The 57,671-nt window shown below is 48.7% G+C and carries 49 protein-coding genes (1 of these 49 cut by a window edge); 16 read left to right on the top strand and 33 right to left on the bottom strand.

The genetic code is table 11. From position 1 onward, the window contains the following. Window positions 1-12 precede the first annotated feature (12 nt). The 3 genes from udp to BIT28_RS15505 all read right to left on the bottom strand — a co-directional run bounded on the left by udp (window position 13) and on the right by BIT28_RS15505 (window position 4,879). On the bottom strand, window positions 13-780 hold the full coding sequence (gene udp / locus BIT28_RS15495) for a uridine phosphorylase (RefSeq protein ID WP_075765277.1): 768 nt from the start codon (window positions 778-780) through the stop codon (window positions 13-15). Between the two features lie 304 nt (window positions 781-1,084). Then, on the bottom strand, window positions 1,085-3,622 hold the full coding sequence (locus BIT28_RS15500; RefSeq protein ID WP_075765279.1) for a zinc/cadmium/mercury/lead-transporting ATPase: 2,538 nt from the start codon (window positions 3,620-3,622) through the stop codon (window positions 1,085-1,087). A 513-nt stretch (window positions 3,623-4,135) separates the two neighbouring features. Further along, entirely contained in the window at window positions 4,136-4,879 is a 744-nt protein-coding gene (locus tag BIT28_RS15505) for a hypothetical protein (protein WP_139310479.1), read from the bottom strand. Window positions 4,880-5,241: 362 nt separating this feature from the next. On the opposite strand from BIT28_RS15505, the gene BIT28_RS15510 reads away from it, so the two are divergent. Then, window positions 5,242-6,063 (top strand): anthrax toxin lethal factor-related metalloendopeptidase, encoded by an 822-nt coding sequence (locus BIT28_RS15510; RefSeq protein ID WP_075765283.1) that lies wholly within the window; start codon window positions 5,242-5,244, stop codon window positions 6,061-6,063. 310 nt (window positions 6,064-6,373) lie between these two features. Here BIT28_RS15510 and BIT28_RS15515 read toward each other — a convergent pair whose 3' ends face one another. The 7 genes from BIT28_RS15515 to BIT28_RS15545 all read right to left on the bottom strand — a co-directional run bounded on the left by BIT28_RS15515 (window position 6,374) and on the right by BIT28_RS15545 (window position 13,909). Continuing rightward, window positions 6,374-6,553 carry a hypothetical protein gene (locus tag BIT28_RS15515; RefSeq protein ID WP_075765285.1) on the bottom strand — a complete coding sequence of 60 codons (180 nt, stop codon included), beginning with the start codon at window positions 6,551-6,553 and terminating at the stop codon, window positions 6,374-6,376. A 220-nt stretch (window positions 6,554-6,773) separates the two neighbouring features. Next, window positions 6,774-7,247 (bottom strand): response regulator, encoded by a 474-nt coding sequence (locus tag BIT28_RS15520; RefSeq protein WP_075765287.1) that lies wholly within the window; start codon window positions 7,245-7,247, stop codon window positions 6,774-6,776. A 9-nt stretch (window positions 7,248-7,256) separates the two neighbouring features. After that, window positions 7,257-8,582, bottom strand: coding sequence for an ATP-binding protein (locus BIT28_RS15525; protein WP_075765289.1), 1,326 nt, complete (start codon window positions 8,580-8,582; stop codon window positions 7,257-7,259). A gap of 54 nt (window positions 8,583-8,636) precedes the next feature. Beyond that, window positions 8,637-10,052 (bottom strand): SLC13 family permease, encoded by a 1,416-nt coding sequence (locus BIT28_RS15530; RefSeq protein ID WP_075765291.1) that lies wholly within the window; start codon window positions 10,050-10,052, stop codon window positions 8,637-8,639. A 290-nt stretch (window positions 10,053-10,342) separates the two neighbouring features. Continuing rightward, window positions 10,343-11,764 carry an MATE family efflux transporter gene (locus tag BIT28_RS15535; protein WP_075765412.1) on the bottom strand — a complete coding sequence of 474 codons (1,422 nt, stop codon included), beginning with the start codon at window positions 11,762-11,764 and terminating at the stop codon, window positions 10,343-10,345. A 156-nt stretch (window positions 11,765-11,920) separates the two neighbouring features. Continuing rightward, complete coding sequence (locus tag BIT28_RS15540) at window positions 11,921-12,343, bottom strand: CBS domain-containing protein (protein WP_075765293.1); 423 nt, start codon at window positions 12,341-12,343, stop codon at window positions 11,921-11,923. 258 nt (window positions 12,344-12,601) lie between these two features. Beyond that, window positions 12,602-13,909, bottom strand: a complete 1,308-nt coding sequence (locus BIT28_RS15545; RefSeq protein ID WP_075765295.1) for a DUF945 family protein — start codon at window positions 13,907-13,909, stop codon at window positions 12,602-12,604. Between the two features lie 166 nt (window positions 13,910-14,075). Between BIT28_RS15545 and BIT28_RS15550 the strand changes: the two genes are divergently transcribed. The 5 genes from BIT28_RS15550 (at window position 14,076) to BIT28_RS15570 (ending at window position 21,190) form a co-directional block, all read left to right on the top strand. Further along, window positions 14,076-16,010 carry an ATP-binding protein gene (locus BIT28_RS15550; protein ID WP_075765297.1) on the top strand — a complete coding sequence of 645 codons (1,935 nt, stop codon included), beginning with the start codon at window positions 14,076-14,078 and terminating at the stop codon, window positions 16,008-16,010. A 64-nt stretch (window positions 16,011-16,074) separates the two neighbouring features. Further along, window positions 16,075-16,575, top strand: coding sequence for a response regulator (locus BIT28_RS15555; RefSeq protein ID WP_075765299.1), 501 nt, complete (start codon window positions 16,075-16,077; stop codon window positions 16,573-16,575). Window positions 16,576-16,651: 76 nt separating this feature from the next. Next, on the top strand, window positions 16,652-17,644 hold the full coding sequence (locus BIT28_RS15560; RefSeq protein ID WP_075765301.1) for a 2-hydroxyacid dehydrogenase: 993 nt from the start codon (window positions 16,652-16,654) through the stop codon (window positions 17,642-17,644). Window positions 17,645-17,843: 199 nt separating this feature from the next. Beyond that, the gene (locus BIT28_RS15565; protein WP_075765303.1) at window positions 17,844-20,063 is read left to right on the top strand and encodes a DUF4955 domain-containing protein; all 2,220 of its coding nucleotides are present in this window, start codon (window positions 17,844-17,846) and stop codon (window positions 20,061-20,063) included. 581 nt (window positions 20,064-20,644) lie between these two features. Next, window positions 20,645-21,190 (top strand): hypothetical protein, encoded by a 546-nt coding sequence (locus BIT28_RS15570; RefSeq protein ID WP_075765305.1) that lies wholly within the window; start codon window positions 20,645-20,647, stop codon window positions 21,188-21,190. A gap of 124 nt (window positions 21,191-21,314) precedes the next feature. On the opposite strand, the gene dsdC is transcribed toward BIT28_RS15570, so the two are convergent. Together dsdC and BIT28_RS15580 are read right to left on the bottom strand one after the other, a co-directional pair. Continuing rightward, window positions 21,315-22,220, bottom strand: a complete 906-nt coding sequence (dsdC, locus tag BIT28_RS15575; RefSeq protein ID WP_075765307.1) for a DNA-binding transcriptional regulator DsdC — start codon at window positions 22,218-22,220, stop codon at window positions 21,315-21,317. 97 nt (window positions 22,221-22,317) lie between these two features. Next, window positions 22,318-22,905 (bottom strand): TfoX/Sxy family DNA transformation protein, encoded by a 588-nt coding sequence (locus BIT28_RS15580; RefSeq protein WP_075765309.1) that lies wholly within the window; start codon window positions 22,903-22,905, stop codon window positions 22,318-22,320. A gap of 294 nt (window positions 22,906-23,199) precedes the next feature. On the opposite strand from BIT28_RS15580, the gene BIT28_RS15585 reads away from it, so the two are divergent. The 3 genes from BIT28_RS15585 to BIT28_RS15595 all read left to right on the top strand — a co-directional run bounded on the left by BIT28_RS15585 (window position 23,200) and on the right by BIT28_RS15595 (window position 25,906). Then, entirely contained in the window at window positions 23,200-23,799 is a 600-nt protein-coding gene (locus tag BIT28_RS15585; RefSeq protein WP_075765311.1) for an LON peptidase substrate-binding domain-containing protein, read from the top strand. Window positions 23,800-23,903: 104 nt separating this feature from the next. Then, entirely contained in the window at window positions 23,904-24,827 is a 924-nt protein-coding gene (locus BIT28_RS15590) for an HDOD domain-containing protein (RefSeq protein WP_075765313.1), read from the top strand. Between the two features lie 179 nt (window positions 24,828-25,006). Beyond that, window positions 25,007-25,906, top strand: coding sequence for a LysO family transporter (locus BIT28_RS15595; RefSeq protein WP_075765315.1), 900 nt, complete (start codon window positions 25,007-25,009; stop codon window positions 25,904-25,906). Window positions 25,907-26,119: 213 nt separating this feature from the next. On the opposite strand, the gene ptsG is transcribed toward BIT28_RS15595, so the two are convergent. The 14 genes from ptsG to yceD all read right to left on the bottom strand — a co-directional run bounded on the left by ptsG (window position 26,120) and on the right by yceD (window position 38,634). Further along, complete coding sequence (ptsG, locus tag BIT28_RS15600; protein WP_075765317.1) at window positions 26,120-27,550, bottom strand: PTS glucose transporter subunit IIBC; 1,431 nt, start codon at window positions 27,548-27,550, stop codon at window positions 26,120-26,122. 418 nt (window positions 27,551-27,968) lie between these two features. Continuing rightward, window positions 27,969-28,745, bottom strand: a complete 777-nt coding sequence (locus BIT28_RS15605) for a TatD family hydrolase (RefSeq protein ID WP_075765319.1) — start codon at window positions 28,743-28,745, stop codon at window positions 27,969-27,971. A gap of 25 nt (window positions 28,746-28,770) precedes the next feature. Then, window positions 28,771-29,736 carry a DNA polymerase III subunit delta' gene (gene holB, locus BIT28_RS15610; RefSeq protein ID WP_075765321.1) on the bottom strand — a complete coding sequence of 322 codons (966 nt, stop codon included), beginning with the start codon at window positions 29,734-29,736 and terminating at the stop codon, window positions 28,771-28,773. A gap of 1 nt (window position 29,737) precedes the next feature. Further along, the gene (gene tmk, locus BIT28_RS15615) at window positions 29,738-30,367 is read right to left on the bottom strand and encodes a dTMP kinase (protein ID WP_075765323.1); all 630 of its coding nucleotides are present in this window, start codon (window positions 30,365-30,367) and stop codon (window positions 29,738-29,740) included. Beyond that, the gene (gene mltG / locus BIT28_RS15620) at window positions 30,367-31,380 is read right to left on the bottom strand and encodes an endolytic transglycosylase MltG (RefSeq protein WP_075765325.1); all 1,014 of its coding nucleotides are present in this window, start codon (window positions 31,378-31,380) and stop codon (window positions 30,367-30,369) included. The genes tmk and mltG overlap by 1 nt, the downstream gene beginning before the upstream one ends. Next, on the bottom strand, window positions 31,374-32,183 hold the full coding sequence (gene pabC / locus BIT28_RS15625; protein WP_075765327.1) for an aminodeoxychorismate lyase: 810 nt from the start codon (window positions 32,181-32,183) through the stop codon (window positions 31,374-31,376). The genes mltG and pabC overlap by 7 nt, the downstream gene beginning before the upstream one ends. A gap of 108 nt (window positions 32,184-32,291) precedes the next feature. Next, the gene (gene fabF / locus BIT28_RS15630) at window positions 32,292-33,530 is read right to left on the bottom strand and encodes a beta-ketoacyl-ACP synthase II (protein WP_075765329.1); all 1,239 of its coding nucleotides are present in this window, start codon (window positions 33,528-33,530) and stop codon (window positions 32,292-32,294) included. A gap of 85 nt (window positions 33,531-33,615) precedes the next feature. After that, window positions 33,616-33,852, bottom strand: a complete 237-nt coding sequence (acpP, locus tag BIT28_RS15635; protein WP_007467184.1) for an acyl carrier protein — start codon at window positions 33,850-33,852, stop codon at window positions 33,616-33,618. 157 nt (window positions 33,853-34,009) lie between these two features. Next, entirely contained in the window at window positions 34,010-34,744 is a 735-nt protein-coding gene (fabG, locus tag BIT28_RS15640; protein ID WP_075765331.1) for a 3-oxoacyl-ACP reductase FabG, read from the bottom strand. Between the two features lie 95 nt (window positions 34,745-34,839). Further along, window positions 34,840-35,763 carry an ACP S-malonyltransferase gene (gene fabD, locus BIT28_RS15645; RefSeq protein ID WP_075765333.1) on the bottom strand — a complete coding sequence of 308 codons (924 nt, stop codon included), beginning with the start codon at window positions 35,761-35,763 and terminating at the stop codon, window positions 34,840-34,842. A gap of 168 nt (window positions 35,764-35,931) precedes the next feature. Beyond that, window positions 35,932-36,888, bottom strand: coding sequence for a beta-ketoacyl-ACP synthase III (locus BIT28_RS15650; protein ID WP_075765335.1), 957 nt, complete (start codon window positions 36,886-36,888; stop codon window positions 35,932-35,934). Between the two features lie 5 nt (window positions 36,889-36,893). Continuing rightward, entirely contained in the window at window positions 36,894-37,919 is a 1,026-nt protein-coding gene (gene plsX, locus BIT28_RS15655; protein ID WP_075765337.1) for a phosphate acyltransferase PlsX, read from the bottom strand. A gap of 9 nt (window positions 37,920-37,928) precedes the next feature. Then, window positions 37,929-38,099, bottom strand: a complete 171-nt coding sequence (gene rpmF, locus BIT28_RS15660) for a 50S ribosomal protein L32 (RefSeq protein WP_006231206.1) — start codon at window positions 38,097-38,099, stop codon at window positions 37,929-37,931. Between the two features lie 19 nt (window positions 38,100-38,118). Further along, the gene (yceD, locus tag BIT28_RS15665; RefSeq protein WP_075765339.1) at window positions 38,119-38,634 is read right to left on the bottom strand and encodes a 23S rRNA accumulation protein YceD; all 516 of its coding nucleotides are present in this window, start codon (window positions 38,632-38,634) and stop codon (window positions 38,119-38,121) included. Window positions 38,635-38,995: 361 nt separating this feature from the next. Between yceD and BIT28_RS15670 the strand changes: the two genes are divergently transcribed. Then, complete coding sequence (locus tag BIT28_RS15670) at window positions 38,996-39,577, top strand: Maf family protein (protein ID WP_075765341.1); 582 nt, start codon at window positions 38,996-38,998, stop codon at window positions 39,575-39,577. Between the two features lie 114 nt (window positions 39,578-39,691). On the opposite strand, the gene rluC is transcribed toward BIT28_RS15670, so the two are convergent. Then, window positions 39,692-40,636: a 23S rRNA pseudouridine(955/2504/2580) synthase RluC gene (rluC, locus tag BIT28_RS15675; protein ID WP_075765343.1), complete on the bottom strand. Its 945-nt coding sequence runs from the start codon at window positions 40,634-40,636 to the stop codon at window positions 39,692-39,694. A gap of 446 nt (window positions 40,637-41,082) precedes the next feature. Between rluC and rne the strand changes: the two genes are divergently transcribed. Continuing rightward, window positions 41,083-44,343: a ribonuclease E gene (gene rne, locus BIT28_RS15680; RefSeq protein ID WP_075765345.1), complete on the top strand. Its 3,261-nt coding sequence runs from the start codon at window positions 41,083-41,085 to the stop codon at window positions 44,341-44,343. Between the two features lie 258 nt (window positions 44,344-44,601). Continuing rightward, entirely contained in the window at window positions 44,602-46,158 is a 1,557-nt protein-coding gene (locus BIT28_RS15685; protein WP_075765347.1) for a SulP family inorganic anion transporter, read from the top strand. An 81-nt stretch (window positions 46,159-46,239) separates the two neighbouring features. Here the strand turns inward: BIT28_RS15685 and BIT28_RS15690 are convergent, their stop codons facing one another. Then, window positions 46,240-46,701, bottom strand: a complete 462-nt coding sequence (locus tag BIT28_RS15690) for a low molecular weight protein-tyrosine-phosphatase (protein WP_075765349.1) — start codon at window positions 46,699-46,701, stop codon at window positions 46,240-46,242. Between the two features lie 124 nt (window positions 46,702-46,825). Between BIT28_RS15690 and BIT28_RS15695 the strand changes: the two genes are divergently transcribed. After that, window positions 46,826-47,737 (top strand): D-alanine--D-alanine ligase, encoded by a 912-nt coding sequence (locus BIT28_RS15695; protein WP_075765351.1) that lies wholly within the window; start codon window positions 46,826-46,828, stop codon window positions 47,735-47,737. A gap of 18 nt (window positions 47,738-47,755) precedes the next feature. On the opposite strand, the gene BIT28_RS15700 is transcribed toward BIT28_RS15695, so the two are convergent. Next, complete coding sequence (locus BIT28_RS15700; RefSeq protein WP_075765414.1) at window positions 47,756-48,454, bottom strand: DUF3313 family protein; 699 nt, start codon at window positions 48,452-48,454, stop codon at window positions 47,756-47,758. Between the two features lie 226 nt (window positions 48,455-48,680). Here BIT28_RS15700 and cobT point away from each other — a divergent pair, with 226 nt between their 5' ends. The 3 genes from cobT to cobO are packed head-to-tail and all read left to right on the top strand — an operon-like array spanning window position 48,681 to window position 51,221. After that, window positions 48,681-49,709 (top strand): nicotinate-nucleotide--dimethylbenzimidazole phosphoribosyltransferase, encoded by a 1,029-nt coding sequence (cobT, locus tag BIT28_RS15705; protein ID WP_075765416.1) that lies wholly within the window; start codon window positions 48,681-48,683, stop codon window positions 49,707-49,709. A 47-nt stretch (window positions 49,710-49,756) separates the two neighbouring features. Then, the gene (locus tag BIT28_RS15710; RefSeq protein WP_075765418.1) at window positions 49,757-50,569 is read left to right on the top strand and encodes an adenosylcobinamide-GDP ribazoletransferase; all 813 of its coding nucleotides are present in this window, start codon (window positions 49,757-49,759) and stop codon (window positions 50,567-50,569) included. A gap of 46 nt (window positions 50,570-50,615) precedes the next feature. Then, complete coding sequence (cobO, locus tag BIT28_RS15715; protein ID WP_075765353.1) at window positions 50,616-51,221, top strand: cob(I)yrinic acid a,c-diamide adenosyltransferase; 606 nt, start codon at window positions 50,616-50,618, stop codon at window positions 51,219-51,221. Window positions 51,222-51,281: 60 nt separating this feature from the next. Here the strand turns inward: cobO and BIT28_RS15720 are convergent, their stop codons facing one another. From BIT28_RS15720 to BIT28_RS15735, 4 genes are all read right to left on the bottom strand, one after another. Then, window positions 51,282-54,155 (bottom strand): cytochrome D1 domain-containing protein, encoded by a 2,874-nt coding sequence (locus tag BIT28_RS15720; protein ID WP_245823715.1) that lies wholly within the window; start codon window positions 54,153-54,155, stop codon window positions 51,282-51,284. A gap of 86 nt (window positions 54,156-54,241) precedes the next feature. Then, window positions 54,242-55,660, bottom strand: a complete 1,419-nt coding sequence (locus BIT28_RS15725; protein WP_245823708.1) for a hypothetical protein — start codon at window positions 55,658-55,660, stop codon at window positions 54,242-54,244. Between the two features lie 47 nt (window positions 55,661-55,707). After that, window positions 55,708-56,295 (bottom strand): hypothetical protein, encoded by a 588-nt coding sequence (locus BIT28_RS15730; RefSeq protein WP_075765357.1) that lies wholly within the window; start codon window positions 56,293-56,295, stop codon window positions 55,708-55,710. 25 nt (window positions 56,296-56,320) lie between these two features. After that, window positions 56,321-57,671 carry the 3' portion of an NAD(P)/FAD-dependent oxidoreductase gene (locus tag BIT28_RS15735; protein ID WP_245823709.1) on the bottom strand. 65 nt of this gene lie beyond the right edge of the window, so 1,351 of the gene's 1,416 nt are visible here — the last part of the coding sequence; its start codon lies off the right edge, out of view; it ends in the stop codon at window positions 56,321-56,323.

Below are 57,671 nucleotides of genomic sequence, written 5' to 3' on the forward strand. Positions count from 1 at the left end.
AAGAGGTTGTTATCACTCGGCCAGCATGCGGCGAGCGGCTTCAACTACCACTTTGATAGAACGCGCTTCTGTTTCTTTCAACGTCGCGTGATCTGGGATTTCTTTCTGAGTACGGTTGATGATAACGCCAGCTACACAACCTGCACGTAGACCTGAGCTTGCACACATAGTTAGCAGCGTTGCTGACTCCATTTCGAAGTTCAGAACACCCATTTGCTGCCACTCATCCATTGAACCCTGGAAACGGCGTACAACGCGGCCTGAGAATGTATCGTAACGCTCCTGACCTGGGTAGAACGTATCTGAAGATGCTGTTACACCTGTGTGTACTGTTGCGCCATCGGCATCACATGCTGCTTTCATTGCAGTTGCAACGTCGAAGTCTGCTACTGCTGGGAACTCCATTGGAGCGAAGTGAAGGCTTGCACCGTCCAGACGAACTGAACCGGTTGATACGATCATGTCACCAACATTGATGTGCGGCTGGATTGCACCAGTTGTACCTACACGCAGGAAGGTACGAACACCTAGCTGAGCCAGCTCTTCTACTGCGATAGAAGTAGATGGACCACCGATACCTGTTGAACAAACAACAACAGACTTGCCGTCAAGCTTAGCGCGGTAAACTGTGTACTCACGTGCACTTGCCAGGAACTCAGGGTTATCCATTAGGTTAGCAATTTTTTCAACTCGTGCTGGATCGCCTGGAATAATTGCTAGTTCTGCACCGTTAAGATCTTCTTTGTTAACACCTAGATGGAAAACTGCGTTGTCAGACATAATCATATCCTTTCTTATACTGTTACCGCGTGATAGGGAAGTTGAGGTCCGCGGCTCTTTATCAAAAAAAAATTGTGTTTTGACAATACTCTAATCAGAGCATTCTCAAAACACATGTTAACGATAGCCGATAGAATCACAGATTTTAGTGACAGGTGTCACAATGATTGAAATAGACTTAATTTCATATTTCACGATAAGGTGATACGCATCACACTAAATCGATTACCTATGCTTTTCATCACAAAAAAAAAGCACCACCTAGGTGGTGCTCTTAAGGCTATTAATCGGTCTGGTGTGCCTACTATTCACCCTTCACTTTAAAGCGAAGCAGTCTGAGGGCATTCAGTGTGACAAGCGCTGTTGCCCCGCTGTCGGCCAGAACCGCAACCCAAAGGCCAGTCATACCAAGTAAGGTGGTAACAAGAAATACCCCCTTTAGCCCCAGCGCTATCACTATATTTTGGTGGATATTGGCGAGTGTCGCCCGTGACAGAGCAATCATCACCGGAAGCTCCGATACCCGATTATGGGTCAAGGCCGCATCTGCCGTTTCAAGCGCCACGTCGGTACCGCCTCCCATCGCAATGCCAATGGATGCCGTCTTCATTGCTGGCGCATCGTTTATGCCATCCCCTACCATCGCGACTTTCGCACTCTGGTTGGCAAGCTGCACTTCATTGACTTTGTCGGCAGGTAGCAAGCCAGCACGGTAGTCGATGTCAATCTCACCGGCAATGGCGGCAGCGGCTCGAGGGTTATCCCCCGTTAGCATAACGGTATGGATCCCCATCGCTTTTAAGTCTTTGATAGCTGTGTGGGTGTCACCCCTTAGGTTATCGCGCCAGGCGATAAGGCCAACCGGTGTACCGTTCCGAACGGCAACTACCAGTGTTTTGCCTTCTCCTTCCAACTGTTCGGACTCAATTTGCTGGGTCGGATTAAGGGTAACTGACTCAGGCAACCTGTCAGCAGCAGCCAGCAGCAACGTATCACCATCAATCGTTCCCTGGATCCCGCGTCCCGGCAGGGCCTCACGCTCACTGGCCTCGACAACCGTCAGTCCACGCTGTTTCGCTGCATTGACAACCGCCTGGGCAAGAGGGTGCAAAGAGCCGGCCTCGACAGCAGCAGACTGACGCAGCAACCTGTCTTCATCACCGTCCCAGCTGACAATATCAGTCATTATCGGCTTACCCTGAGTCAGTGTTCCCGTCTTATCGAAGGCAACTGTCTCTATATGGCCCAGTTGCTCCAGCGCCGCTCCACCTTTAATCAGGGCACCACGACGGGCCGCCGCTGCCAAGCCAGAAGTAATCGCTGCCGGTATCGAGATAACCAAGGCACATGGGCAGGCAATCAACAGCAAAGTCAGGCCTTTGTAGAGCCACTCATTCCATGGCTGGCCAAACAACATAGGCGGTATCACAATCACCAAAGCGGCCAGCACAATCATGGCCGGTGTATACCAGCGGCTGAAACGATCTATAAAGCGCTCTAGCGGTGCTTTACGCGACTCGGCATCTTCAATCAGGTGCAAGATACGATCGATGGCATTGTCGCCCTGCTCCGATGTGATCTTCAGACGCACGACTTTATCTGTTACCAGAGAGCCCGCCATCACCTGTTCGCCAGGCTGTCGTTCGACAGGCACCGATTCACCTGTTAATGCACTTTCATCAAAGCTGGCTGTAATATCGACAACCTCAGCATCAGCCGGCAAACGGCCACCGGGAGCCACTTCAATCACATCGCCTTTTTTAAGGTCTTCGGCAGCTACTTTTTCCTTGGTGCCATCCGCGCGTACCACTGTTGCTTTTTCCGGTACCAGATCCATCAGGGCTTTAACCCCGCTTCTGGCACGGGCTGAAGCATAACCTTCCAGTTGCTCACCAACTAGAAAAAGAAGCAAGACCATCGCAGCTTCCGCGGTCTCGCCCAAATACAGGGCACCAATGGCAGCTACACTCATCAGGGTCTCAATAGAAAACGGCGAACCACCTTTACCGAGAACAATGGCTTTTTTGACAATAGGGATTAAGCCTAGCAAGGTGGTAAGCGTAAAGGCGATAAGCCCATAGTTTTCTGAGCTTTTGTTGATAACAAAAGATATCAGCATCATCGCCGCAATTGCGATAATGGGTAAATTCTGCAGCAGAAAACTTTTACTTTCTGCTTCACTATCTTTGCTACGGGTCGAGATCAGGGGAAAACCCGTTTCTTTTGCTTTGGCTTCAATGGTGCCAGCCAAGCCGTCTGACTTGCAGCTAACGACAAGCTTTTGGGTCGCAAACATGACTTTGGCGGTTTCAACGCCGTCAATCCCAGACAGAGCTTTTTCCAGCTTACTAGCACAACTTGGACAATCCATATTTTGGACTTTCCAACTGAATGTATTCGAGTGGGCTGACTGAATTAATTCGGCTTCAAGAGTCTGTTCTTCAGCTGCACTTTCAGTGGCGCTGCAACAACCGCTACCTGAGCAACTGTTCAATTCTTGTGCCTGATGATGCTCTTGGTGTGATGCTGAGTGACTTTCCGCCAGTTCCTGCATTGTGGAAGGCTGCGCCAGAGACGCTGATGAGACTGAGAATACCGGTTTAACATGGTCGTCGGCAGAAGCATGAATGGCACGAACGGAAGGTCTACCAGCAGCGGGTTCCTCATCGGTAGCGGGATCACTACTGCAACCAGAGCTGGATGACTCACAGCAAGAAGCCGCGACAGATGAGCTGCAGCACTCTTGGATTGTACCACTTTCTACCTGCACAGAGCTGGTACTGACTGCGCACGATTGGGCTGTATGAATGTGTGGTTTTTTGTTATTGCATTGAGCACACATGGTTTCTCTCCTCGGTATGCTTTATGTATTCAATACAGTAACTATAAACCTTGGAGTCGTGTCTAAGGTCAAGACAAAACTTGCCACCATGCTTTGACCTTAAGTTCTCTTAGTACTGGACCAATCCAGCGTCGGCCTTTTGCTCATCAAAATCGCCAGACAGTTAGGCAACGTTCAATTACCGAAGGTGTTGGAAAAGAGTAATTTGCGTTCTGAAACAGAAAGGGCGCGATGAGCACCAAGGCCATTACTTCTCTCACCCCCTATCGACTACCGCTAGTGACTATAACTGCCTTTATACTATTCCATTTACGTAACCCTACCCTCCATTATTTTTAAGGAAGAGTAGTTATGCTGTTCTATTAAGCATTCAAAACATATAAAGAAAAAATGATATCGAATAACACACAGACGCAGACAGTCACCAAACGTGAAAGCACCATTTTAACTTACAATTGCACAAACAATATTTGAAATCAAACATAAACACTAAATCATTATATTTTCAAACACCTAACCACCAATAAGACTGAGAATTTTATTACATCTTGGTTTAACTCTATCAGGCATCTTACTGAATATTTTTGGATACTTTACCATCATATTTTTAATACGTCGCTCTGAGAAACTTTCAATATAGCTCTTTTCTTCACTGTCTAAAATAGGGTACGTTTCCCTTATATTTTGAATAATATTCCCAATCTTATCTTTATTAAAATACCCCTCTTTCTCACATCTAAATACAAACTCGATATCCTTTGAGTACATTGTAGATATTGGGTCACCATAAAACTCATAAGGTATGATATTAGGATTTATTTTATACATATTACAATCAATATCCAGAAATAGATTTTTACTTATTTCCGAATATTCTAACACCTTTTCTTTTGCATCATTAGCTATCTGCTCTCTATCCCCCTTAGTTAACTTTGAGTAAAGTTGATTAATACTATAACGCATTTTTGCCACTTTATCTTCGTCATAGTGGCCACTTAGCTGACATCCCATAACAAACCGGTTGATAGCATAGTAATTAATATACACTCTGCTATTAGAATAATATAATGGCGCATTTTTTTCTTTATTTGAATCATTAGCCTTAGTTGATTTACCATTTACATATTTCACTTCCTTTATAGATTCAAATGAGTCTTGGTTATAATTTCCTATTTTAGTTGCAGCATTGGCAGGTTCGTATACAACAAGACAACACAATATAATTCCTACTGATACATTTTTTGTAATACAGCTCATAATGACACTATTTATAACATATATTAATCAACATTATACGAAAGTGAGTAGATTTCACAAGCTTTTGCACCTCATGGTCAGCACTAAAACGAAAACAATAAAAAGCAACTAAAGCGACTTGAAACAGCTTATGGTTGCAGAAATAGAAACATAAAGTCTCCCCCCAAAAGACGATTCCACACATACTTTCCTTCTCTAATACTTAACGTCTTATAGTTATTTCGGTGTTATTATCTAGCTTTTGATGGAAATTTCATGTTTTTTCTATTTTTGTTTTTATAGCCTATAGGAGTTATTAATTTATGTTTACGCCTTTTTATATGAATAACATTAGTAAAATATGATTTTTTATGGTAACCAATATGAACAAACTTGTATATTTATCTTTAGCTGTATTTATTATGGGGTGCAATTTTGATAGTGAAGTAAACAACATCTCACGTGTTTTTAGTTATGATGCAAATGCAGATTCTTGTTTGATTTCTTCTCCTCCTGGAAAATTAGGGTTGGACCCTTTTTATCGTAAGTATTGTTCCTTATATGGTGTTCCTGTTGTTAGCTCTAGTTCTGTATCAGATGAAGCTCTTGCTCAAGCCTGGCATATTGCTAATCAGATGATTGGTAATCACCATGAGTATTTAATGAGTATCGCGGAGAAAGGAATCGTGATTGCCATTATCGGTAAAAATGAGAATGTTACGGATATTCCTGAATATTCAGATTTAGATCCAAACTACTGGAATGCTAGAGCTAGAGGCCTTGGCGCAACAGAAGAAAGGCCAGCTGTTTCTGGTGCTGAGGAAAATATTCTTTGTCTTACAAACGATAGATATCATGGAGAAAATATTTTTGTTCATGAATTTTCTCATACTGTTCATGAATTTGGTATTGTAGAAAATGTTAAATCTTTTCAGTCTGAACTCGAGTCTCTTTATCGAGATGCTTATAACAACCTTCGTTCTAACTCAGGGTTCGAAGCAGGTAAATATCCAGAGCAAGCTTATGCAATGGAAAACTCAAAAGAATACTGGGCCGAAGGTGTTCAGAGTTATTATGATGTTGAAAGTGCATATCCTGTAACACCACAAGAACTAAATTTAGTGGATCCTAGATTATATCAACTTATAGAGGGCCATCTTAATGAAAACTATATTGCAAATATTACTCTTTGCCCTCTCCCATAGTCATTTTCATGGAACAGGCTATCAGTACTTAATTGATTTAAATTTCCTTTGAAGTAAATTCGTAATAAGGCCGACTCTTCCGGCCTTCGTTTTATAAGTACTATTCATGATTCTAGAAAATTTTCACCTTGAAAAACACCCTATAAAAAACACTTTAAATACAATTAGTTGTTCGCATTCAATTTATTAGAGGTGGCGATGAAGATACAATTTCATATAGGATAATCCTACGGAGCCATTGCACTTTAATTCAGTTGTTATCACTTAATTGAGAAAAAGGATCATCCATCATATCAATACGGCTCCAACACTATTTTATTTGCGAACAGTCTGTTGGTGATTCTTTACTACCCACAGGCCCTTCCTCCGGTTTAAGCTGCCTGGCTTGTTTTTCGTGCAGGGCTTCAATGAGCTTGCGGTCCAGCTCGGCGAAATACAAGTCTTCTTCTGCTTTCCCTTTCAGACGCATGTTTTCAATGAAATCAACCATGATACCTGCCTCTCGTCTACCACTTACCTTAATAGTAGTTGATAAGCCGGAATGGATTCGAAACAGCGGAAGCCAATTATTCTTAACTTGATCTTAAGCAGGTTCTCATGCGAGGCGGGGCTTTGAAATGTGATCATAGAAACGCAGCAGGTAAAAAGCGAATGCAAGAACGTGTCCTTCTTGCATTCAGCTAGACAATTATTCTGCTTGAAAGCCGGAATTAGCGAAGTCGACGGAATACCACGCCGTTATCTAGAATATCGGTCCACGGCTGATAATCCAGCCCCATATCGAACACATATTCAGTGATCAGGCTTCGTGCCGTCGTCAGTAACGCATCGGCTTTCCAAGGCTTTTCAAAGTAGCTTTCTATCCGGGCACGGTTAATCGCAGCGATTGTGTCCTGATGGGTCGCCTGCCCTGTCAGCAGTACTTTTTTAGTCTGGGTAAAACGCGGATCCTGAGAGATATCCGTCAGCAGCTCCACGCCTGTCTTCCCCGGCATCACATGATCCGAAATCACCAGAGCGATAAACTCCCCCTCGGCATCCAGCTCGTCCATCAGCTCCAGTGCCTCGTCGGCCGACTCGCAGTCTTCCACATGAAAAAAGTCATTCAGCGGCGCCAGATCTTTGAGTACTGCACTCAGTACTTCTCGTTGATCATCTACACAGATGATATTTAGTTTTTCCATAACCATCCCTTACGCGATTGGCAATTTAATTCGAAATTTGGTTTTCTCCGGATCGCTCTTCAGTGCAATTGTGCCGCCATAGCTATGCACAATACGCAATACAATCGACAGACCCAGCCCCAAGCCAAATTGCAGACCACCTTTTTTGGTAGTGAAATTTGGCTGAAAAACTTTCCTGCGTGTTGCTTCATCGATCATCGGACCATTATTGCTGATGGTAATGAGCAACCGATTTTTTGAATGTCGGGTAATAATCTCTATCTGTGGCTCCGGCGTATCTTCCATCGCATCACAGGCATTTTTGATGATATTCACCCATACCTGTACCAACTCGGTGGTACTGGCGGTAATTGTCGGCAGTACAGCCGGACGTAATACGACATTGACCCGCCGCAAGTTACTTTGCAATAGCGATAGTGACTTATGGATCGTATCGTTAATGTCGATATCAGGCTGACGAGCATGATCGGTGCCGCCAAGCTGTTTCACGGAACGCACAATACTGGCGGCATGTTTTGACGCTAACCGCATATCATGCAAATCACGCCCCATATCCCAATACTGCAGAGCCTCATCCAGGTTTTCCAGCCAGAAATCTGGTATATCGCCCTTCGGCTGGGCTCTTGCTAACTGACGGGCCTGATCCCTTTCAAGACCATACTTCTCTTGAAGCTCCTTGGCTCTTTTCCTGGCCTCAGCTGAAGTTGATGACTGACCGGTGCAAATCCCGAGATCGATAAACGGGCTGACTTCAGGTTTACTTTCGGCCAAAAAATGGCAAATGGCACTCTGCAGCCCCTCAGTCTTACTGCTCAGAACCCCGACCGCATTGTTGAGTTCATGGGCAATCCCTGCAGCCAATTGGCCTAGCGTCGTCATCTGCTCTGCCGCATAGAGCTTCTGCAACGCCTTCTCTTTTTCCAGCGCCTGTATACCGGTGATCATCTGGCGCTGCGCCAGCTCATGAACCATCACTGGCATAAACTGTTCACTGAAAGAGCCGTAGATTTCCGACTCCGTGGCCTCGGTATTGAGGTCAATCCAGGCAAGTTCGCTATCTGTCTCGGCGATAACCGTGGTCGAAGCCATAAATGTCCGGGAGAAAAAGCTATGTACCCCAAAGAACATACCTTGCTCAACCCGAAATACTCTTGCTGTCAGTTCACTGTTTTCTTTGTTCAGATAGCCACTGAGCTTACCTTTCTTCACCCAGTACAATTTATCGTTATAGCCGTCCTGCTTAAGTACCTGGGTACCGGCCTTAACGCTCACCGAGCGAGACGGTTCGCGAAAATAGGTATCGATAATACGCTGTAGGGCTTTCGGTTGATGCATCTGCTCTCCGGGGTAAAACAGGGCCCGCCCCTGTTCGGGCGGCCCAAGCTCCAGTTAAATGTGATCGATGAGGTGCAGTGCCCAAATCATCACGAAACTCAGTAACACACCCACGACACCGATAATCACACCAACCCGGGCCATCTGGTTGCTCTGCACATGACCGGTGGCATGCGCCAGTGCATTGGGCGGCGTACTGATAGGCAAGGACATACCGAGCGATGCCGCAAAGGTCACCACAAGAATCAGCGTGATCTCGCCGCCTAGCGGTACCAGCGACGTCATGGATGTACCCAATGCCGCCATAATAGGCATCAGCAAGTTAGCCGTCGCGGTGTGGGACATAAAGTTGGCCATCAACAAGCACAGCAATGCCGAACCAGCCAGTACGATGTATGGCGAGTAGCTATCGAACGGTATGCTATGAACCATTAGGCGAGCCAGACCCGTCTGATCAAGTGCCAGACCCAGCGCAATACCGCCTGAAACCAGCCATAGCACATCCCAGGATATTTTCTTCAGATCTTCTTTGTTAATGATGCCAGTCAGCGAAAACACGGCGACAGGAATAAGTGCAACGGTATAGGAGTTCATACCATGGGCAGATCCCATCAGCCACAAAATGATAGTCAAAGCGAAAGTAACATAGACCGTTATCGCTTTTGGCGTTTTCAGGAACTTCCCTTTGATGGTGAGTTCAATTTTCTCCTGTTTGGCCGGATAGAGCGTATTGATGAGCACCCAGGCAAACACCAGTAATACCGCAACAAAAGGGACACCAAAGAACATCCATTCACCGAAGGTGATCAGGTTTTCACCGGTCAGGTATTTCAGGGCAATCGCATTTGGCGGCGTACCGATTGGGGTACCAATACCACCAATATTGGCCGCCACAGGAATACAGAGTGCAAATGCAATCTTGCCCGGGTCCTTGGCACCAAACAGCGCAATCACCGGTGCCAGAATCGACAGCATCATGGCCGTAGTGGCAGTGTTTGACATAAACATAGAGAAGATAGCAGTGATCAGCATCAAGCCAAACATAACGTACTTAGGCTGGGTACCAAACGGCTTAAGCAACACCCGCGCTAAGTTGACATCCAGTCGGTACTTGGTTGCGGCCATAGCAAGAAAGAAACCACCCAGAAACAGCATAATAATCGGGCTGGCAAAGGTAGCCATGATATCACTGTAGTTCAGCAGCTCACCAAAATGAGACTGCCCTTCTCCACCACGGAACAGGTAAAGCCCCTTGTTCGACAGGAGCAGTAGCTCCAGTACGATTATCACCACCGAGGTGGCGTAAATCGGGATCGGCTCGAGTACCCAACACAAAGCTGCCAGCAAAAATATGGCGATAACACGTTGTTGGATAACGGTCAGACCTTCAACCGGAAATGCCGAGGCCGGCAAGATTAAGATCAGAAGCGGGATCAGGATAGGCACAATGTACCTGATATATTGGCGCATGATGTGGATATTCCCTTAAAACAATAAATTCTGCGTCTCATGCCCACATCCACCCTTTACGATATTCCGAGGATTCTAGTTATTCGGAAGAAACGACAGCAGGCATGAGGATCTGCCGGCAAAAGGCGATTTTGGGCCGACAAATACATAACTCTTTGGTGGTAAGTATTGTGCTGGTAACGCTGAGGGATTTCTTCGAATCAGATCAATAAACAAGTGAAATGTAAATAATTTTAACGTTTCTGAGGGTTCGGCCCACAACAGAAATCATGGGCCTAAATGTCGCGAATTTACAATTTTGTGTCGATCACCAACTGCTCGTCCAGCGCATCTTCCTGCCCCATATAAGTTCGGGAAGAACAAAATGGGGTTAGCGGCACCTGTGGTTCCAGTATTTCAAGCTCAGCCTGCTTTTGTTCATGTTCGCATGCCATGACACTGACCTGCCTCATAACCAGTATCACACCCAGCACGCCAAACACCACAGAGCCCAGCGCCTGCCCGATCAACACCCCGCCAGCACCGGCAATATAACCACCCAGCATTACAAAAGGAATGGTTCCTATCGTCGCCTTACCCATATTCAGCGCTGTCGACCAGGTCGGGCGATTGAGGTTATTAAAAGCAGCATTAGCAACAAACAATGCACCGTTGAAGATAAAGGTTACAGCAACATAAGAGCAGAAAATTGACAGCAACTCGGCAGCATCCCCCTGAAGGCTAAACAGGGCAATCAAGCTGTCCTGTGCCGACCATAAAACGACAGATACCAAGATGCAGTAAGCTGACACAAACAACATTGCGTCACGTAATGAGCGGATGATCCGATCCCAGCGCTCTGCCCCGAAGTTCTGACCGATAATCGGCCCAATCGCGCCGGATAGCGAGAAAATCAATGCAAAGCTGACAGGCATAATACGCCCGATCACGGCATACCCAGCAACAAAACTCTCGCCAAACTGCGCAATATTACTGGTCACAATCGCGTTACCGATCGGTGTGGCCGTATTGGTTAAAATCGCAGGGAAGGCAATGGCGGAAACCGGTAGCAACGACGATATAAATGATTTCAGCTCAGGGCGGCCAACCAAATCATGACGGACTATCACGGCATGCAATGAGAAGATCAGTACTGCCAACCGGGCAAAGACAGAGGCAATCGCCGCACCCTGTACGCCCATTGACAGGCCGAAAATAAATATTGGGTCGAGAATCGCATTGGCTCCTCCGCCAATCAGTGTCGCGACCATTGAGCGCCGCGCATCCCCGACACCACGAAGTGCAGCCCCCGCTGACATTGATATGGCAATCATTGGCGCACTCGGGAGCAGGATCGTCAGGTACTCTGTCGCCGCTTCGGCAACCCGCCCCTTGGCACCTATCATTGCCAGCAGTTGAGGAAGCTGCCACATCATTAGAGACACCAGAATGCAGCTGATAATAAAGGCAAAAATCATGACATTGACTGTCATGCATCGCGCCTTGTTCTTATCTCCCGCCCCCAGCGCACGAGATACCAGAGCCCCCATCGCGATAGACGTTCCTATCGAGGCCGAGGTAGAGAAAAACACCAGGGTACCGGCAAATCCAATGGCAGCAGCCAGTTCAATCTGGCCCAGCAAGCTGATAAAAAACATATCCAGCAAATCGACAAGAAAGAGTGCCATCAGTCCGATTGCGCCGGTTCCCGACATGACAACGATGTGTTTCATCGGCGAGCCAGTGACAAACTTGGCATGAACATTCTCACTGGAATGCTTATCCTGGGGTGATTTGGCCACTACCGCTCCCTTCTTCTTTATTTTTTTGGTTTACAAACAAAAAGAAAAGGCGCATCAAGCGCCTTTTTACAATCATATCAATACGTTTTATACCGGATGCTTGAAACAGTCAACAATCTGGTTACTGATGGCCGTCAGTACATCGCGGCGGGTAATAACCCCCATCAATCGTTTTGTCTCGGGATCGACAACGGGATATATTTTAGGTTTCTGACCTGTCATAACTTCAGCAAGTTCGATAATGGAATCATCCGGTGACACCGTCAGTACATCCTGGCGCATGCACTCGCCAACAGTATGGGTATCTTGGCAATAATAACCAACTTTCAATAACTTATGAATCATATCCTGTTCAGATAGAAAGCCGACGACCTTTTTGGTTTCATTGATTACCGGCCCACCGATTTGTTTGGCTGTCAGTAACTTATCGAGAGCCTGAGACAATGACATATCGGGATCAAATGTTACCGGGCGCGCATTCATGTAATCTTTGACTTTTAACGACTCCATGCATCCCCCTAAATGAATTATTAATGCAAGAAAAACAGGAAGTTCATATTCTTCTACCTGTTGCGTTAAATTAAGTGTCGTTCATTTATCTGAAATTACTAAATAGAAATAAGTAATTTTATCAATAGATTTATTCTATCAAGCAAAGCGGCTAATTCGGCGCAACAAAAAACCCGCCTTTAAGAGCGGGTTCTTTAACGATGCAAATGCATAACTCGATTTGCCACGCTGATTCATAGCGCAGTTGGGCAATCAGGCTTACATAAACAGCATCAGCAGCATTGCCAGCGGCAATTGATCGCCGGAAGCAAGAATGATCTTATCCCCTTCAATCTGCATTTGTAGCGAGTAGTAATCAGCCCCTTTCTCGACGATACCGCTTTGCTCCATCATCGATGCCTTTTCAAACAGGATCGGATCCTCGTCAACCAACTGGATCGGCAGAAGCAGGCTAATATCACCTGTCAGCTTCTCCGAAATCTTCGCCATGTTTTCAGATGCACGAGCAATTCCCGGCGCAATAACCAGGTTCAGATGACTTTTCACATCCCCTTTGGGAGTAACCAGACTTAGGTCTTCAATGGTAAATTTCAACCCTTTGGCCACCAGCAGATCAAGTGCAAGCGCGGCTTCTTTGGCTTGCTGTTCAGACATCTGCTCGTCAATGTCATCGGCCATATTGCCCAGCCGACTGATCGCCGGATAATTTAAATCAGAAAATGCCAGCTTAAAGTTAAAGTTGCGGTACTCCTGACCATCTAGCGACACGATTTTCTCAATCGTCATCATGTTGGTATTGGTCAGCTGCTGTTCACTCTGCTCTGACGCCGGATCAGCCTGACCCAGCACATTGTTCATCCCAAGGGCAACGTTGTCGATTTCGACACTCTTGTTGTTGACCAGATCTTTGAAGCTGACATGCTTGAGCGCAAAATCCTGGCTACCAATCCAAAACTGACCATCAAGTCGGCCTTTTCCGCCACCTTCAAGCCCTGTCATGACCATAGATTCTTGCGCCGCCGTGGTGACTGTTGCATCAGGCAGTTGATAGCGGAACTCACCGGCGCCTTGGGCATCAACCGTCCCCTCCAGTACGAATGCCTTGATATCAGCCTTCGCCCCTTGCTCATTGTTAAAGCTCACCGGCTTCATGGTGATATTAAAGTCCGTTTTGCGCGTCAGGGCAGTATTAGTGGTAAAACTGATTGGTGAAACGCCTTCGCCCCACAGTTTGTCGGCAATTGGCCGTAGCTCTTCATCAAGCACCAGCTCACTGGTTGAGGTCACGCCCATAAAACCATGGCTGACCTTATGCTGAACATACCAAACATCCGGCAGGCCTTCCTCGTCAAACACCGGCTTCCAGTCATCTTTGATTTCAATACGGGACACTGCATCTGAATTCAAATAGCCACGATCGTAGCTTTCACTGCTGATGGTCAGGTAGGGATTTTCATACTTACCTACGGTATCTAAATAGATACGCTCACCAATCTGCCCGGTTGCAAATGGCCAGCACAATACAATTGCTACAGCGCCGCCAACAGCACCTATTTTTCTCAACATTTTGTGTCCCAGTCTCTGAAGATGAAACGTTAAGTCTACCACAGCAAATCTGAATAATCGTTGCATAGTCAACGACTAATACTAAAGGTTTGTAAGCAGCATCTCAGTCTATTGCGGTCGCATCTTGTACACTTTAAGTACTAAAACTACAAATAGGGAATTGAGGGTGAATAATTTTGTCATTGTATGTCTGGATGACGATCCTGGTGTAGTCGAACGGCTAAACCGCGATTTAGCGGACTTCGCCACGCTGTTTGATATCTGCAATGCCTACAGTATCGAAGAGGCAATTGATACCTTGCAGTTTATCGAGCAAAGTGACCAGCGTGTTGCCATGGTGATCTGTGACAACGAACTCGGCAATGACAACGGCGTCGATTTTCTGGTTCAGCTGGATCAATACCCGGTTGCCAGCCAGGCACGCTCGATACTGCTCAATGACAAACCGCAACTCGATGCCATCATGCAGGCGGTCAATGAAGGACGCCTGCACTACTGTCTGACCAAGCCCTGGAGCAAAAAAGAGCTTCATCAGGTTCTGCTCAAAGAACTGACTACTTTTGTTCTCAAGCATACCGAAGAAGACTGGCTGCGCTATAGCCAGGTACTGGATCACCGCCGTATCCTCAATGCCCACATAGAAAGGCAAATGTCGAGCTTTCGTTCCGGGTTTATTCAAAATACCAATGATATCGACGATGCCAGCCTTGCCCGCCAGGTAACAGATGCGCTTCATGAATTCTTCAACGGCAACGATGAAGACCGCGCCTGTCGTACCTACAGCGAGGGGCACCTGCTCACCAAGGAAGGCGAGCCGAACAACTTTCTCTGGTTTATTACTCAGGGCGAGGTTGCGCTGTACAAAAAAGACGAGCATGGCTACAAACACGAAGTAGTACGCGTCGGTCCCGGTCATCTGGTCGGCGGCATGTCTTTCGTTACCGGAGAGCCTTCTTTCTCTACCGGGGTGACACTGGATACGACTAATGTCATCAAGCTCGACCGCCAGCTGTTTAACAAAGTCATGAACTCGCGCAGCGAGCTGCTTCCGCTGTTCACCAACCTGTTGCTGCGTAACTTCAACCGTCGGCTGCAGGGCAGTATTCAAACCGAGATGCGCCTGCAGCAGACACTCAAGTCGCTGGACGAGGCCTACCACCAGCTGGTGGAAAAAGAAAAAATGGCGATGCTCGGCCAGCTGGTCGCCGGTGTTGCCCATGAGCTCAATAACCCTGTTTCTGCGATTTTGCGTGGCAGCGATACCCTTAAACAGACCATTTGCAAACTCACCGACTCGCAACTGAGCCATGAAAACCAGACCAGGGGCAATTATATTCTTCAGCAGGCTATGCAGTCTCGTCCGTTATCAACTTCCGAAACCCGTCAGCTTGCCAAGCAGCTTGAATCGGTACTAGACGATCGCCAGCTCGCACGAAAAGCCGTACAGATGGGGGTTGATAAGCAGGAGTACCTCAACAACTGGCTTCTGCCACAAAAGGCTCAGCTCAAACCGGTGATGGCCGAGTGGGATAACTATTACCAGATGGGCAACTTTCTACGCTCGATCAATGTCTGCGCCCAGCGCATCGCCGATCTGGTCAAGAGTCTGAAGAGCTATGCCCGTCAGGATGATGAAACCATACACACCGTTGACCTTCACGAAGGACTGGAAGATACCCTGGTAATTTTTGAGAACCGCCTCAAGCGCCACCATGTCACCAAGGAGTATTCAGCGCTGCCGAAGCTTAATTGCCAACCCATTGCCCTACAGCAAGTGTGGACAAACCTGATTTCCAATGCCCTCGATGCCGTAGAGGAACCCGGCGAGATACATATCTCGACCCGCTATACCCCAGGCTCAGAGCAGAAATCCATCGATGTGGTTGTGGAAGATAACGGCAAAGGGATCCCGCCCGAACAGCAGGAGAGAGTTTTCGAACTGAACTACACCACCAAACGTGAGGGCAATTTTGGCTTGGGCATAGGATTGTCGGTATGCCAACAAATCATCCACCAGCACGACGGCACTATTCAGGTAGAGTCGAAGCCCGGCGAATTTACCCGCATGATCGTAACGCTACCGCTAAACCAACCTAATTAATACCGGACGGGCAGTTATCAAGCTGCCCGCACGCTCACTGGAGTGAGCTTGAAAAGGAGGCCATATGAACAAATACCTCATCCTATGTGTTGATGATGAACGAGAAGTCCTCGACAGTGTGCTGCATGATCTCGGCAGTCTGGAAGAGCACTTTATTATTGAAGCAGCCGAGTCGGTTGATGAAGCCAAGGAAGTACTGGCCGATGCGATTGCCGATCATATCCCCCTAGCCCTGATCCTCTGCGATCATATTATGCCGGGCGAGACGGGAATTGATTTTCTGATCGAGCTAAAACAGCAGTCTGAAACAACCCGATCGCGTCGGGTACTACTGACCGGGCAGGCCGGACTGGAAGAGACGGTACAAGCGGTTAACCATGCCAGCCTGGACTATTACATTTCAAAACCGTGGGATGGCGACCAGCTTAAAGATGTCGTTATCGACCAACTAACTACATACATCATTGATAACGAAAAAGAATTAATGCCATGGGCAAGAATTCTGGATACCGGCAGAATCATGATGGCGCTCAGCGACAAGCGGATTTCATTGTCCGATATTTAATTGTCATACAAACCTTTTCGGGGCAGCAAGAAAATGTTATGTTGATCACATAATTAGTTCCCCGAAGAGGTAACACATGAAAGTAGCAGTCTTTAGCACCAAGAAATATGATCAGAAATCCTTCGAGATCATTAACGACAATTATCAGCACGAGCTGACCTATTTTGACTTTCGACTCACTGTGCAGACAGCCAAGATGGCACAGGGTTTCGAGGCCGTCTGCGCCTTTGTCAACGATGATCTGAGTCAACCTGTGCTTGAAGCTTTAGCCAATAATGGTATCCGCCTGATCGCCATGCGCTGTGCAGGTTTCGACAAAGTCGACCTGGAAGCAGCCAAGCAACTTGGCATTCAGGTAGTGCGCGTTCCGGCCTACTCACCGGAGGCTATCGCCGAGCACACCCTGGGGCTGATGCTGAGTCTTAACCGAAGGATCCACCGAGCCTACCAGCGCACCCGAGATGCCAACTTTTCGCTTGAAGGCCTGACTGGCTTTAACTTCCATGGTAAAACCGTTGGGGTCATCGGTACCGGCAAGATAGGTATTGCAACGATCCGTATTCTCAAGGGGCTGGGAATGAATATCCTGGCCTACGACCCTTACGAGAACCCGGTCGCCATCGAACTAGGCGTTACCTACACCTCGCTGGATGAAATTTACCGCCAGTCTGATGTTATTACGCTTCACTGCCCGATGACCCAGGAAAACCACCACATGCTCAATGCCGACGCCTTTGCCAAAATGCGCGACGGCGTCATGATCGTCAACACCAGCCGTGGCGAACTTCTTAACTCCAAAGATGCTATCGAAGCACTCAAGAGCAGCAAGATTGGTTCATTAGGTATCGATGTCTACGAAAATGAAAAAGACTTGTTCTTCGAGGATAAGTCCAACGACGTTATCAAAGACGATGTTTTCCGCCGCCTGTCGGCCTGCCACAACGTATTGTTTACCGGCCACCAGGCTTTCCTGACCGAAGAGGCACTCGGCAACATTGCCGACACGACCCTCAACAACATTACCCAGTACGCGGCGGGCAACACATCTGGCAACGAGTTAATTCAATAAAGCTGACTTTATTTGCGCTAAATGTTGACCGATACATTTAGCGCTACTTATTTCTCCCTCTTCAACCAGATTCAGTAAAAACGATCGCAACCACAACAATTACGATTACTTTCACTTTGCTTTCATTTTGATAAATTGAGCACATTTTGCACATTTAAGTTACTTATAATTAGCTTCGTTTTTTCATAAGGAACGAAAAATGAAAGCAATCAAAACAACATCACTTCTTGTCTCACTCGCGATCAGCAGTTCAGTCTTTGCTGCTGATTACTGGGCAGACTATCTGGCATCCCGCTCTCCAGGCTCCGATCTCAGAGATGCTGCATCACATATAGCTAATGACAATATTCTGCCGAACTTCTCATATGTCGGATATCGATTTGGTAACGAACCGTTACCAGATTCCAGCCATCTAGGTTTCAAAGTTTTTCAGGTCACAGCCTACGGCGCTATTGCTGATGATAACGTCAGTGATAAGGATGCCATTCGCAGAACAATCGCCGCCGCAGAAACCTATATCGACAACGGTGGTGCCGGAGCCATCATCGAGTTCCCCCGAGGACAATTCCGACTCAATGATGCTTCAGATATGACCGGGCTGGATATGTCTGATACACAACAGGGGGCTGATAACCGCAAATCATTCACAATCAACGTTTCACGAGGCAATATCGTCTTCCGCGGAGCTGGGCCTGAAACCGTACTATTTATGGAGCGTAACCTGGAACTCGTCGATCCAGATAAAGACTGGACGACACCATATCTATTCCAGATCAGCTTCGATAAATATAATCCGGATCCAAATACGATTGACTTAAGAAAAACACCGATAAAATTAGCGAATGGTGACAAATTTATTACGACAGTGGCTTCTGATCACCTTCGGGAAACGACACGCTCAATCACTGTCGCTGATGCATCTAAACTACAAACAGGCCAGTGGGTAATGCTAACCCGGCTTGATAACACGCCCGCCACCGTCGCCAACGCCGTTGCGCCATATCAACCAGAAGCAGCCTGGACTGCTATCACTGGCAAAGGCCTAAGATCACAAGAGTACCATCAAATCACTCATATTCAGGGTGATACCATAACCTTTGCCGCTCCGATCCACCATGATGTCGACTCCGGCGGATTATGGGGACTAAAACCTGCACCTTTGCTGGAGAATATCGGTTTTGAGGACTTAACTTTCAAAGGTAACTGGCACGACAGTTTCGTCCATCACAAAAACGGGGTTCATGACGGCGGCTGGAGTATCTTGCGCCTCAAAGGTGTTGCCAACAGCTGGGTCAAAAATATCGACTTCCAGGATGTCAACGTCGGTTTAACCTTTACGGGCAGTGCGGCCAGTACCATTCAGGACATTAATTTCATAGGCAACCCGGGACACCTTAGCCTTGATATCAGCAGTTCAACTCATGTTCTTGCTTCAAGAGTGAAAGACACAGCAAGGCACTGGCATGCTGCAGGGTTCTCCCACCGGGCTGTTGGTAACGTTCTGAGCGAGTCCTGGCATTCACCGGACCGCTTTCATAACCTCCACGCCGACCAGCCTTATGCCAACCTCATCGATAAAAATATCGGTGGATGGAACTACGGGCTAATGGGCGGAGCAGCAAACCAACAACCAAACCATCTAAAATACCTGGTCTTCTGGAACAATGAAAATACGGCACCACGCACTGTCACCAACTGGAGCTTCATGCGACATGATAGCTTATATGGCCGGGTGATAATGCCTTATGTTGTCGGTCTATCCGGCTGGACGTTCAATACAATTGAAAACCAGCAGACTTACGACCCTAGCTTGCCTGCGAATAAGAAACAGGCACATATCCAGGACACTACTCCAATCGATAGCTTGTATCGTGCCCAAAAGCAGCAACGCTTATGCTCCCAGGGGATGACGGATCCTGACTTAGTCGGCGAATGGCCATTAAGTGGCACTGTAGAAGACATTTCTTGCAATCAGCAACATGCCACCAGCTTTGCCGCCAATGCTGGAACATTCAACGGCATTGACGAGCGAGTCGAGCTTGGTGATTTCGATGTGATGAACCGGCTAGAGTTTGACATTCGTTATGACAGCTGGAACACAGCTAAAGCCGGTTTTGCCATAACCAAATGGAACTATGGGACAAATAACCCATATTACGTGCAAATAAGTAAAACGGGTGTCCTGAGTGCCCGTGTAAACGGTAAGGGCATCAGCGCGACAAACCTTGGTGACGGAAACTGGCACCATGTCGTTGTTACACTGAATGGTAACCAACTTGGCTTAACTGTTGACGGTACAGACTACGGCGTTAAAACAGTTACACCTCCAGCCAGCAATGACATTCCACTGAGTATCGGCTCTACAGAGCGAAATACTTACCCATTCCAGGGAGAAATCGCCAATATAAAGCTGTACTAAATCAAGCTTATTGTTGAGTAAACTTATTGACTTAACCAGATCAGGTTTCGGTTAATTCAACCATGCAGCCCGGCATATATTTCCGGGCTTTTTCATTGATTTAACCTACCTCAAAGAAGTTCACGATAATAAGCATTACATAACTTTCTATATCAATACGTTAGGTGCAGCCGTAACACTCGGCAAAGTATCTAATGCAAGCTTTATCCACCTAGGGCTTAGAGCGTTCACCAATAATCATCGCGAGCAAAGCAGACGAGATATGTTATTTTACTCTTAACAATATCGATTCATAGTATAAACCACAGACAACAGTTCAGCAGCCACAGCTCCCAACTGATACTAACAGAACCATAAAATGACTTAAGTAGCTTGTCTTATTTTGCTGTCAAACAAAGTGAGATAAGCTCCTGATATTTTGTACAACATTCGCGTTCAAGATCACAATTTTTTTGTGATTATTGCTGCATTTTTACGCTGTTCTTTATCAAAAAAGTAACTTAATACCGTAAAAATCTATGATTGCCCTCCTTTGTCCATTAAAATGCTTCCATTACTTTAGGCTCCACGGACTAACTTTCATGCGTAAAACACTCCTTGCCACAGGTATTTTCCTGGCATCTATTTCTGCGGCTCATGCTGCCCAGACCACGATGAGTAACTTTAGTTACGATTACGCTGAAGCGCGTATTGGTATTAGCCCACTTACTTACGGTGCTGGTTTCAGCAAATCCATCCACCCTAACGCACACCTGACCGGCTCTGTCGATAGTGAATTCGACAGCGACTGGGACGTAGCGCTAGGTGTCGGTTTCCATGCGCCAGTCAATAACTGGGCCGATATTACCGGTGAAATCAAAGCTAGGAATGCCAAAAACGGCAGCGAATTTAACAGTTCTGGCGGCAAGCTCGGCATGGAAGTGAATATCGGTGTTCGTCAGTGGCTTGGTCCTCAGCTAGAAGTCGGCGGCCAGATTGGTCACCTGAACATTAGCGATCACGAAAAAACCATCGGATCAGTGTATGGTAGGTTCCATGCAACGGAACTGTTCTCTATTGGTGTTTCGGCTCGCTTCAACGAGATCTACGACGACCAGATCATGCTGTCGACACGTTTCAAGTTCTAATACTTAAACAAATAATTGAGATATCAGCAGATAACAGCCCCTTTCTCGGGGCTGTTTCTTTATTCACCCTACTCATATATCCAAATAACCTCAGCAAGCAGGTAAGCTGGTAGTTGGGTGTTCTCTAGTCAACCAGGCTCCTTAGCCATTCAGCAAACGCGACGATTCTTGGCGACTGTGCCAGCTCTTTGCGACACACAATGTAGTAGCTCAGCGGTGATGTTACCGACATCGCAAAAGGCGCCACCAAGCGCTCATCATCGAACTGATCGGCAATAAACGACTTACGCCCCATTGCCACACCGATACCCCGCTCAGCAGCTTGTAGCGCCAAATCCGCCCTGTCAAACGTGCACCCGGCCTCCGGCAATTCGACACCGTGTCGCTGTGCCCAATATTGCCATTCATCATTACGTCCGGCACGGGCCCATGGAGCCGCATCGTGAAGCAGCATGCAGGTACTGAGTTTGTCAGGATTGCCATATAAATCATGGGCAACAGCGTAGTCGTGGCTGCACACCGGCAACATACTTTCATCCATGAGCTTTGCGGAGTGCAGCCCACCATACTTGCCGTGACCAAAATAGATAGCGCAATCAAATGTCTCAGTTTGAAAATCAATGAGTTCGTTTCGGGTTCGAAGGTGAAAACGCAGCGCCGGGTACTTATCTAAAAATTCCTTAAGCCTTGGCAGCAACCAGGTCTGGGCAAAGGTCGGGGGCACGGCTACATTGAAATCACCGCTCAATTCGAGTGTTTTGAGATCCCGAATTTCATGGGCAATATCCCCAAAATTGTGGGCGACCACCATTTTCAGACGCTTGCCTTCCTCGGTCAATGTCAGCTTTCTCGGCTGGCGAATAAATAACTGAACCCCGAGGCTGTCTTCGAGGTTTTTGATTTTATGGCTAACGGCACTTTGGGTCAGGCACAAAATTTCTGCAGCTCGGGTGAAACTCATTTGCTCGGCAGCAATCAGGAAACAATGCAATCCGGATAGTACCGGGCCAGTGAGCTTGGGTAGTCGCATAGGGGCTTACACTAAACAGAAGATTACCGCTATCTTACAACAAAAAAAGCCACCAAAATATGGTGGCCAATACTACCCAGTCTGTATCTATTGCGTCTTATTCGACTTCGCGCAATAAACGTTCTTTCTGGTCATCCTTTAGTAAAGTCCAGTGGCAACCATCAATGGCACCGGCAAACATCCAAAGCAGTTTCAGATCGAGATCCTTGCCGTGCGAGGTGCGTACCTTACGGTAGACTTCTGCCGCTCCCAATGAGATAAAGCTACTGACATCCGGAATACCTGCTTTTTTCACCATACGCTCGAGCGTCAGGCGCATATTGGGCAAATCACGCAGGCGCTTGCTCTGCTCTGAAGACTTGAACTCTTTCTCTCTTGTCGAGACTTTAATCGACTGCTGGACCAGTTCGTCACACTCGGCCCTGTCATTCAAATATAGCTCCGTCACATCATAGTAATTAACCACGGCTGTTGTGCTGCGCTTTATATGTTTGAACTTACTACAGTTAAAAGAAGTCAGCTTGGTATCTAGCGATTCACCCCCACGTAAAAACATCGACTGATCAGTCAAAATTGCATACATGGCACCCTTGATGAAAACCCCCGTTCCACCAAACATTGAACGTTTTTCATAGTGGCCAAATTCGCGAAGATAATTAAATAAGTCATCCTTGATCGATCGCACAAGCTTCTCCCCCGATAAACGTTAATGGTCGTTTAATTTCAAGTAACTTATATCAAAATGCGTCAACAAATTGACAATGCCACATCAAATTACGAATTTCCACATATGAAACAACGAACACTTGGATTTGAGATTTGCAGCATATTATACATCGCGAATTAAGTAAAAAGTGACAAAAATTGACCATATTTTTTGCGCCTGAACTCCCCAAATGGCCGACGCAATTCGCTTTCGCACTATCGTTATTCTTGTCAGTAAAGACTATGGTTATTAATAATAAGTGGAGGGTATATCATGGTAGACATAGCACTCTTTCCTTCATCCAGCCACATTCTTCCGAACGGAAGGCTAGAAATAACGGTTGCAGAAGAACGATATATTCGGATGGTCAAACAGTCTCTGGCAAAAAAAAGAAGTTTTGCACTATGCATGCTCAATGAGTCTGAAGAGCACGACGAGATAAAAAAAATACCGGCGATTGCCACCGAGGCCCATATCATTGACTTTAACGCGCTGGAAGGAGGGCTACTCAGTATCATGGTCGAAGGTATTCAAACCGTTCGCTTATTGGCAATAAGAGTCGAGGAAGACGGCTTGTTATTGGCAGATTTTGAGCCCTACCCACACTGGTCACCAGCCCCTGTCGAAGCCTTGACATTATGCCTTTCAGAGAAGCTGAAACTCTTTTATGCCACCATGCCCGAAGTTGGATCCCTTTATCCTAAACCAGACTATAACAACCTCACCTGGGTCTGCCAGCGCTGGCTCGAAATCCTCCCGCTGGAAGTCCACTACAAACAGCTGTTGCTTACCCAGGAGAGTATAAAGCTCACCGTGCGCTTTCTACTTAAATTGCTCGACAACGACAACCTTCCAACAACAGAAATTGCATAAGTGTAACGTTTAGTAACGATTTATTATTTTTTTATGTTATACAGCTGTCTATCAGCAACGGCTCAAGATAGAATGAAGACCTCGAGTTCAAGTTAGTAGTTGTAATGGCACACGTATCTTTTTTTTGGCTTAAACCAGAAAATGACAAAATCGTAAAAGGACTGGAATCTGAGTTCTGTTCCTTGGTAAAAGACGCCGTCAGGCAAAACCGTCTTACCCTTCCCCCCATTCCAGATGTTCTTGTGAAACTTCATGCCCTGTGCAACGAAGAAGATACCACGATCCGCGACGTGGCTGACTTGTTACTGGATGATCCCGGTATGGCCGCCTCCATTGTCAAAATCTCCAATACCATGATGTTTAACCGGCGCAATGTTATTTGCCACGACATTCAAACCGCAGTAAGCAGGCTCGGTATATTGAGAGTACGAGATATTATCACGGCGCAAGCCATTGAAGAGCTTAAGAGCAAAAGCAACTTCAGCCGAGGCTGCAACGACCTGCTGATGCAAAGTGCTATTCGCTCAAGACAGCTAGCTGCAACGATGGCTATTGTTTCTCAGGGACTCATTAACCACCCTGAAACACCGGCTAAGGTTGAGCAGGAAAAATCTCTGTTGGCCGGCCTGTTTGCCGATATTGGCCTGTTTAGCCTAGTATCCGAATATCAGAGCTATTTGGACAGCGGTAACTATCTTGATATTGATATTGCGAAATATGTGTTTGAACACTGCTGCCAGGAAGCCAGCCTCATTATTCTCAAGCACTGGGGCTTTGATGATGATTATCTGGAGGTTGCCAGCAATACAGCCTCCCCATACCGTGGCCAGCGCCCGCAAACCAGCTATCTCGATATAGCCCGTATGGCTAATCACCTTCTGATGTTTAAAAGCAACGATGATGCCATTGATGAGCACCACGTTGAACTCGATCTCGCTGGTGCCGAGGTGATGTACGAACTCACTAACCTGCCTGACGCTGAATTTAATTCCCAAATACGCAATGTCATCAAAAACAGCGGCTTCTAGCCGCTGTCCTTGCAAGGCTATTTGCCCTGTACTTTGCCAGTATGCTGTATTGACCCTGTCTAATTGATACTGATAAGCTACTTAACTCATCGAGAAGTTGTAGCTTATTGATTTAATAAACCCTTCGGCAACTGCATGATGCTGTTGCCAGGCAGACAACACACACCGCAAGGACTCACATGTTTTCAGGGATGCTATATATCTTCCTGCCGCTGGTGATCGGATACCTCATTCCGGTTGGCAAGGACTCCGTTCTGACTTTCATTAACACGCAAACCAGCCGCCTTGTATTGGTGATCCTTACGCTGATGGGGCTGAGCCTAGCCGGACTTGATAATCTGGGACAAAATCTGAATCAGATCCTTACTTATACGGCAACCTTTTTTATTTCTATCAGTGCCTGTAATCTGCTTGCTTTGCCCGTTATCGACAAGATCTGGCCGACGGAAACCAGCCAGAATCACCGCCAGTTGCCATTCCTGAAAATGATGATGGAGTCGGTCAAACTAATACTCGTTGTTGCCGGCGGACTTATAGTCGGCCTCCTGACTGGCATGGATCTCGAGTGGGTTGATAAGGCCAGCGAAGTTATTCTGTTGATCCTGCTGTTTCTAATCGGTATTCAGCTTCGCAATAGCGGGATGACCTTGCGTCAAATCCTGCTCAACAAAAAAGGGATCACCATTGCGCTGGTCATTGTTCTGACCTCATTACCCGGCGGGATCATTGCCGCAACTATCCTTGGTATTCCAATAACCCATGGCCTGGCGATGGCATCAGGGTTTGGCTGGTATTCATTGGCAGGCATACTGATGGGAGACGGACTGGGACCAATTTTTGGTGGTGCGGCCTTTCTCAACGAGCTGCTCAGAGAACTGATCGCGCTGAGCCTCATCCCGCTCATGATCAGCCGCTATCCAAGTACGGCAATAGGTTATGCCGGCGCCACGGCGATGGACTTCACCCTGCCTGTCATTCAAAACAGTGGCGGGATCCGCTGTGTCCCTATTGCGATTGTCAGCGGGTTTATTCTCAGCCTGCTGGTGCCGTTGCTGATGCTCTTCTTTCTGTCGCTGTAGTTGCTGACCGGAAGCCACAAAAAAGCCGCATTTTTCAATGCGGCGCGTACTACTCAATCTAAGCAATGACGATTATTGGTCAGGATGTAAATACATAGAGTACGCATAGAAACGTTTATACTGACTTATGAAGATTAGGAAGGTGCTAAAGATAAACACCAGAACCTAAAAGGGGAAGCCGAAGCTCCCCCCATTTGAGAATGACTAAATCGCTCAGTGATTTCGGATCCACTCATCCATATCGGACTTCAGATTATCAGACTTGGTACCAAAGATAGCCTGAACACCGCCACCGGCTATAACCACTCCGGCAGCACCCAGCTTCTTCAGCTGCTCCTGGTCGACTTTATCGACACTGGCTACCGACACACGCAAGCGCGTGATACAAGCATCAAGCCCAGTGATGTTATCTTTACCACCAAAGGCCATAACAAGCTCTTTTGCCAGCTCTGAGCCTTCAGCAGTAGCGCCCGCACCTTCTTCTTCATCTTCACGTCCCGGCGTTTTCAGATCAAGCTTGGCAATCACGGTGCGGAATACCACATAATAGATAGCGGCATAGATTAATCCCATGAACGGGAACAACCACAACTTCTGTGAGTTCGCCGATAACACCACAAAATCGATGAAGCCATGCGAGAAGGTTGTACCATGAACCATGCCCAACATGTTGGTCATCACGAATGCCGATCCTGCTAGCAATGCGTGGATTCCGTATAGGATTGGTGCAACAAACAGGAAGGAGAACTCAATCGGTTCAGTAATACCGGTCAGGAATGATGTCAGTGCCGCTGAAATCATAATACCACCGACTTTGGCACGATTCTCAGGCTTCGCCGAGTGCCAGATTGCGATAGCGGCCGCTGGTAAACCATACATCTTAAACATATAGCCGCCCGCTAGCTGACCGAAACCGTTACCAGCAAGACGCGAAGGCTCATCAGCAACTAGGTAACAAGTAAGCACACCGTTTTGTGTTTCACCAGCAGCATTAACACAGCTACCCGCCTCGAAGAAAAACGGTACATTCCAAACATGGTGCAAACCAAACGGGATTAGAGAACGCTCAACAACGCCGTATATACCAAATGCCAACGTCGGATTCTGGTGTGCAGCCCAGTCAGAGAAGGCTTCAATACCGCCGCCGATTGGTTGCCAGATTACAGACAACAGAAGTGCCAAGGCAATAGCACAGAATCCTGTCATGATTGGAACAAATCGCTTGCCGGCAAAAAAACCAAGGTATTCCGGAAGCTGAATACGATAGAACCTGTTGAAAGCCCATGCCGCCAGGCCACCGACAAGAATACCTCCAAGCACACCGGTATCCAGTTTGTCGACTTCCATGACTCCAGCCATAACGCTTAATGTCGCAGCCAGAATACCGTACCCAACAATTGCAGCCAGGCCAGCGACACCATCGTTATTTGTAAAGCCCAACGCGACGCCCACTGCAAACAACAGCGGCATCTGGCCGAATACAGAACCACCAGCTTGCTCCATAATTTGAGAGACTACTTCAGGCAACCAGCTAAAATTCGCTGCGCCAACCCCCAGTAATATACCGGCTACCGGCAAAACCGATACAGGCAGCATAAGCGCCTTACCGACTTTTTGCAGGTTAGCAAAAAGGTTCTTAAACATAGTGTGCTCCTGAGTGAGAGTGTTTTAGTTAGTTATCAAGTCAGTGCAAGCGACCTACCCCCGTAGTCATAATGCTAGCACCACTTAGCTTTTTTATTGCCTCACAAGTATAAAATGAGGCATTTTATAAAACTTGATACTTATCAATGATGCCGCTCAGGAATGAAATATTATTCCAAAACATCGCCTAATAAATCATCAAATATTACATTTTTCTTCTTTTAAGAAAGTAAATAGCTGATTTTTAGTACAGATTCAGAAAGGTGGCGTTACGTGTATGAAATTTAATTTCACCAGTGAAATTAAGTTTCTTATTGATGAAGAGCAAACATATTCGCAGTATTAATAAATACAGGCATAGCGATAAAAAAGGAGCATTTGCTCCTTTTTTACTTAATGAATAATTTTCTTTTTTTGACTAGCGCTTGGCCAGGGAGAAAAGCGTGAAGAAATTATCCGTGGTGATTTTCTCGACCTCTTCTGCAGAGACGCCTTTAAGCAGGGCAATATACTCTGCGACTTCACGTACATAGGCAGGCTGGTTTTGCTTACCGCGATACGGGATAGGAGCCAGATAAGGAGAGTCTGTCTCGACCAGCAGGCGATCCAGCGGCAGGCTGCTAACAACGTGCTTTAATTCGCTGGCTTTGTTAAAGGTAACGATGCCGGATATCGACACATAAAAACCAAGCTCGATCGCTTCCTTGGCCATCTCCAGACTTTCGGTAAAGCAATGCAGCACACCACCGCACTTTTCGGCCCCTTCTTCTCGCAGGATCTGCATAGTATCCTCACGGGCCATTCGGGTATGGATGATCAGCGGCTTGTTGAGCTCTACCGCCAAACGGACATGCTGGCGAAAGATTTCTTGCTGCTGTTCGGCCAGTTCCGGTTGATAGTGGTAATCCAGGCCAGTTTCGCCGATAGCCACAACCCGCTCATGCTGAGCAAAGGTCTTCAACTGCTCAAAATCAAAGCCCGCCTCGATATCTAATGGGTGAACGCCACAGGAGGCAAATACGTTCTCATGTGGCTCAATCATCTCCATCATGGCCGGGAAACTCTTCAGGGTAACGCCAACAGACAAGAAGTACTCTACCCCCCGCGCCTTTGCCTTGGCCAACACATCATCAATCCCTGTATGAAGTTGCTCGTAGTCCAATTTGTCCAGGTGACAATGTGAATCAACTAACACGATCTTTTCCTCAATTCTGTTTTCTCTATAATTCGGTAATAAAGCCGGTCAGCCACTCAACTATCAGCAGCTCTTCGTTCAATCCGGTGTGCTTTTCCAGCTTTCGGTGAAGCTCGTTAGCCTTACGTACCTGCGCTAACAATACAGTCGGGCTAATCTTAGCGGCAACAGTCTGCACTTTGTCGAGTGACTCACTGTGAACCAGGTGCGAACTGACACCCTGCTGAAGTTTAATACAATCAACAAGGAAGTAGCTAAGCCACTTAAGGCTGACAATGCCCTCAGTGGTACAAAGGGCTGCCACGTCATAGACGCCGGTAAAAGGCGGCTGCAGAAAATCACAAAACGCCTCCAGCAAGTTTCCATGGCGAATATCCTGGCCCTGCTCAATAAACTGCTGCGTAGCCATAGGGGCTCCGCTGTTCAGGCGCACTGACTCCAGCTTTACCGTCTGCATCATCTGCCGCTCGACCCAGCGCCGTGTTTCCTGCTCATCAGGCACGGCCAGTCGCCATTTGTTGCAACGGCTGTTAATTGTCGGCAACAAGCTATCAAGCGACTCGGCTGTCAGGATAAACTGACAACCCGATGGTGGCTCTTCCAGTGTTTTCAATAGGGCATTCGCCGCAGCCTCTCCCAACGCATCAGCGTGATCTATCATGATCACGCGCTGACCTGCCAGCTGAGACGTTTCCACCGCCCAGCGGTTACACTGCCGAACAGCATCAACGCCAATCTGTTTGCCTTCCTGCAAAGGAGCGACAACATGGAAGTCAGGATGGGTCTTTGCAGCAAATAGCTGACAGCTATGGCATACCCCACAGGGCTCGGTATCACAGTTCTGACAAAGCACGGTTCGGGCTAGCTGTTGTGCCAGCACCTCACGCCCGCTTCCCGTCGAGGCCAGCAATAAAATCGCATGGTGCAGCCGTCCCTGCCCCAGTAGCTGCTGCCAGTTCTGCCATAGGGTCTGTTGCCATGGGTAAAGCATACTATTGTTGCTCCAGCCACACTGTCAGCGCCTGGGAAATATCTGCCGTCACCGCATCCAGTGGTTGACTGGCATCAATGATAACCACGCTCGGATCATTCTCAGACAGCTCAAGAAAGCGCGCTCGGGCGCGTTGGAAGAAATCAATATTCATCTGCTCGATACGATCCAGCTCACCCCGGCCGCGTGCACGCTCAAGGCCAAGAACCGGATCAATATCCATATAGATGGTGAAATCCGGACGGAAGTCACCCAGTACCGTATTACGCAAATTCTCCATCAGGGCGGTATCGAATCCCCGGCCTCCTCCCTGGTAAGCCTGAGATGACATATCATGACGGTCACCAACTACCCAACGCCCTTTTGCCAGCGCCGGCTTTATCACGTTATCAATCAACTGAATACGTGCCGCATACAGGAGCAACAGCTCAGCCATGTCGGTCAAGGGTTCGTCAGGGTGCCCCTCTTTAACCAAAGCCCGCATCTGCTCGGCAAGCGGTGTCCCGCCGGGCTCGCGCGTCAATTCCGGCGACTCGATCCCGTGCTCAGCCAATACTGCAGCTACCTGCTTGATTGCCGTACTTTTTCCCGCGCCTTCCAGGCCCTCAATAACAATAAATTTTCCAGTCATTATTTTTTCTTTAGTGTTCTTAGGTATGCACGTACTGCGCGATTGTGCTCGCTTAGCGTTTTAGAAAACTTGTGGCCGCCTTTGCCATCAGCAACAAAGTAATAGTAATTGCTCTCTTCCGGCTTCACCGCAGCAAGCACCGAGGCCTTGCTTGGCATTGCTATCGGTGTCGGCGGCAAGCCAAAGATGGTGTAAGTGTTATAGGGTGTCGGGGTACGAAGATCACGCTTGCGGATATTCCCCTTGTACTTATCCCCCATACCGTAAATCACCGTCGGATCAGTCTGGAGACGCATATTCTTGTTGAGGCGATTCATAAAGACTGACGATACGACAGTACGCTCGTCATCAACGGCCGTTTCCTTTTCGATAATTGATGCCATGATCAAGGCTTCATACGGTGTTTTCAGCGGAATACTCTTATCACGCGTCTCCCAGGCATCGTCGAGCAAGCTGGTCATCTGGCGGTATGCGCGCTTGAGCAACTCAAGATCCGTTGTTCCCGAGGTATAGTGGTAAGTCTCCGGCAACAGGTATCCCTCGAGCTTGGAGGTATCCGCACCAATCGCCTTGGCTATTTCGGCCTCGGACATACCGTCGGACTGATGGACAATCTCGGGAGCCGTGCTCAGTTGATCAAGCCAGTCTGTAAACCTGCCACCCTCGACCAGGGTAATTGCAAACTGATGTTCTTTGCCTGATGTGATCAATGCCAGCACATCTCTGAGAGTGCCGCTGCCAGGTATTTGATATGTCCCCGTTTTGATTCGTGTTAACTCAGGCTCAATACGATAAATCCACCGCGTCCATTGCGATGGCGGAACAATTTCCTTGTCGACGAGTTGGTTTAGCAGCCCCCGAAAACTAGTTCCCGGACTGACCGTAACGAAGACTTCGCCGTCATGAGTTACCGGCTGCTGAAGCGAAGCCTTCACCTGCTGATATGACCAGCCAAGCCAACCAGCAGCCATCACGCCCATCAAGACAACCGCTATTACCAACTTCTTTAACACGTGTACAACCTCTTGTTTAACGCTTTCAGCGCAGTTCGCGCCGTAAATTGAATTCCGTTTATTTCTGTGACCGGCACCAACGCCATCAGGGCATTAGTAATAAAGACTTCATCGGCGCAAAGCAAGGCATCAAGTGGCTTTTTGACAAACTCTATACAAAAACCACAGTCAGCGGCCAGTGCGATCACATGGGCACGCATCACACCGTGGACACCTGACATATTCAACTCTGGCGTATAAAGCGTCTTGCCCTTGCGCCAGAAAATGTTCGAGGCCGTTGCTTCCACTACATCACCGTTGACGTCCAGTGCGACGGCATCCAGCCAGCCGGCCTGCTCGGTTTCTTTTTTTAGCATTACCTGCTCAAGGCGGTTCAGATGTTTGAAGCCCGCCAGCATCGGAGCCAAAGCCAGTCTCTGCTGACATACGCCCAGCACGATACCCTGCGCCTGCCACTCACGATAATGGGCAGGCCAGGCAAAATCAGAAACAATAACTTGAGTCGCACTGCAACCTGACGGGCTGTACCCCCGCCCACCCGCGCCGCGGCTTATCAGTACCTTTACTCCCCCTTTGACCGGGAAGTTATCCGCTAGCCTATGCACCTGATCAGTGAGCTGTAGCCAGTCCGGCTCTACGATATCGAATGCTGCAACGTTCCTCTTCAATCGCTGCAGGTGCAACGACCATAGCCTTGGTTTACCGTGCTCAACGAGAATGGTCGTAAAGCAGCCGTCGCCATACTGCATAGCCCGATCAGTGACTGCAACGTCACTTTGCTCTATGCCGTTTACCAGTATCATTCCGATATCTACCCAATCTCAAATCACAGAATAAGCCACTAATAAAAAGTATCAAAAAAAAACGGCCCGGTGCAAAACACCGGGCCGCTCAATGATAACAGGTTATCGTTAGATTTTCTTAAATAGCAGCGAACCATTCGTACCGCCGAAGCCGAACGAGTTACACAGTGCGTATTCAAGATTAACCTGACGTGCTTCACCTGGAACATAATCCAGATCACAGCCTTCATCAGGGTTGTCCAAGTTGATTGTCGGTGGAACGACCTGATCGACCAATGTCATTGCAGTAATGATTGATTCGACAGAACCAGCAGCACCCAGTAGGTGGCCAGTCATCGACTTAGTCGACGAAACCATAACTTTATCAGCCGCTGCACCCATAGCACGCTTTATACCAAGGGTTTCTGCTACGTCACCAGCCGGTGTTGAAGTACCGTGTGCATTCACATAGCCGATTTCTTCAGCATTGATACCCGCATCACGGATCGCAGCTTCCATCGCCAGTGCACCACCAGAACCGTCAGCACTTGGTGAAGTCATGTGGTACGCATCACCACTCATACCAAAGCCGACTAGCTCTGCATAAATTTTCGCACCACGCGCTTTGGCGTGCTCGTATTCTTCAAGCACCATCATACCGGCACCGTCACCCAGTACGAAACCGTCGCGGTCTTTATCCCACGGACGAGAGGCTGCTTGAGGATCATCATTTCGTGTAGACAGTGCTTTCGCCGCAGCGAAGCCACCCATACCTAGCGGAGTTGATGCTTTTTCTGCACCACCTGCTAGCATTGCATCTGCATCGCCGTAAGCAATCATACGCGCAGCATGGCCAATGTTGTGAAGGCCAGTTGTACATGCCGTAGAAATAGCGATGTTCGGACCACGAAGACCATGCATAATAGACATGTGGCCTGCGATCATGTTTACAATCGTTGACGGAACAAAGAACGGGCTAATCTTGCGCGGACCTTTTTCCATCAGTGACAGATGGTTAGCTTCAATAAGACCTAGACCACCGATGCCAGAACCGATAGCCACACCAATACGTGGGGCATTTTCTTCAGTCACTTCAATGCCAGAGTCTTTTAACGCCTGTACGCCTGCTGCAATGCCGTATTGAATGAACAAGTCCATTTTGCGGGCATCTTTTTTGGTCATGTATTCTTCACAGTTGAAGTCTTTGACCATGCCGGCAAAACGAGTAGCAAATGCGCTAGCATCAAAATGTTCGATATTGCTAATACCGCTAGTGCCGGCCAGTAGAGCTTTCCATGAAGACTCAACAGAATTGCCAACCGGTGATAGCATACCCATGCCAGTTACAACTACGCGACGCTTTGACACGATTAATTTCTCCGGGAATTGAGGATAAAACAGATTTCGAAATAAAATCAGGCGGTCATGGTGACCGCCTGGAGGGAGTTCTTAATTACTCAGATGCGCCAACAACGTAGTCGATAGCAGCTTGAACTGTAGTAATTTTTTCAGCTTCTTCGTCTGGAATCTCAGTATCGAATTCTTCTTCAAGAGCCATTACTAGTTCAACAGTATCTAGAGAATCAGCACCTAGATCGTCAACGAAAGAAGCTTCGTTTTTAACTTCTGCTTCGTCTACGCCCAGTTGCTCAACAATGATTTTTTTTACGCGTTCTTCGATGTTGCTCATTAATCTATTTCCTTAAAACAAGAATTCGCTAATGCGATTTGCTGTAGTTTATTCATTACTGCAAAAGTTGCAATACTCAACACGCTGGTCAAACCACGATTTTCAGTGAAAACAAGATGAGTTTGACTTGTGTCATCAAGTTATGCAACTTTTTTGTTTAAATCATGTACATGCCGCCGTTAACATGCAGTGTTTCGCCGGTTACATAACCAGCATCTTCTGACGCCAAAAATGCGACCGCTGCCGCAATTTCACGCGGATCACCCAAACGACCTGCAGGAACACCTGCAAGTGTAGCAGCACGCTGGTCATCATTCAGGGCTTTAGTCATATCTGTTTCGATAAAACCAGGCGCAACCGCATTCACCGTAATGCCGCGTGACGCAACTTCACGTGCCATCGACTTGGTAAAGCCAATCAAGCCTGCTTTTGCTGCTGCATAGTTAGTCTGACCAGCATTACCCATAGTACCAACTACAGAGCCGATGCTGATAATACGGCCGTGACGTTTTTTCATCATCGCACGCAACACAGCTTTAGACAGGCGGAAGATAGACGTCAGGTTAGTATCCATGATGTCCTGCCACTCGTCATCTTTCATGCGCATCAGCAAGTTATCACGAGTGATACCCGCGTTGTTGACCAAGATATCAACATCGCCGTACTGCGCTTTGATTTCTTTCAATACAGCTTCAATTGACTCAGGAGATGTCACGTTCAGCGCCAGACCTTTACCGTTGTCACCCAAATATGCGCTGATGGCTTCCGCACCACTTTCTGACGTCGCCGTACCAATTACCGTCGCACCACGTTCAACCAGAATTTCTGCGATAGCACGACCGATACCACGGCTCGCACCCGTTACCAGAGCAACTTTACCTTGCAGGCTCATTGTCATTCCTCTTCTATAAATAGTATGCAGCCCGCCTTTTCCTGTTAACGCCAACTCTGCCCGAAGCAAATGGCACCAAGAAGCAGGCCACAATCTTACTTGGCAGCGTCCAGGCTAGCCGGATCGTTGACTGCAGCACTGCCAAGCGCGCGATTAATACGTTTAGTCAGGCCGGTAAGTACCTTGCCCGGCCCCATTTCTAGCAGTTGCTCGATGCCTTCTTCCGCCATACGCTCAACAGACTCAGTCCAGCGAACCGGGCCGTATAGCTGTTTAACCAATGCCTGCTTGATAGCCGCAGGATCAGTTTCGGCTGCCACATCTGCATTATTGATCACAGGAACTGAAGGCGCAGCGAACTCAAGATTCTCTAGCGCGACAGCCAGCTTGTCCGCGGCTGGTTTCATTAGCTCACAATGTGACGGCACAGATACAGGCAGTGGCAGTGCACGCTTAGCACCTGCTTCTTTACACAGTACATTGGCACGCTCTACCGCTTCTTTATTACCCGCGATAACCACCTGGCCCGGAGAGTTAAAGTTAACCGGGGAAACAACCTGGCCTTCAGCCGCTTCTTCACAGGCTTTGGCTATCGCGTCATTGTCCAGACCGATAATTGCAGACATCGCACCAACACCTGCTGGTACCGCTTCCTGCATTAGCTGTCCGCGAAGCTCAACCAGTTTTACCGCTTCTTTGAAATCGATAACGCCAGCACATACTAGTGCTGAATACTCACCCAGGCTGTGACCTGCAAGTACCGCAGGTTGCTCACCACCCTGCTCTTGCCATACACGCCAGATCGCAACGGAAGCGGTCAGCAGTGCAGGCTGAGTGCGGTGTGTCTGGTTAAGATCTTCTGCAGGACCATTCTGGACAAGTGCCCACAGGTCATAGCCCAGCGCATCAGAGGCTTCAGCAAAAGTTTGCTTAACAACATCAAACTGCTCAGCAAGCTCAGCTAACATGCCAACAGCCTGAGAGCCCTGTCCCGGGAATACAATCGCGAACTTAGACATTCGAGAATCCTTATTCGTTATTACTGATTATTCAGTGTATTGACGAGCTATCCGCTGTGACAAAGCAAGCTGCTAACCACAAGCCGGCACACGGCAATAAAGCAGAAAGCGAATAGCTACAAATTAATTTAATGCGTATCAGAGGTTTAATCTAATTCTTCAACCGAATCAGAATTTCACCAATGCAGAACCCCAGGTGAAACCACCACCGAAGGCTTCAAGCAACAAAGTCTGGCCACGCTGGATCCGACCATCACGTACGGCTTCATCAAGGGCCGTCGGAACTGTTGCCGCAGACGTATTGCCATGACGATCAAGGGTTACCACCACCTGATCCATCGACATCGACAGTTTCTTCGCCGTTGCCGAGATAATACGTAAGTTTGCCTGGTGCGGTACCAGCCAGTCTAGTTCAGACTTGTCCATGTTATTCGCTGCCAAGGTATCTTTTACAAGATTTGACAGCTGGGTTACCGCGACCTTGAATACTTCGTTACCTGCCATGTACAGCCATTTGTCATCGCTGAAGTTTTGGCCGTGATCCGGAATGGCAAGGCTTAACAGTCCGCCAAAATGGCCATCGGCATGCAGGTGCGTCGAGATAATACCCTGTTCCTCGCTTGCGCCAACCACCACGGCTCCGGCACCGTCGCCAAACAATATGATCGTCGAACGATCATCTGGATCACACTTATGGGAAAGCGCATCAGAGCCGATAACCAAGACGTTCTTGGCCATACCGGTTTTGATGTGTTGATCGGCCACGCTCAGGGCATAGACGAAACCTGAACACGCCGCTGCGATATCGAATGCCGGGCAACCTTTGATGTCCAGCATTCCCTGGACCTGGCAGGCCGCAGACGGAAATGAGTGACTCGCACTGGTAGTCGCTACGATAATAAGATCAATGTCATCTTTATCAATGCCCGCCATCTCGATAGCGTTTAAAGATGCCTGATATCCCATTACAGCCACAGTCTCATCTGCAGATGCAATTCGACGCTCACGAATACCGGTACGAGCTACGATCCATTCGTCTGTGGTATCAACCATTTGTTCCAAATCGGCGTTAGAACGTACTTGTGCTGGCAAGTAGCTGCCGGTACCTAAAATTTTGCTATACATGAAGACTAATAATGCCTCTCGAGTAAGACTTCTTCCAAACGGTCACTGATTTTTGTCGGTATTTGCCGTTTGACCTCGTGCACCGCTTCACCAATTGCATTAGAAAAAGCGGCAACATCAGCACTTCCATGGCTTTTGACCACAATACCGCGCAATCCTAACAGACTTGCGCCATTGTACTGGTCGGGGTTCAACTGTTTAAGACTGATGAATAGGTCATTAAACAACCACTTGGCAACTAAACGCTTCAGTGGGTTAGTGCTTATGGCATTTTTAATGCTGTCAATGAATAGATTGGCGACCCCTTCGCTGGTCTTTAGACTCACGTTGCCGACAAAACCATCACACACGATGACATCGGCGCGGCCACTGTATAACTCGTTACCTTCAAGATAGCCGATATAGTTTATGTCTGGTGAGTTTGCCAACATTTCGGCGCAACGCTTGACTAAATCATTACCTTTAATCTCTTCCTCACCAATATTAAGCAACGCGACCCGAGGTGATGCGCTGTTTTCCTGCTCGGCCAGAACAGCTCCCATTACAGCAAATTGAAACAAGGTATCTGCATCACAGGATACGTTTGCTCCCAAGTCCAGTAACCAGGTTTTATTATCGGTGTTGGTCGGGATGGCAGTTACAAGCGCAGGACGGTCAACACCGGGGAGCTGTTTCAGGGTATAGCGCGAAAGGGCCATCAGGGCTCCGGTATTTCCGGCACTGACACAGGCATCAGCCTGGCCGTCGGAAACACTATCTAGCGCCATACGCATCGACGTTCCCTGACTGCTGCGCAATGCTTGGGAAGGCCGGGTTTCATTGGCAATAACATGCTCGCAATGAACAATACTGAGTCGAGGGTGTTGAAGTTGGTTTAGAAGGGACAGTTGAGATGTGATCGCACTTTGATCACCAAAAAGAATAACTTTGAGCTCTGGGTATTGCAACAATGCCTGCACGGAGGCAGGCACTGTTACTTGAGGACCGAAATCCCCGCCCATTGCATCAAGTGCAACGGTTAGACCACTCAAGGTTCAACCTTATTTGTTGATAACCTTGCGGCCACGGTAGAAACCGTCAGCTGTTACGTGGTGACGTAGGTGAGTTTCACCACTTGCAGAATCTACAGATACAGCTGCAGTTGTTAGTGCATCGTGAGAACGACGCATGCCACGTGCTGCACGTGATTTTTTGCTCTTTTGTACGGCCATTAACCCTACTCCTGTTAAATTACTTACTTAGATTTTTCAATACTGCAAACGGATTCGGACGCTCATCAGCAACGGGGATCTCACCAAAAGTCATGTTTCCGCTGGCTTTACAGTCAGCTTCATCATGCATAGCGACTTGAGGCAACTCCAGAATCAATTCGTCTTCGACGATTTGAATCAGGTTAATCTCACCGTTTTCGTCGACGTCAGCCGGCTCATAAGCTTCCGGAAACTCATCAGCTTCCTCTGGTTTGAGGAGCGGACTGTAACAGAATTCAACACTGTATTGGTGTTTGAACTCTTCCTGGCATCGCTGACAGGTCAACATCACTTCAACATCTGCACTACCGCGCATAAATGCAAGGTGACGTTGGTCAAAGTCAAATGATAAGGTGACGTTTGCATCACGTGTTACGCTCTGTGTTGACTCGGCCAAACGCTCAAGCAAATCGACTTTAATGATGCCATCATAGTCGAGTTTTTTCTGAGCTGCGCGAACCGGATCAACCGTTAGCGGCAATTTTACCTTTTGCATAGGGCGCGAATATTAGCCTTCTAATCAGTTTGAGTCAAAGGAAATGTGCGCGAATTAACAGCATTTAGCCAATTCACTTAACTGCAATTAAGCCAGCTTGGTCAATCGAGGACATTTCCACCTTTTTGTCTGTTATCTGCCTGACTCACAACAAGTTGACCCTTGTGATATAAGCGGTCAAATAACACACAAAAGATGACTAAAACACAACCAGAACCGTTACCAGACAGACACATCTTCAGTATGGCGCGAGTTTGAAATTAATGGCTGCATTTCTTACATTAGCCGGACTAACTGCAAAGATGGCCCATTTAAATTCGGCCGCTAGACTAACACAATCCCATATAATCTTGGTACAACTATGACTCGACCTTTGCTCCTGGCCTCCACCTCCCCTTTCAGAAAAGCCTTGCTAGAGAAGCTACAATACCCGTTTGAGACGGCTGGCCCAGACACTGATGAAACGGCCCATCCCGATGAAACCGCCGAGCAGCTTGTTACCCGGCTGGCCGAAGCCAAAGCCAAAGCCTGCGCAGATGATTACCCAGCCCACTTGATTATCGGCTCGGATCAGGTATGCGTCATCAACGGCCATATTGTCGGCAAGCCGCATACTTCCGATAACGCCTTCCGACAGCTACAGGCTGCAAGTGGCCAAGTCGTCACCTTCTATACTGGCCTGTGTCTATATAATGCAGTAACTGGCGATAGCGACGTGATCTGCGAGCCCTTCCATGTTCACTTCAGAACATTGACCGAGCAGGAAATACGAAACTATATCCAACGAGAAACCCCGCTGAACTGTGCCGGGAGTTTTAAAAGCGAAGGACTTGGCATTGCCCTGTTTGATAAACTCGAGGGCCGGGATCCAAATACCCTGGTTGGCCTGCCACTGATTGCCCTGCGCGACATGCTCGCCAAGCAAGGGGTAGCGATTTTGTAATCAGGGCAACAAGTATCCCTAACAAATAAGAAGGCGAGAAGCCAAAATTAGCTTCTCGCCCTCGTCAATACAACCACCATAGGCCTGCTGTATTCAGCGCAGCTTTTTCTGTCGCTATTTTTTCCGTAGCTGCTCAATGGCCCTTGTCAACATCGGCTCCATCGGTGCATTGATGTCCATGAGCTCTTCCGTTTTAGGGTGCTTGAACTTAATGTTGGCCGCATGAAGGAAAAGTCGATTGAGGCCCGATTTTTTCGTATACGCATCAAAACGCGGATCACCATAGCGATCATCCCAGGCAATAGGGTGACCGGTGTACTGGCAGTGAACACGGATCTGATGGGTTCGGCCCGTTACCGGGCTAGCCTGGACCAACGTGGCCTGATCAAGACGCTCAATCACTTTAAAGCGCGTATCCGATGCCTTCCCGTTAGGGTTAACGCGTACAATACTGTTCACTTCGTTCTTCATCAGCGGTGCCGTTACTTTTTTGCAACTGGCTTTCCACTCGCCCATCACCAGGGCAAAATAGTATTTCTGTACCGTCTTGTTACGGAATTGCTCCTGCAGTTGACGCAGTGCAGAACGCTTCTTAGCCACCAGCAGTATCCCCGAGGTATCTCTGTCTATCCGATGGACAAGCTCGAGGAAACGGGCATCGGGACGAAGTGCGCGCAAGGCCTCGATAGCACCGAACTTCAAACCACTGCCGCCATGAACCGCTGTTCCCGATGGCTTGTTAAGGATCAGCATCTGGTCATCTTCATAAATAATGCAAGACTCCAGCTCGGCAACTTTATTGAGCTTGGTACTGACCGGCGCCTGCTCGTCTTTTTCCGGCACCTTCACCGGCGGCACCCTCACAAGATCACCATCCTGCAATTTATATTCAGGCTTTATACGTTTTTTGTTTACTCGAACCTCACCCTTACGCAAAATACGGTAAATCATACTTTTTGGAACGTTTTTAAGCCGAGCACGGAGAAAGTTATCGATCCGCTGGCCCGCAAAGTCATCAGTAATCTCGATGAATTGCACTTTTGGTTTATCATCTTTCATAGGTTTTGATTGTATCACGCATGCAAAGCAGATTGCCGCAAAAAAGTCACCCTGCTATCATTGCGTGCAGGAGTAGGAAAACTTGCCTACTTTTGTAACACGGTGAACAGAATATCACCTAACTGACTATTATTCATACAGCTCTGGCGAGAAGCGCAGCAAATGGCGTAAGACGTTATTATCTCCGGAGTGTTTTTTAGCTTGCTCGATTATAGATTTTTTATTGGTGTGATAGATACCGCCGCGTGAAACGGTGATGCCAGCTGTATATTTCCTGATCTAATCATCTTGATACTGTTGGACAATACGTGTTGCCAGATAGCACTCCTGAATTCCAGCCGTGAGGCTGCATTTGTTATCAGACTTGGAGTCAGGCGCCGCCAGTACAAACTCGCTAATCGAGTCGCTAGTACAACGACAAAAACGAGTACAATATAATGAAAAGAATGTTGATTAACGCAACTCAAAAGGAAGAGTTGCGCGTCGCATTAGTTGATGGGCAGAAGCTCTTTGATCTTGATATCGAAAGCCCTGGCCACGAATCTAAAAAAGCAAATATTTACAAAGGTCGCATTACCCGCATCGAACCAAGCCTGGAAGCAGCGTTCGTTGACTATGGTTCTGAGCGCCACGGTTTCCTTCCACTGAAAGAAGTTGCCAAAGATTACTTCCCTGCCGACTACAGCTACCAAGGCCGTCCTAACATCAAGGAAGTGCTTAAAGAAGGCCAGGAAGTTATCGTTCAGGTCGACAAGGAAGAGCGTGGCAACAAAGGGGCAGCCCTGACAACGTTCATTTCTGTTGCCGGTAGCTACCTGGTGCTGATGCCTAACAACCCACGAGCCGGTGGTATTTCACGCCGTATCGAAGGTGAAGAGCGTACTCAGCTAAAAGCGGCACTCAGCACGCTTGAGCTACCGCAGGGAATGGGCCTGATCGTACGTACCGCGGGTGTGGGCAAGTCAGCTGAAGATCTGGAATACGATCTGAACTACCTGCTCAACCACTGGGAACGTGTAAAAGATGCGGCAGATTCTGCACCGGCACCTTTCCTGATCCACCAGGAAAGCAATGTTATTGCCCGTGCTATCCGTGACTATCTACGCCGTGATATCGGTGAAATTGTCATCGACAGCCCGAAAATCTTTAACCGCGCCCGTGATCATATTCAGCAGGTACGCCCGGACTTCCTGTCCCGTGTCAAACTGTATGAACACAGCGAAACACCACTGTTCAATCACTACCAGATTGAGAACCAGATCGAATCCGCGTTCCAGCGCGAAGTTCGCCTGCCTTCCGGCGGCTCGATTGTTATTGATCCGACAGAAGCACTGACCTCTATCGACATCAACTCCGCCCGTGCAACCAAAGGCGGCGACATCGAAGAAACGGCGCTGCAAACTAACCTTGAAGCTGCCGATGAAATCGCTCGCCAGCTACGCCTTCGTGACTTGGGCGGCCTGGTGGTGATCGACTTTATCGATATGACCCCAGTGCGCCACCAGCGTGAAGTTGAAAACCGCCTGCGCGAAGCCGTTCGTATGGACCGTGCCCGTGTACAGATTGGTCGTATTTCACGTTTCGGCCTGCTTGAAATGTCTCGCCAGCGCCTGAGCCCGTCTCTGGCAGAAGCAAGCCATCACGTCTGTCCGCGCTGTTCTGGTACCGGTGTTATTCGTGATAGCGAATCTCTGTCGTTGTCTATTCTTCGTCTGATTGAAGAAGAGGCACTAAAAGACAACACCTCACAGGTGGTCGCGATTGTGCCGGTAGCGATAGCCTCCTACCTGCTCAACGAAAAACGACGCTCTGTACAGCACATTGAAAAATCCCATGATGTGCGCGCTATCATCGTGCCAAATGCAGAAATGGATACTCCGCACTTTGAAGTTCTGCGTGTCCGTAGTGGTGACGAGCAAGATACCCTGTCTTATCACCTGCCACGTGCAATCGAAGCCCTGAAAGAAGCGGAAGCGGCTGAAGCGCCACAGCAAGAACGTATCGTGAAGAAACGTGAAGAGCCGGTACTGCAAGGTTTTGCTGCACCAAAAGAACCTGCCGCAGCCAAGAAACAAGCACCGGTTCAGAAAGAGATAGCGAAGAAAGCCGAAGACAAGCCTAGCATCTTCAACCGTCTCTTCTCAGCCATTGCCAACCTCTTCTCGGGCTCTGCAGAACAGGAAACAGAGCAGAAGCAAAAAGAAACTCAGGGCAAACGCAACCGCCGTGACGGCCGTCGCGGAGAGCGCCAAGACAAACGTCAGGACAAGCGTCAGGATAGCCGCCGAGGCAAAGACGGTTCCCGCCAGGGCCGCAAGCGCCAGGACACTGATCGTGATAACCGCAGTGGCGAGCAACGTGAACAGCGCCAGCAGCGCCGTCGCGGTGACAAGCAAAAGCAAGACCGTCAACAGCAGTTGGATAAGCCGGTCAAGCAGCAGCGTCAGCCACGTGACGAAGAAGCGAAAGAGCAGAAACGTCAGTCTCGCCGCGAAGAAATTCAGGCGCAGAAGCAGCAACGCCGTCAGGAAGCCCAGCAAAACAAAGCTGGCAAACCTGCTGCGGAAGAAAAGCGTGAGCAAGAGCAGGAGAAGGCAACGAAAGTTAAACAGCGTCGCCAGCGCCGTCAGCTACGCAAGAAAATCCGTATCGGTGATGAGCAGCAAGCTGCACCTGTTCAACAGCAGCAAGCAGAGGCAACTGCTGAAGAGCAGAAAGTAGCCACTCCTTTGCAGGAACTGGGTACTGCTGTAGCTAAGGAAGCACTGGCTCAGGAACCTCAGACCGAGAAAACTCAGGCAGCCAAAGAGCAGGCAGAGCAAAACGGTGAGCAGGAAAACGGCCAGCGTCGTAACCGTCGCTCTCCGCGTCACCTGCGTGCAAGCGGTCAGCGTCGTCGCCGTATTCGCGATACTCGTCCAGAGAAGGGCGAAAACGTCGATAAAGCGGTAACCGAAGCTGTGGGTCATGCTGTCGAAGAAGCAACTGATGCACTGAACGACATGGAAAATGTGGTGACTGTGGTTGAGAAGCCAAAAGTTAACCGTCCAGCTTCTGGTGTTGCCTCTCCGGAAATGGCAATGGGCAAAGTGTGGGCTCCGGCACCTAAACCTGCTGTTGAAGCCGTTGTCGCTCAAGAAGAAGCTTCAGAGCAACCAGTCGCCGAGACTGAAGTTGAAGCAGCACCTGAAGCAGCTTCACCGACACTGGGTGGCGTAGCCATGCCAGAGCTTGCAATGGGTAAAGCCTTCCCTCTTCGTGAGCCTGTGAAGGTAGAAGCGGTAACGGAAGAAAGCGCTGTTGAGGCCGTAGTAGAAAGTACGCCTGTTGAGACAGCAGCTGTCGAAAGCCAGGCAGACGAAGCGCCAGAAACCGCCGAAGTCGCGGTTGAGGTAGCTGTCGTTGCCGAAGTTACTGTTGAAGACGCTGTTGCAGTAGAAACAGAAGCGTCCGCTCCGGTAGAAACTCCGGCTAAAGAAGCAACTGTCGCGTCCGCTGAGAGTCCAATGGTCACAGCCACATCACCACGTGGTCGACATGCCATTGCTCCAATGGCCAAAGCGCCGGCTCCGGCAGAAGAAAGTACTGATGCCCCTGTTGTCGCTTTAGCACCGCTCCGTGAAGAGCGACTTGCAACCCGCCAGGCTGGCAGCCAAACGGCAACCAATGTTGCAACAGCACCAATGACAAAGCCTTCTATGGACTAAGTCAGAAAAATCACAACTAAGTGAGTCAAAAAGCCATGCTAATAGCATGGCTTTTTTTTACCTTTTCTCTGTTGCCGTCAAAAATGAAAATTAAACCGAATTTTCACAATTAACCTAATTGACATCAAAGTTTCCTATAGTTAATGATAATTATGTGCTCAGATCACGCTTGAAAGTTGAACTAAATCACAGATTTCTGTAGGATCCGCGTCTTTCGTACGCTCTTTATATAACCGAACCGGAACAAAACTAAAGAAAATGTTTGAATTCCCACAATTTTCGCGTCAATCCGTCAAAAATGACGTACTTTCAGGGCTTACCGTTGCCCTGGCCCTAGTACCTGAAGCCGTAGCCTTTGCCTTTGTAGCAGGTGTTGACCCAATGGTTGGCCTTTATGCTGCCTTCATCGTTGGCTTGGTCACTGCTGTATTGGGTGGTCGTCCGGGTATGATTTCTGGTGCGACAGGTGCGATGGCTGTTGTAATGGTAAGCCTGGTTGCTGAGCACGGTATCCAATACCTTTTCGCTGCTGTCATGCTAGCTGGTGTACTGCAGATCCTTGCTGGTGTATTCAAACTGGGTAAATTTATCCGAATGGTTCCCCATCCGGTTATGATCGGTTTTGTAAACGGTTTGGCGATTGTTATCTTCCTCGCTCAGCTGGGACAGTTTAAGGTTCCTGATGCCGCTGGCGTAATGCAGTGGATGCAAGGCTCACAGCTCTTCATCATGCTTGGCCTTGTTGCCCTGACCATGTTTATTATCCACTTCCTGCCTAAGGTCACGACTGCCGTACCTTCATCCTTGGTTGCCATCATTACCGTAACCGCTTTGGTACATGGCCTGGATCTTGACTCACGTACTGTTGTCGACTTTGTTCGAAGCATGAGTGGTGATGCGAATGCTACCCTTGCAGGCAGCCTGCCGACGTTTGCCGTGCCTGATGTTGGCTTCAACATGGAAACGCTGCAGATCATTTTGCCGTATTCACTAATACTGGCAGCAGTTGGCCTGATTGAATCACTCCTGACTCTGACGGTTATTGATGAAATGACAGGCACTCGTGGCCAGGGTAACCGCGAATGTGTTGGCCAGGGCGTGGCAAACATCACCTGTTCTGTATTCGGTGCAATGGGTGGCTGTGCCATGATCGGTCAGTCAATGATCAACATTAACTCAGGCGGCCGTGGTCGTCTGTCCGGTATCACCGGTGCTGTTGGTCTGCTGCTGTTCATCCTGTTCGGTTCTGCGCTAATTGAAATGATCCCGCTGGCTGCGCTAGTTGGTGTCATGTTCATGGTCGTCATCGGTACCTTCGAGTGGGCGAGCTTTAAAATGGCGCGTAAAGTACCAAAGCACGACTTCTTCGCTATCATCCTGGTAACCTGTGTTACCGTTGCAGCGGATCTGGCGCTCGCAGTTATCGTTGGTGTCATTTACTCTGCACTTGTTTTTGCCTGGGACCATGCCAAGCACATCTACGCATCAAGCCACATCAACGAAGCAGGCTCCAAAGTGTATGCAGTTAACGGCCCGCTATTCTTCGGTTCAGCCTCCCACTTCCTTGAGCTATTCGATGCCAAAAACGACCCTAGCGACGTTATTATCGATTTTGCTGGCTCTCGTGTGTCGGATCACTCAGCCATCGAAGCTATCGATACGGTTGCCGAACGGTACGCAAGCCTTGGGAAAACACTGCATATTCGCCACTTGAGCCCAGAATGTCGTTCTCTGCTCAAGAAAGCTGGTAACCTGGTTGAGGTCAACATGCTGGAAGACCCAACCTACAAGGTTGCAACCGATACCCTTGGGTAATCAACCTACTCAATGAAAAACGCCCGCAACAGCGGGCGTTTTTATACCGGTTAGGCATTAACCACCAAACTTAGCAACAGGCTAAATCCTTTCCAGCAGATTCTCTGTCGCTTCTTCGATTAAATCCAGAACATGCTCGAAGCCATTCAGACCGCCATAATAAGGATCTGGGATTTCACAGGTATCGCCGGATGAATAGCTAAGAAATAACGTCAATTTAGTCTGGTGTTCCGACGGACAAATCGCCTGCAAATCTCTTAAGTTAGCCTTATCTGCAGCCAGAATAAGGTTAAACTGCTCGAAATCACTGGCTTTCACCTGGCGAGCCCGAATCCCCGTAAAGCTATAGCCCCTCGCCTCGGCGGCTGCCTGCGCACGCTGATCAGGCTTCTCTCCCTGGTGATAACCTATTGTTCCTGCAGAGTCGACTTCCAACTCAACCCCTTTTTCTGCCGCTTTAGCACGAAGAACCGCTTCCGCAGACGGAGAACGACAAATATTTCCCATGCAGACCACAAGTACCTTGTAGGTATTATTAGACATATCAATTTCCAATGATAATATCCTCCCTGGCAATAAAATAATGATTGCTTAGCTACTAATTGCATTCACTTAACATTTAAACACTATACATTTCATCTTATCTTATCCAAGAGGGAACATCATCGTGGTAAAAAAAGTCGCTGTTTTATATGGTGGTTCTTCAAGTGAGCGTAACGTCTCACTCATGTCCGGCCAGGCCGTATCCCAAGCCTTAAAGCGAAAAGGCTATGACGTGGTTGATATCGACGTCGATCACAGCTTTGATATCACATCACTACCCAGTATGAAGATAGAAAAAGCCTTTTTGGCTTTACACGGCGGAGACGGCGAAGACGGTACGTTGCAGGCTGCCCTGCAGCTCCTCAACATTCCTTATACCGGTAGTGATCACCGTGCATCAGCAGTTGGCATCGACAAGGCCATGACGAAAAAGGTGTGGCAAGCCTCTGGCATCACAACGCCCCGCTTCTTCGGGCTGCAACAATCAAGCTACCGGTCAGACTCCCTGACCGACTATCTGCAGGATTATACCTTCCCACTCGTTGTCAAACCTGCCACTCAGGGATGCAGTATTGGCATTAACAAAGCCCATGACATCGAAGAGCTGCGCACCTTCATTGACGAAGCTTTTATGTATGAGAGCAATATACTGATTGAACAGTACATTTCCGGGCGTGAGTTCACAGTAGGGATTCTTGACCAACAAGTCCTTCCTAGCGTCGAAATCACCCACTCCCACTCCTTCTTCAGCCATGAAGCTAAATTCAAGGCCGATGATACCCAATACCACTGCCCAGCAGAGGTAACAGCCGAGCAGGAAGAACAGATGCGCGCACTAGCTCTGGCAGCCTTCAAGGCCATCAACGCATCAGGCTGGGGGCGTGTTGACATCATTGCTGATGAAGATGGGCGCTTTTATGCGATTGAAGTGAATACGGCGCCGGGAATGACCACGAGAAGTGTATTTCCTCTGGCGACCGAACAAGTCGGTATCGACTTCGACGACACTGTTGAAGCGATCCTGCGCTGCGCTTAGTGTCTGACATGAGCAGGGCTACCCCTGCTCCGTTTCATTAAGCGAGGCCTGATAAGCGGTGAGTCGGATAAAATGCACAATATCCTGGGTAAAGCTATCAACCGTTTCACGGATTTGATCATACTCTAACTCGACACTGTCATTTTCCAGCACGCCCTTGGCTAAAATTACCCCGACGCGTTCTGCCAGGATCTCCTCACTCCGGCTATCCACCAACTGGGACTCAACCAATATTCTGACATTACGATCCCGGGTGCCCAGCAAAGCTTTCGCCCCACCGATCAAAGCGCCATACGGAAGTACCTCGGTGATCTGAAGATCTTCCATATCCGTGCTTGCACGACTTATCATTATTTTCAATGTTGCTGCCTGAGCCTCTGGTACCTCAACCAGCGCAACACCTCCAGTAAGCTCCTGTTTTAGCACTTTGGTCAGACGAGCAGATACTCTTTCAAGTACCGGCTCCGGGATCTGATGAACAGCCTTGGCATTTTGATGCAAGCCAACGGCAGCGATATGTAACTTGCTGTACTGGGAGATTTCCAGCTCTGGCGATACCCACTGCAGTCCTGTTGCATCCTGGGTATAAGTTACCTCGACAAGTTTATCGCTATTTTGGACCAGCCCCATTTCCCTTTCTCTTTCTGTCGGTAAGCGACTTGAACAACCGGCAAGGGCCAAACTTACAATAAGCATCATCAAAGCTGTTTTATTCATCACTGGTTCTATATCATTTGATAACATACAGAACAGCATACTATTAATTACTAATGATTCATATTTACCCATAGCTCTTTTTTGCTACAACTCGAAACTTTTCTCTCTTTGCCATTGCCTTAGGTTCAGACCTGACGCAAAATTTCAGCCTACTTATTGCAGCTCTACCGGCCAACGCGACGATCAGCGTTACAGCCTATTGCCAGAAACAGGGAGAATGGCATTTATGTTCACCATCACTTCACCCAACACCTCATCCTTGGCACAAATTCAGGACAAGATTGATAATAAAACCAAACCGCAGGGAGCGCTTGGTCAGTTAGAAGCCGTGGCAGCCCAGCTCGCGCTGATCCAGCAGAGCGATACGATTTCGGTTTCCCAGCCCCACCTATTGGTTTTTGCCGGTGATCATGGTGTTGCCCAGCACGGGCTGAGCATTGCACCAAGTGAAGTGACAACACAGATGGTAATGAACTTTCTTTCCGGCGGCGCTGCCATCAACTGCTTTTGCCGTACCAGCGATATGACACTGAAAGTCATTGATGCCGGAACCAAGCTCGAAGCGGACGATCATCCCCAGCTATTAAAGCAGCGTCTTGGCAACGGCACCGCCGATTTCAGCCAGCAAGCGGCTATGTCCAGGGAAACCGCCCAACAAGGTTTAGAGCTAGGCGCCGGTTTAGTCACCGAGATACACGAGCAAGGCTGTAACCTAGTAGGTTTCGGTGAGATGGGCATTGGTAACACCAGCAGTGCAGCAGCCATCATGGCGGCACTGTTAAAGATACCTGCCGATGAGTGTGTTGGTCGCGGTACAGGTATCACCGACGAACAGCTTGAGCGTAAGCAAGCCTTGATCACCCAAGCGCTAGACTTACATCAAGTAAGCGCGGATGATCCGCTCGCCATCCTGACCTGCCTTGGAGGGTTTGAGATAGCCCAGATCACCGGTGGTATGCTGAAGGCAGCCGAACTGAAAATGACCGTCCTCGTTGACGGCTTCATTTCGACAGCAGCAGCCATGCTAGCAACTACCATGCACCCCGAGGCTAACCACTATTTTATCTACTGCCACTGTTCTGAAGAATCCGGTCATCAGCGAATGCTACAACACCTCAATGCCCAACCTTTGCTGGATCTGGGTCTTCGCCTTGGCGAGGGAACTGGCGCAGCACTGGCTCTACCGATGATCCGTTCTGCCTGCGAGTTCTACAACAATATGGCCAGCTTCAGCGAAGCGGGAGTGACCGTGTGAGCACCCCGGACGATAATTCATCCTCATGTATCGACAACCAGGCCAGGATCAACAATCAGGCTGGTGAATGTGTCGAGAGCACGGGTTTTCAATCAGCGCTAAAGCAGCAGTGGCAAATCTTTCTGATTGCGTTGGCCTTTTTTACCCGGATCCCCATTCCGGCTGATACGCCCTACTCCGCCCAACGCCTCAACCAAGCGAATCGCTACTTCGGGGTGGTGGGGATTATTGTCGGTATCATCAGCGCAGCCATCTACCTGATGGCCGCCACCCTGTTTCCGCCAGCCCTCGCAGTTGCCCTGGCAATGATCTGCAGCTTGCTCGTTACAGGTGCATTCCATGAAGACGGACTGGCTGATGTATTCGACGGGTTTGGTGGCGGCTGGGAGCCAGTAAACAAGCTGGAAATCATGAAGGATTCCCGGCTCGGTACTTATGGCGCGACCGCCCTGGTGATGGCACTCGGAATGAAATGGGTCACACTCACGGCCATTGCCGAATTTTCCCTATACTTACCTGCTTTGATGCTGATTGTGATGAACACCCTCAGCCGAATCTGCGCTGCCAGCCTGATTTTTTCCTACCCTTATGTCAGGGAAGATCAAAACAGCAAGGTAAAGCCACTGGCCAACGAGCAAAGCCAACAAGATTTGTGGGTTTTAATTGCGACAGGATTGATTATATTACTGTTACTGCCACTGAACACTGCGCTCATTGTCGTGTTGGTTCTGGCCGCCACTCGCTTCCTTTGCGGCAAGTGGTTTGAACAGCAACTAGGCGGCTACACCGGTGACTGTCTGGGAGCCGCACAGCAGATCACTGAGCTTGCCGGGTACATGACGCTACTCGCCCTGCTCTAGAATTAACAATAATAATCACACAGACATATCGAATTAAGGGAGCCCTATGGTTGATCAAACCAATAAGGACGAAAGATACAAAGCACGCCAGCAGAAAGTCAAAGACGAAGTCGATGCACGTGTTGAGGCCGCCCAGGAAGAAAAAGGGCTTTTCCTGATCATCACCGGCAACGGTAAAGGGAAAACCACCTCAGGCTTTGGCACCATTGCCCGCGCTGTCGGACATGGTCAGAAGTGCGGCGTTGGTCAGTTTATCAAGGGGACCTGGGATTGCGGCGAGAGAAACTTGCTTGAATCGCACGGGGTAAACTTTGCCGTCATGGCGACCGGATTCACCTGGGAAACCCAAAACAAGGAAGCCGACACGGCTGCGGCACTGGAAACCTGGGCAGAATGTAAAAAAATGCTGGCTGACAGCAGTTATGATGTGGTGTTGCTGGATGAACTGACCTACATGGTTACCTACGGTTACATCGAGCTGGATGAAGTGATAGCAGCGATTAGCAGCCGTCCGGCAATGCAATCTGTGGTCGTTACCGGTAGAGGCGCTCACCGCAGCCTGGTTGAACTGGCCGATACCGTATCCGAAGTGCGTAACGTCAAGCATGCATTCGAAAGCGGCATCAAAGCCCGCAAAGGGGTTGACTGGTAGCTTGGGTATAATAGCCGGTGCGGGTGATATGTATCACCTGCACCGGCTTTTGTTTTACGGCTAATAAGATGCGAATGTTTTCACAACTTTCTGCAGCTCAATCACTTCCGGATCCGGAATGTTCTCCTGCGGATAGGCATTGCGAACTTTCTCAGTCAGCGCCTTGGCAAACACCTGGTACAGCACGCGCGTAGAGACCGTAATCGGATACTTGGCATCCTTCGGCAGCTCAAACACTTCATTACGGGTTTCACCTGACTTTATCCGGGTATCCTTCCCTATCTTCACATAACGCCAGAAGCGAAGGCCAACCGGCTTGCCATCCTTGTCGACCCCCACTTTGACAAACTTACGGGCATCATTAGGAATAACGCCGTCTTTCATCACCCCGCTGGTATAAACTTTCTGGCCATTGGCATCAGTCGCAATCACTTCCACCCAAACCTGGCGGCGGGCACCACCCGGCATATCGTGGCCTGAGTTTACATTGGTGATCCTGGCTGTCAGCAAGTTGCCCTGTTTTTCAACTTCCAGGCTCAGTGCCGTTTTCAATATGTCGATACTCATCTTCTTGTGCTCAGCGTTACGCATACCGGTAAAGAAGTAGTTGCCACCCACCAAGTGGTGCGAGCGCAGATTCGACTTCATCGGACCATCATTAGTCGACTGACCACCCACTTTATTATCAAAGTCAGTAACATCCTGAGTCATATGGCAATCGATACAGGTTTTATGCTGCTTCGGATCATTCGGTGCATTAAACGGAGAGGCCAGCCACTCACCAAAGTTGTCGTTGATATTCGCTCCCTGCCCTGTCGTGAACTCATTATGACAGGTCGCACAATAGAGCGAGCTTTGATAGAGCTCAGGATTGGAGTACGACGCCTTGTGCTGCTCAGGCATGGCATTGATTTGCTTTTCAGACAGCCACTTCAGCATGCTGTTTTTGGCGTCCTCAAACACATAGCTATCACGGTCTTTGATATTCACCGTCATGTCCGTGTTACCGCCGGCATTTTCAGCCTTGGTCACCCGGTGGCAGAAGACACAGCCTGTTCCGCGCTCACTGACTGACTTGCCGTGAGCAAACGCCTCCTTGAGCGACACGCCGCCTTTTTCCCACATATCGCCAAAGTCTGTCATCGGTCCTTTGTCACCGTTGATCACCATTTGCGGTGCGTGACAGCCACGGCACAATACACGGAACTCCTCACCTTCCGTTTTCGCGGCAAAATCCTCATGAAAACGGTAGTACGGGTGGTCCATATTCATACCATGGTTAGAATCGGCCCATTGATCATAAATCGTGGTGTGACAGTCAGAGCACTCGGCCGAGTTAATCCACTCGTCCGGGTGGGTATAACGCTTGTCATCATCCAGCCGCAGCCAGGTTGACAGATAAGGTAAGTTTTCCGGCGCACGAACATATTCATTCAGGGCCGACATCATCTTGGCTGCCTCGAGCGGTGGATTCTCGACGCTCACTGGCGGCAGTGACTCTTCACGCGGGTCTCCGCCCATGCCACCTTGAGTTTTCTGGATGATATCAATATAGGCACCAACCGGATCACCGGCAATCATCTTCCGGACATCGACATGACCAGTCAGCGCATTACTGAATCTATCCTTCTTGCCATCTTCCATTAGCTGGCGGTTGGTAAAATTAAATCCGTCGAGATGGCAGGAATTACAGCTCATCCAGAAATCCCCGGCCATCGGGAAATCAGGCGAATCAGCCATATTGGCACTATTGAACAAGGTCTTGCCCTGTCGCAGCTGTTTAGGCAGCGGATCGACTGATACCAGGCCAGCAAAGTGCGACTGCTTTAGTTTTACCTTGGCAAACGGGCCTGCGGCTCCGGTATCGAACTTGGCAATATCCAGCGACATTGCATTCTGCACATAGAGCTCGCGTCCGCTAACCAGCAAGCCGCGCGGGTTGTCTCCCGGGACATTGCGATAAATCTGGGTGGCTTTCACGCCTCCCTGGAACTTCTTGCGACGGTGGCGCTTTTTGTTCTTCTTGCCCTGTCGTGACAGATCAAACACCATCAGATCTTCTGAGCCTGCCAGGGTAAAAATAATCTTCTTACCGTCATCGGTAAACACAGCATCGTGCGGATTAGAAACAATACGAATTCGGTTACCACTTTCGATAATGTTAATTTGCTTAAATAGCTGCTTACGCTCGTCAACAATCTCATGCTCATTGCCCGGATCCAGATCCAGCAGTGAGACTGTCGGAAACACCGTCGACTGAAACTGAAAATCGTGACCAAACGACCAAAGCACATGCGGCAGCCAAGCCTGTCGACCGTCAGGTGAAATGGCAATATTATCCAGCAGACGAGGCTTGCCCTGCGGCGTCGTTTTAGCCGGATCGGCGGCAGTATCTGCCAGTTGCACAACCTTGAGTAACTTTGGCTGCTCAGCCTTCACATCATAGATAGAAACCTGGCCTGAGAGAGAATGCGTCACCAGCATCCTGCCATCATCCGTCAACGCCAGCCCTCGAGGTGTCGATGCCGTATCGATTGTCAGAGTAATATTGCCCTCGGTATCGATAGCCAGCAGCTTGTCACGCTCAAAACTGGTGACGAAAAAACGCTGATGGCTTGCATCAAACACGACCCCAAAAGGGCGCGACGGCACAGACGTCACCTGCTTGGTTTCAAGCGTCTTGGCATCAAGCAACACAACCTGATCATTCAAATAATCTGTCGCCAGCAACAACTTGCCGTTATCAGTCAGGGCTATACGGCGGATATCCCGACCAATAGTCGACTCGGCAAGTAATTTGCCGTCTTCACGGGCCAGAATACTGACGCTCCCTGCATCAAAGTTAGCACTGATAATCTGGCTCTTATCCAAATTAAACACTATCGAGCTACTTTTCTCGATTGCTCCTGCCGACTGGCTGAGCAACACTAACATCAGCACAATTAGTTGCTTCGCAGGCTTGTATATACTTATTAACTTCATTCGCCTTTACACTCACTACTTCCAGCCAGTAACCGGGATCACTGGCTAATTTGATATAAATAGAGACGCCTTTCCCCGATAAACCGCGGTCTGAATTCGGCAATCAGCTGTTGTCGGGGCAATCGAGTTCCCGATATCCGCCAGGCACTTTGCGGAGTACGCTTGGCGGCATTGGCCAGTGCTAGCTTGCTGCTGGGGTAATACATGTCATAGATGGCATGACTGCCAAGTTGCTCACGTAACAGATTCACACTGTAGTTGGAGCCGACAACCCTGACTTGAGGGTTGAGCTTGATCCAGCCCATTGCCTGCTGAACCGGTGCCTGCAACGGGGCGTTATATACACTTTGATACCCGCTAATCAAGCAATAGATAACCGCGCCACTAGCGATGATTCCCGCCACTGGCACGCTTCGAGCACTGATTAATGCTTCTTTTCGTAACCTACTCAGCTGTACGGGAAACACCACTAAAAACAGGAACAGCACCGGTGCCCAGTGACGTAAGTTGTCCGGGTTTTGACCAACCGTTATCCATAGCCAATACAAGCTGACGATTGCCGCTATCAGGGCCATCTGCTTTTGACAGTCAACCTTGACTGGTTTGGTGATGAACCCAGCCACGGCATGTAATAGCGAGCCAATCACAACTAACACTCCAAACCAGCCAAACCCTTTCATCAACGCCAGAGTCCATTGCCATATGCTGGCGCTGTCCCCCTCAACGGTATTACCCCAGATTGCAAAATGTCCCTGGGTAAAACGTATCCCTTCCTCGAAATAAGCACTACCATCATGGAGCCAGATGAATCCCAGGCTAAGTATCCCTACCACCGTTATCGCCATGCCCGCCTGCCCGTACGCACGCAGTTTTGAGCCGATATAGTCGCCCCACAACGGAAACATGAGCATGCCGAGTGCCAACGGAAAGTAAGATGGCCGAGTGGCAAGCATCAGCCCAATCCAGAGCCCGGTCATGATATTTTTTTGCTGAAGCGCTGCAATCAGCGCCAACATAAACAGCACCATCGCCGCTGAATCCGACAGTCCGCTAAGCGCTATCGAGGCCAGCAACGGCTGCATATAAGCCAACACAACTCCCAGTAGTGCGGCTGACATAGATCCCGATAACAGGTACACCAACCTGGCAATCAAAAGCGGGATCAGCAATGCCGATAACAGTGAAATCCAAACTGGCGCGGTTGCGGGTTCAGCCCAGATTGCAGCCAATCGAGACAAGCCGATAAAGGCGGGGTAGCCCGGAAAATGCGGGCTGAACTCCAGCACCGAAAAGCGCTCAACCCCTCGTGAGAAGTTAAGCGCATCATCACTGGTGAGCTCCAGAGGAAATCGGCCAATCCACAGCCACCACCCAATGCATACCAGTGCAATCAGCGTGATGAAAGTGAGCTTATTAGCCCCTAATGAAGGTACCACTCGATTCGTTCGGTCAACCATAGTCTTGGTATTCAGTTAATCGCCCACAGGTGCCGGCGCATTCATCACTATTTCAACTGGCCGATTGCCCCGATGAGCAACTCTCGCTGCTGTTCAAAGGCAGCAGGATCGGCAGGTGCCTGACCGACACCAAAAACACCCGGGTTACCAATCGCCTGGAGGACACCCTGAATCGCTGTTGTCGCCTGCTGTCTATTGGCTTCATCAAGCTTTGGCATGATCAAATCGAGAAACAACTTGCTCTTTACCACCAGCACCTTGGCGACCTGATAATCCCCCAGGTTCTTCTCAGCACCGTCCAGTCGGCGGATAATTTCCTCAATTACGACGCGATCCATCACCGCTTCAACCTTGGCAGCATCTTTTTCGGCCAGCGCCAGTGCCATCGGCGTTTGCAGATCGACCTGATGCTCATTCAGCAGATAGGTAAATTCTTCATGCAAACCGTCAACAGCCACTTTTGCGGCAGCAAAGTCATCAACTGCCAGCGCCTGCATAATCGCCTCGCGCCCATCAATAACGGGCTCCTTCCCTGCCGCGGCATAGGAGTACGCATGGCTTGATGTGCTGACAACCAGCCCCAGCAACACAACGAGGCAAGTACGCAATACACATGTAAAGTTGGTCAGTTTCATCTTGTTCTCCCTACAGCAACTCGCGTTAAGCCACGCTCTGAACTTCAATCACGGTTTTCTCGTTACGAAAGTCGAATATCTCGCGGCGACGGTCCTTACCATCAATAATGGATTGCGCCGCCATCATTCCCATTTCCATGGCAGTATCGGTGAAGATGTATCTGAAGGTCCCCTGGCGGCCAGTCATGATCAGATTGTCGAACTGCGACAAGTGGGCAATCGCTTTTTCCCGCTTGGCCTGATAGGTCATATCCATCAGCGGATAAGCGTGCTCGGTATAAGACGTAAAATACTCACCTGTTGCCAGCTTTGAATCGACACCGAGTGACTCAAGATCGCGGAAGACTCGCTGCTGGAGACTGTCGCCCTCCATCGTCCATACCTCATCACCTTTATTGCACGGAATTTCGATCATCACTGATGAGCGTCCTTCCGGAGCCATATAGGACGAGCGACGTTTAGGCTCTTGCAGGCGTGTCCCCAAAATTTCAGGATCAGAAAGGTACTGCCAGGTGTTATCAGAAATATTCTCGGTCTCCATTGGCATGTTCATAAAGCGCAATGACCTGAACTCCAAGCCGCTGTCAAAACCGGTTAGCTGGCACATCAACGGCAATGGCAAGGTCGATATCACTTCATCACAGCTGAGCGTGTTAACCTCACCCTGATGCCGGTATTCAACCGCTTGAATTCGGTTATTGGCATCAAAGGCTAATCCGCAGACATCGCTATTCAGAACAATTTTCACGCCCTTCTTTTCCAGCTCTTCCGCCAACCGGGTATAAAGCTGACCAAAGCCCCACTTGGGATAACGATACTGGCGAGCATAGGTGCGCACCGACGAACGACGCCCCGGCAGAAGTCGGCGGGCCACATCTTTCAGATCCATCAGGCTGATCCGCTGTGACGCCCAGTCCCCCGACAAAAATGCCGGATCGATTCCCCACAACTTGGCGGTATATCCTTCAAAGAAATGCTTGTACAAGGTTGTACCGAACCGGCTTTCAATCCATTCAGCGAAACTCACTGTCGACTGGTCCTGCGGTTTGGTTTTGAATAGCTGCTTGCCAAGATCAATCGCCCCGCCGACCAACAAAGGCAGCGGCGCGTTTTTGATCAAATCGAGCATCGCCAGCGGATACTGGTAAATCCGGCCCCGATAGCGAATAACGCTTTTGCGCTGGGCATAAAGCAGCTCATCGCCCATCAGCTCATCAACAAATGCAAGCAACTTGGGGTTCTTGGTAATAAAACGGTGGCCACCAAAATCAAACCTGTACTCACCATGCTGTCCCTTGAAGGTCTGGGTTGCACACATCCCGCCGACATGATCGTCACGATCCAAAATTGTGACCTGATACCCGGCTTCTACCAGC

This window comes from Photobacterium proteolyticum (genome assembly GCF_001939735.1).
In the GTDB taxonomy this organism is placed as follows: Bacteria; Pseudomonadota; Gammaproteobacteria; order Enterobacterales; family Vibrionaceae; genus Photobacterium; species Photobacterium proteolyticum.

Bases quoted from the DNA above. Each gene is read 5' to 3' on its own strand.
- acpP (WP_007467184.1), bottom strand. From the start codon at position 33,852: ATGAGCAACATCGAAGAACGCGTAAAAAAAATCATTGTTGAGCAACTG.
- BIT28_RS15585 (WP_075765311.1), top strand. From the start codon at position 23,200: ATGGTAGACATAGCACTCTTTCCTTCATCCAGCCACATTCTTCCGAAC.
- BIT28_RS15595 (WP_075765315.1), top strand. From the start codon at position 25,007: ATGTTTTCAGGGATGCTATATATCTTCCTGCCGCTGGTGATCGGATAC.
- fabG (WP_075765331.1), bottom strand. From the start codon at position 34,744: ATGAGCCTGCAAGGTAAAGTTGCTCTGGTAACGGGTGCGAGCCGTGGT.
- BIT28_RS15515 (WP_075765285.1), bottom strand. From the start codon at position 6,553: ATGGTTGATTTCATTGAAAACATGCGTCTGAAAGGGAAAGCAGAAGAA.
- udp (WP_075765277.1), bottom strand. From the start codon at position 780: ATGTCTGACAACGCAGTTTTCCATCTAGGTGTTAACAAAGAAGATCTT.
- BIT28_RS15560 (WP_075765301.1), top strand. From the start codon at position 16,652: ATGAAAGTAGCAGTCTTTAGCACCAAGAAATATGATCAGAAATCCTTC.
- BIT28_RS15500 (WP_075765279.1), bottom strand. From the start codon at position 3,622: ATGTGTGCTCAATGCAATAACAAAAAACCACACATTCATACAGCCCAA.
- BIT28_RS15670 (WP_075765341.1), top strand. From the start codon at position 38,996: ATGACTCGACCTTTGCTCCTGGCCTCCACCTCCCCTTTCAGAAAAGCC.
- tmk (WP_075765323.1), bottom strand. From the start codon at position 30,367: ATGACTGGAAAATTTATTGTTATTGAGGGCCTGGAAGGCGCGGGAAAA.
- BIT28_RS15700 (WP_075765414.1), bottom strand. From the start codon at position 48,454: ATGAATAAAACAGCTTTGATGATGCTTATTGTAAGTTTGGCCCTTGCC.
- BIT28_RS15570 (WP_075765305.1), top strand. From the start codon at position 20,645: ATGCGTAAAACACTCCTTGCCACAGGTATTTTCCTGGCATCTATTTCT.
- BIT28_RS15540 (WP_075765293.1), bottom strand. From the start codon at position 12,343: ATGGAGTCGTTAAAAGTCAAAGATTACATGAATGCGCGCCCGGTAACA.
- BIT28_RS15520 (WP_075765287.1), bottom strand. From the start codon at position 7,247: ATGGAAAAACTAAATATCATCTGTGTAGATGATCAACGAGAAGTACTG.
- pabC (WP_075765327.1), bottom strand. From the start codon at position 32,183: ATGATACTGGTAAACGGCATAGAGCAAAGTGACGTTGCAGTCACTGAT.
- BIT28_RS15650 (WP_075765335.1), bottom strand. From the start codon at position 36,888: ATGTATAGCAAAATTTTAGGTACCGGCAGCTACTTGCCAGCACAAGTA.
- BIT28_RS15720 (WP_245823715.1), bottom strand. From the start codon at position 54,155: ATGTTAGTGTTGCTCAGCCAGTCGGCAGGAGCAATCGAGAAAAGTAGC.
- BIT28_RS15725 (WP_245823708.1), bottom strand. From the start codon at position 55,660: ATGGTTGACCGAACGAATCGAGTGGTACCTTCATTAGGGGCTAATAAG.
- BIT28_RS15685 (WP_075765347.1), top strand. From the start codon at position 44,602: ATGTTTGAATTCCCACAATTTTCGCGTCAATCCGTCAAAAATGACGTA.
- yceD (WP_075765339.1), bottom strand. From the start codon at position 38,634: ATGCAAAAGGTAAAATTGCCGCTAACGGTTGATCCGGTTCGCGCAGCT.
- rpmF (WP_006231206.1), bottom strand. From the start codon at position 38,099: ATGGCCGTACAAAAGAGCAAAAAATCACGTGCAGCACGTGGCATGCGT.
- rne (WP_075765345.1), top strand. From the start codon at position 41,083: ATGTTGATTAACGCAACTCAAAAGGAAGAGTTGCGCGTCGCATTAGTT.
- BIT28_RS15505 (WP_139310479.1), bottom strand. From the start codon at position 4,879: ATGAGCTGTATTACAAAAAATGTATCAGTAGGAATTATATTGTGTTGT.
- BIT28_RS15590 (WP_075765313.1), top strand. From the start codon at position 23,904: ATGGCACACGTATCTTTTTTTTGGCTTAAACCAGAAAATGACAAAATC.
- BIT28_RS15535 (WP_075765412.1), bottom strand. From the start codon at position 11,764: ATGAAACACATCGTTGTCATGTCGGGAACCGGCGCAATCGGACTGATG.
- BIT28_RS15530 (WP_075765291.1), bottom strand. From the start codon at position 10,052: ATGCGCCAATATATCAGGTACATTGTGCCTATCCTGATCCCGCTTCTG.
- BIT28_RS15510 (WP_075765283.1), top strand. From the start codon at position 5,242: ATGAACAAACTTGTATATTTATCTTTAGCTGTATTTATTATGGGGTGC.
- BIT28_RS15565 (WP_075765303.1), top strand. From the start codon at position 17,844: ATGAAAGCAATCAAAACAACATCACTTCTTGTCTCACTCGCGATCAGC.
- BIT28_RS15690 (WP_075765349.1), bottom strand. From the start codon at position 46,701: ATGTCTAATAATACCTACAAGGTACTTGTGGTCTGCATGGGAAATATT.
- fabD (WP_075765333.1), bottom strand. From the start codon at position 35,763: ATGTCTAAGTTCGCGATTGTATTCCCGGGACAGGGCTCTCAGGCTGTT.
- ptsG (WP_075765317.1), bottom strand. From the start codon at position 27,550: ATGTTTAAGAACCTTTTTGCTAACCTGCAAAAAGTCGGTAAGGCGCTT.
- cobO (WP_075765353.1), top strand. From the start codon at position 50,616: ATGGTTGATCAAACCAATAAGGACGAAAGATACAAAGCACGCCAGCAG.
- BIT28_RS15555 (WP_075765299.1), top strand. From the start codon at position 16,075: ATGAACAAATACCTCATCCTATGTGTTGATGATGAACGAGAAGTCCTC.
- BIT28_RS15730 (WP_075765357.1), bottom strand. From the start codon at position 56,295: ATGAAACTGACCAACTTTACATGTGTATTGCGTACTTGCCTCGTTGTG.
- holB (WP_075765321.1), bottom strand. From the start codon at position 29,736: ATGCTTTACCCATGGCAACAGACCCTATGGCAGAACTGGCAGCAGCTA.
- dsdC (WP_075765307.1), bottom strand. From the start codon at position 22,220: ATGCGACTACCCAAGCTCACTGGCCCGGTACTATCCGGATTGCATTGT.
- rluC (WP_075765343.1), bottom strand. From the start codon at position 40,636: ATGAAAGATGATAAACCAAAAGTGCAATTCATCGAGATTACTGATGAC.
- cobT (WP_075765416.1), top strand. From the start codon at position 48,681: ATGTTCACCATCACTTCACCCAACACCTCATCCTTGGCACAAATTCAG.
- BIT28_RS15525 (WP_075765289.1), bottom strand. From the start codon at position 8,582: ATGCATCAACCGAAAGCCCTACAGCGTATTATCGATACCTATTTTCGC.
- BIT28_RS15545 (WP_075765295.1), bottom strand. From the start codon at position 13,909: ATGTTGAGAAAAATAGGTGCTGTTGGCGGCGCTGTAGCAATTGTATTG.